We start from the raw sequence: 57671 nt of genomic DNA, 5'->3' as shown, positions 1-57671 counted from the left end.
GCCGGGAGGTGAACGGTGACCGCTACTCGATCAACCTCTCCGGCCCGTCCATCGGGGACTGCGGCTTTCTCGCGCACATCCGCGAGCAGTTGATGGTGACCGGTGTCGCGCCGAACCTCATCTGCTTCGAGATCACCGAGACCGTCGCGATCGCCGATCTCGCCGCCGCGGCCGACTTCATCAGCCAGCTCCGTGGCATGGGGTTCCACTTCGCGCTCGACGACTTCGGTGCCGGCCTGTCGTCGTTCGCCTACCTCAAGAGCCTGCCCGTCGACTACCTGAAGATCGACGGCAACTTCGTCCGGGGTATCACCCACGACCCGGTCGACCGGTACATGGTGGAGGCGGTCAACGGGATCGGCCACCAGTTGGGGCTGCGCACCATCGCCGAGTTCGTCGAGAACGACGAGATCCTGAGCTGCCTGCGCACGGTCGGTGTGGATTACGCGCAGGGCTACGGCATCGCCCGTCCGGGGCCGTTCGAAAGCTGGCTCGACGGTCGGGAGTGGCCCCTGCGGAGCTACTCCACGACCGTCGACGCCGCCGCCGCGACCGGCTGACCCGCGCCGCCGGTTTTTCCGCGGCGGTCAGGGCACCATCCAACCGAGCACGGGTGAGCCCTGCAGCGCCACGATCACGCACATGAACAGCAGCAGGAGCAGGCTCCACCCGAACACCTTGCGGAAGATCTCGCCCTCGCGGCCGGCCATGCCGACCGCGGCGGCGGCGATCGCCAGGTTCTGCGGGCTGATCATCTTGCCCATCACGCCGCCGGAGGAGTTCGCCGCCGCCAGCAGCAGCGGGTCGAGCCCCGCCCGCGCCGCCGTCTGCACCTGCAGCGCGCCGAAGAGGGCGTTCGCCGACGTGTCCGATCCGGTCACCGCGACGCCGATCCAACCGAGGATCGCGGAGAGGAAGACGAAACCGCCACCGGCCTGCGCCAGGAACGCGCCGAGGGTGTTGGTCTGCCCGGACTGGTTGAGCACGTAGGCCAGGGCCAGCACCGCCATCACCGTGACGATCGCGTACCGCAGTTCGACGTAGGTGGCGAGGTAGGCCCGCAGGGCGCGACGGGCGGAGATGCGCAGCACCAGCGCGGTGAGGATGCCGGCGAGGATCATCAGGCTGCCGGCCGCCGGCAGCCAGTTGAGGGTGAAGGTGATCGACGAGACCGGCGCACCGGCGCTGTTGACGACGTCCAGCCCCGGCCAGGCGAACTTCACCGTCCACGGCTCGCCCGCCAGCGCGTCCTTGACCGCGCCGAGGTTCGCGATCGAGAAGATGGCGATGATGATCAGGTACGGCGTGTAGGCCCGCGCCACCTCCGCTCCGCTGTCCCGCGTGCGTACGCCGGGCCGGTCGCCGCCGCCGGCGGCCGTGACCGGTGCGTCCCGGTCCACGGCGCTCTGCTCGCCCGGCGCGTCCCCGATGACGTCACCCGCGGTCGACCCGCCGCCGCCCGTGGTGACCGTGCTGCGCGCGGCGACGTCCCGGTCCCCGCTGCGGGCCGCCGGCACGGCGGCGCTGGTCGTCGTCCGCTCGCTGTGCAGGTTGGGCGACTCGGCCGGACGCCAGACCCGCACCAGCGCCACGACCGCGGCGGCGGAGACCAGCGACGCGACGATGTCGGTGAGCGGCACCGAGATGTAGTTGGCGGCGACGAACTGCGCGATGCCGAAGGAGATCCCGGCGACGAGCGCGGCCGGCCAGGTCTGCCGGACTCCGCGCCGGCCGTCGACGACGGCGACGAGCACGAGCGGCACGACGACCGCGAGGATCGGGGTCTGTCGGCCGACCATCGCGCCGAGGGTCTCGACGGTGAGCCGGGCATCGTCGCTGGCCCCGCTCGTGACGGTGGCGAGCGTGACGATCGGGGTGGCGAGCGCACCGAACGCCACCGGCGCGGTGTTGGCGATGAGCGCGACGGAGGCGGCGTGGATCGGGCGGAAGCCGAGCGCCATCAGCATGACCACGGTGATCGCCACGGGTGTGCCGAAGCCGGCCAGCGCCTCCAGCAGTGCGCCGAAGCAGAACGCGATGATGATGGCCTGGATCCGCATGTCGGGGCTGACCCGTTCGAAGGAGCGGCGCAGCACGTCGAAGTGTCCGCTCTCGACGGTGAGGTTGTAGACCCAGATCGCGTTGATGACGATCCACAGGATCGGGAAGAAGCCGAACGCCGCGCCCTCGGTCGCGGAGAGCAGCGCCTGCCCAGCCGGCATCGCGTAGACGAGAACGGCGACCAGCAGCGCGACCGCGAGGGAGATGAGCCCGGCGAGCCAGGCCTTCATGCGCAGCGCGCCGAGCAGGACGAAGAGGGTCAGCAGCGGCAAGGCGGCGAAGATCGCGGATAGGGCGACGGAATCACCGACCGGGTCGGTGATGATCGTGTACTGCTCCAGCATGGGTCACCTCGTCGCTGAGGGGGGACGGGAGGAGGCGGAACGGGTGGAGCGGGTGAGCAGGTGCGTGACGGGCAGGCCGCGGATCGACGCGTCGAGCACCTGGGCGGTGTGGGCGAGGGAGAGGGTGCCGCCGATCCGCTGGACCGACGCCGCGACCTGCATGAGGCAGCCGGGGTTCGCGGTGACGAGCAGCTCGGCGCCGGTCGCGAGCACGTCGCGGGCCTTGCGCTCGCCGAGCTGCGCGGCCGGCTCCGGGTTGAGCACGTTCCAGACGCCGGCCGAGCCGCAGCAGATGTCGGCGTCCGCGATCTCCCGCACGGTCAGGGCGGGGATGCCGGCGAGCAGCGCGCGGGGCTGGGCCCGTACCCCCTGGGCGTGCGCCAGGTGGCAGGCGTCGTGGTAGGCGACGGTCACCGGCAGCGGGTGCCGCGGCGCCACCGGACCGAGCTCGGCGAGGAGCTCCGACAGGTCGCGCACCGTCGCGCTGAACGCCGCCGCCCGCTCGGCGTACGCCGGGTCGTCGGCGAGCAGCGTGCCGTACTCCTTCAGCGTCGAGCCGCATCCGGCCGCGTTGACCACGAAGTAGTCGAGGCTCTCCGCGCCGAGCGCGTCGATCAGCCTCCGCGCGAAGCGTTGCGCCTCCGCCTCGCGACCATTGTGGACGCTCAGTGCGCCGCAGCAGCCCTGCCGGTCCGGCAGCACCACCACCTCGCAGCCCTCGGCGGCGAGGATCCGGGCGGTCGCGGCGTTGACGTCGGGGAAGAACGCGCTCTGCACGCAGCCGGTGAGCATGCCGACCACCGCGCGTCGCGGGCCGGTCGCGGGCACCCGCTGGGGCAGCCGTTCCGGGCGGGTCAACCGGGGCGCCAGCGACTCCAGCGCGGAGAGCGTCGGCGCCAGCCGGGGGAGCAACCCGGTCCGGGCGACCAGCCGGCGCAGGCCGGTCGCCTGGTACGCCCGCAGCGGGGCGCGCAGCAGCCGCAGCCGCTTCGGGTACGGGAAGAGCCGGAAGATCGCCCCGCGCAGGAGCCGTTCCCGGCGCGACCGGGCGTGCCGCCGCTCCACCTGCTGCCGGGTGTCCTCGATGAGCCGGTCGTACCGGACTCCCGACGGGCAGGCGGTGACGCACGCCATGCAGCCGAGACAGGCGTCGAAGTGCTGCACCATCGAGTCCGACAGCGGCTCGCCGTCGAGCCCCTGTTTCATCAGGTAGATGCGCCCGCGCGGCGAGTCCATCTCCTCGCCCCACAGCACGTACGTCGGGCAGGACGGCAGGCAGAAGCCGCAGTGGACGCAGTCGGAGACCAGCTCGGGCCGGGGCGGGTGGTGGTCGTCGAACGCGGGCGGGCCGGACGGCGCAGCGAGGGTGCCGAGGACATCGCGCGGCGCGCTCGCCGGCGCGCTGCCCTTCGTCGCGTCGACGCCGCCCTGGGTGGGAATGCCCGCGGTCATCTCAGATCCCTCCCACGAAGCGTCCGGGCGCGAACCGCGCGTCGGGGTCGAACTGCTGCTTGATCCGGCGCATCAGCTCCAGGCCCTCGACCGGTCCCCACAGGTCGACGTGCTCGCGGACCGCGGCCGGGGCGGTCAGCACCACCGCGTGCCCGCTGACGTCGCGCGCGGCGGCGCGCAGCGCGTCGACGACGCCGGCCACGGTCTGCGGCGCGGCCGTGCCGGGCAGCCCGACGTAGAGGACGCCGGTGCCGGCCGAGCCACGCAGCCGCAGCGGCACGCCGTGCCGCTCGCGCGCGGCGAGGGCCGCCCCGAGGAGCGCCGGCACCCCGGAGAGCGCCGCGGTGAGCTTCAGCCCCACGTCGCCCGACCCCCACGGGTACGCCGACCACCAGCCCGGCGCCGCGTCCGAGATCGCCGCGTCCCCGCCGAGCAGCCGGATCGTCCGCACCGCCCGTCCCGCGACCCCCTCCGCCGTCCCTTCCAGCAGCACGACCACCTCGAACCCGCCCTCGGGCGGGGCGTCGACCTCCAACGCGCTCGGCACCACCTGCGCGCCGAGCACGTCGGCGACGAGCCGGCCGGCGGCGGCCGGGTCGGCGACGCGGCGCGACACGTACGCGCTGGCGGCGGGGGAGGGGTGCAGCCGGAAGGCGCACTCGGTGACCAGGCCGAGCGTGCCGTACGAGCCGGTGATGAGCTTGCCGAGGTCGTAGCCGGCAACGTTCTTCACCACCTTGCCCCCGGCGTGGGCCACCACCCCGTCGGGCCGCACCACGGTGACGCCGATGAGCAGGTCGCGGACGGTGCCGTAGAGCATCCGGCGCGGACCGCTGGTACTCACCGCCACCGTGCCGCCGACGGTCGCGCCCGGCAGCGGGGCGTCGAGCGCGAGCTGCTGTCCGGCGGGCGCGAGCAGTTGCCGCAGCTCCGTCACCAGGGTGCCGGCCCGCACCACCGCGATCAGGTCGCCGGCGACGTGCTCGACCACGCCGATCAGCCGGCGGGTGCTGAGCACCAGGTCGCAGCGGCGCGGCGGGGCCGCCCAGTCCTGCTTCGTCATCCCGCCGCAGACCACGACGGCGAGGTCGTGCGCGGCGGCCGCCCGCAGCACCGCGGCCGCTTCCGCGGTGGAGCCGGGCGCCGCCACGTAGCGCGGCCGTATCCCCGGCAGGACCGGCTCGTCGTCGGCGAGCCACACGCCGTCGGTGTGGTTGGTGCGGCTGCTGGCCTCGTGCGAGGCGCCGCGGAGCGCGGCGAGGGCGGCGTCGGGCATCGTCAGAACACCTCCGCCACGCCGGCCTCCTGCAACGGATGTGCCCCTTTGTGCCGCCCCGGCACCTCGCCGCAGAGCCGCGGCGTCGGGAAGACCTTGCCGGGGTTGGCGAGCCCGCGCGGATCGAACGCGCAGCGGACCAGTTGCATCGTGTCCAGGTCGTCGTCGCTGTACATGCGCGGCATGTACTTCGCCTTGTCCATCCCGACCCCGTGCTCGCCGGTGATCGAGCCGCCGTACTCGACGCAGAGGTCGATGATCGCGCCGGAGACCTCCTCCGCCTGCTCGGCCTGGCCTTCGACGCTGTCGTCGAAGAGCACCAGCGGATGCAGGTTGCCGTCACCGGCATGGAAGACGTTGGCGACCCGTACCCCACGCTCGCGGGAGATCTCGGCGATCCGGCGCAGCACCTCGGGAAGGGCGGTGCGGGGGATGACCCCGTCCTGCACGATGTAGTCCGGGCTGATCCGCCCGACCGCCGCGAACGCCGACTTGCGGCCCTTCCAGAACAGCGCCCGCTCCGCCTCGTCGGCGGCGACCCGGATCTCGAACGCCCCGTTGCTCCGGCAGAAGCCCTCGACCTGCGTGAACTGCGCCGCCACCTCCGGCGCCGGTCCGTCCAGCTCGACCACCAGCACCGCGCCGGCGCCCTGCGGGTAACCGCAGTGCACCGCCGCCTCCGCGGCCTCGATCGCCAGCGCGTCCATCATCTCGATCGCGGCCGGCACCACGCCCGCGCCGATGATCGCCGAGGTCGCGGCGCCCGCCTCGTCGGTGCCGCGGAAAGCCGCGAGCAGCGTGCGCACCGACTCGGGGAGCCGCACCAGCCGTACGGTCACCTCGGTGGCGATGCCCAGCGTCCCCTCCGACCCGACGAACGCGCCGAGCAGGTCGTAGCCGGGCGCGTCCGGGGCCCGCCCGCCGAGCCGGACGAGGTCGCCGTCCGGCGTGACCACCTGCAGGCCGGTGACGTGGTTGGTGGTGAAGCCGTACTTGAGGCAGTGCGCGCCGCCGGAGTTCTCCGCGACGTTGCCGCCGATCGAGCAGATCTGCTGGCTCGACGGGTCCGGCGCGTAGTAGTAGCCGTACGGGGTGGCGGCGCGGGTCACCTGCAGGTTGATGACGCCCGGTTCGACCACCGCCCGTTCGTCCTGGGGCGCGATCTCCCGGATGGCGCGCAGCTGCGACGTCACGATGAGCACCCCGTCGGCGTGCGGGAGAGCGCCGCCGGAAAGGCCGGTGCCGGAGCCCCGAGCCACGAACGGCACCGCCGCCTCGACGCAGGCCCGCACGACCGCCGCGCATTCCTGCGCCGAGCGGGGGAGCGCGACGAGAGCGGGGATGACCTTGTACTGCGCGAGCCCGTCGCACTCGTACGTGCGAAGCTCCTGCCGGTCGCTGATCACCTGCCCGTCGCCGATCGCCGCCCGCAACATCGCGGCGAGAACGCTGATGTCCGTCGTGGTCATCGCCGGCCTCCCCTCAAGGCATGGTCGTATCAGCGCATCGGGTTACGGCATCCGCTCGTACGCCGGGAGCGTCAGGAAGTCCACGAAGTCGTCGGCGACCGCCACCTCCATGAACAGCGCGCGCGCCTCGTCGAACGCCGCGGCGCCGCCGTCGGTCAGCTTCGCGATCTCCTCGTCGGCGATCCGCTCCACCAGCGCGCGGGTCACCTTCTCGCCGGAGTCAGCCAGGGTCACGTCGTTGTGCAGCCACTGCCACACCTGCGACCGGGAGATCTCGGCGGTCGCCGCGTCCTCCATCATGTTGAAGATCGCGACGGCGCCGGAGCCGCGCAGCCAGCTCGCCAGGTACTGGATGCCGACGCTGACCGCGTTGCGCAGCCCCGCCTCGGTCATCTGGCCGGGCGTCTCCCGCACGGCCAGCAACTGCGCCGCGGTCACCGCGACGTCGTCGCGCGTGCGGTCGAGCTGGTTCGGCCGGTCGCCGAGCACGCCGTCGAAGACCTCACGGCAGACCGGCACCAGGTCGGGGTGGGCCACCCACGACCCGTCGAAGCCGTCGCCCGCCTCGCGCGTCTTGTCGTCGCGCACCTTCGCCAGCGCCGCCTCGTTGACCTGCGGGTCGCGCCGGCTCGGGATGAACGCCGCCATGCCGCCGATCGCGTGCGCGCCGCGCCGGTGACAGGTGCGCACGAGCAGTTCGGTGTACGCGCGCATGAACGGGGCGGTCATCGTCACCGCGTTGCGGTCGGGCAGGAGAAAATCGTGGCCCCGGGTACGGAACTTCTTGATGACGCTGAACATGAAGTCCCAGCGCCCCGCGTTGAGCCCTGCCGAGTGCTCCCGCAGTTCGTAGAGGATCTCCTCCATCTCGAACGCCGCGGGGAAGGTCTCGATGAGCACGGTGGCGCGGATGGTGCCGGCGGGAAGGCCCAGCCGCTCCTGCGCGAACAGGAACACGTCGTTCCAGAGCCGCGCCTCCAGGTGGCTCTCCATCTTCGGCAGGTAGAAGTAGGGGCCGGCGCCGGCGTCGATCTGCGCCTGCGCGCAGTGGAAGAAGTAGAGCCCGAAGTCGACGAGGCTGCCGGAGCTGCGCTCACCGTCGACCAGGATGTGCTTCTCGGTCAGGTGCCAGCCCCGGGGCCGGACCACGATCGTCGCGAGCTCGCCGTCGCCCAGGCGGTAGTGCTTCCCGTCCGGCGAGCTGAACTCCAGTTTCCGCCCGATCGCGTCGCGCAGGTTGAGCTGACCGGAGATGACGTTCTCCCAGAGCGGGGTGTTGGCGTCCTCGTGGTCGGCGAGCCACACCTTGGCCCCGGAGTTGAGAGCGTTGATCGTCATCTTCGCGTCGGTCGGCCCGGTGATCTCCACCCGGCGGTCCACCAGGCCCGGGGCGGGATCGGCGACCCGCCAGTCGCCCTCGCGGACGTTTCTCGTCTCGGGGAGGAAGTCCAGCGTCCCGCCGGCGGCGAGGGAGGCCTCCCGCTCGGCCCGCCCGGCCAGCAGTGCCCGCCGCCGACCGTCGAACGTCCGGTGTAGTTCGGCGAGGAGCCCGAGCGCGTCGGGCGTGAGGATCTCCTCGTACCGGTCGTGCAGCGGCCCGGTGATCTCGACTCCGGCGGGGTTGCTCATGACACGGCCGTCCTTTCCGCCGTCGCGACAGCATCGCGTGCGCGGCAACCGCGTCGGCGCGGTGCTGGCGGGGTGCGACCGGTGCTGACGGAGGGTGTAGATGCGTCGATGTGTGCTGGTCACGACTGTATCGACGGCATCGACGGATGGCGACGGGTATCAATCGCCGAACGCGACCGGCGGCCGGCCGGATGAGCCGAGCGGTCGACGGCCGTCGCTGGCCGGCGCTCGCCGTCCGGCGTCAGTCCAGCTTCGCGGCGACCACCGGGCCGTCGGCGCTGATCTCGTCCGGGGCGACGACCGCGACGGCGCTGCGCGCGAGCAGATCGTCGTCCACGAGCACCAGCCGGCGGCACTGCGGGTCACCGGTGCGCTCGGGGAGCTTGCCGGTCAGGGCGCGCACGGCCGTCGCCGCGGTGTCGTCCAGGACGAAGCCCTCCGCGCTCCACGTCCCGTCGGCGGTGAAGAACTCCTTGCTGCCGTTGGTGTTGTCGCCGTTGAGCACCACGCTCCGGTCGGAGCCGCTGAGCGTGCTGGAGGCCTCGTTGAGCCCCCACACCTGGTAGGACCCCGAACCGGAGTCGGGGGCCGAGCTGACGCCCACGCCGGTGCACCCGCTGAGCGCGAGTGCCGCCACGAGGCCGCCGAGCAGTGTGCTTCGTTGGAAGATCCGTCGGTTCGCCATCCGCCCACCTCTTCGATCGACGTATGACACTATTACCCCGCTGAGTCGATGGATACGCCGCCGACCGTCCCCGTTGTCCTCCGCCGGGTCGGCGCACCGCCGGCGCACCGTGCGGCCCGGATCTAACCGTCCCGCGAGACCAGTTCGGGGCGCTCGATCACGTACTGGTCGAGGTGGCCCTGCTTCAGGGCGGTGAACATCTCCAGGCTTTCCGCGCTCAGTCCCTCGACCTCGCTGCTGGCCGTGGCGACGGGGTTGAACGTGCCGCCGTTCGTCTTCACCAGCAGCACGTCGTTGGCGGCCATTCCCTTGAGCGTGAAGATGAAATCGGCCATCGGCACGCCGCCGGTGTCCAGGATGAACGCGTTGCCGGCCGCCGTGATGACCCGGTCGAGCTTCGCCGGGTTGCTGATGACGCCCGCACTCATCGCCTCCTTGCCGATCGCCTTGACCAGTTGCTGCTGGTGGCGCTGCCGGTCGTAGTCACCGTTGGGCAGTCCGTAACGCTGCCGCGAGTAGTCCAGCGCGGACCAGCCGGGCATGTGCCGGCAGCCCTTTTCGTGCCAGATCTCCTCGCCTCCGCCGTACTGGCGGGCGTCGGCCAACCACATCGGCTTTCCGTTGACCATGCGCATGTGTTGCGACTTCACCCGGTAGTCGACGCAGAGGTCGACCCCGCCGAGCGCGTCGACAACGTTCTTGAACCCGTTGAAGTCGATGATCGCCGCGCCGTTGAACTCGATTCCGGTGATCTGCTTGATGGTCAACGCCACCAGTTGGGCGCCGCCGGCCCGGCCGCCGCCGCCCTGCGCACCGGCGTGGAACACGTCGGTCAACTTGGCGGCGCCGCCGGTGAAGCCGCTGCGCGGGAATGGCGGCGCGTCGACCCAGGTGTCACGGGGCACCGAGACCAGGTACGCCTGGTCGTGCGAGGCCGGGACGTGCAAGATCATGATCGTGTCCGACCGCACGTCACCGGGGTTGCGCGCCCGCTCGTCCACGCCGAGCAGCAGCATGTTGACCGGTCCGGTGAGCGGCTTGCCGGGCGTGGCGGCCTTCGCCGCCCCCGCCAGCAGGTTGTCCTGCGCGACCCCGCCGGTGTAACGGTCGATGAGGACTTTGCTGCCGACGATCGCCGTACCGCTGATCATTATCAACGCCGCACCGAGAGCGACCAGCACGCGGGGCCAGCGGGGGCCGCGGCGTCGCTGAGCGGTAGGGGTGGGCGGGCGCCGGCGACTCGGGGACGGCATGCGGAGAACTCCTGGCGAACGAGGGGAGAGGCCATATGGGGAACTTTCGGGACACCCGGGACGTCGATGAGGCGTCACCTCGACCCTGGCGCCGGATCACCGGCGACGCGGGGCGGTGAGGGACCATACCGCTGGAAGCTGACAGATCCCTGGGGAGCGGGAGCCGGATCACCGGCCGAGTGGGAAGCCGATCACGGGCGGACGGGCGCCGGCTCCAGCATCCGCTCCACGGTCGTGGCCAGCACCGCCTCGCCGACCTCATGCGCGCGGCGGGGGGAGGCGATGAACCAGAACTCGTGATCCGCCGCGCTGTTCGTCGGATCGGTGCGCGACCACACCTGCAGACCGCGTTCCTGGAAAGCGCCCATCAGCCGCAGCCGCGACTCCGGTGAACGGCGGTAGACATTGGCCAGAATGAAGCCGTTCGCGCCGATCAACCGCACCATGCACTCGATGTGCTGGGTCGGCATCCGGAAATGGAAGACGAACACGCTCACGATGGCGTCGAACGCCATGCCCGCCAGCATTTTCGGTACGGCGTGGGCGGGCAGGCAGGCGACGCCGTGCCGGAGGTTGTCCGCCACCACGTCGGGGTCGAGATCCACGCCGACGAAGTGCTCGCGCCGGTCGAGTAACCCGCGCATCGGGTGGTAGCCGCAGCCCCAGTCGAGTACGGAACGGGCGCCGGTGCCGTTGACGGCCGCGGCCATCGCGCTCTTCACCCGGTGATTCGTCGCGTACTGCGCCGACTGGTCGCCGACCATCAGTTGCCGGCGCAGCTTGTTGACCTCGCGGATCTGGCGGGCGTTGAGATCCTCGGTGGTCAACGGCAGGGAGATGACGTCCATGAACCGGACCGGCTCGCGGTTGCCGAGCCGGAGGCGAGGGGCGGATCCGGTGGATTCGCACAGGCGTACCCCGTGCAGGCCGAGAGTGGAGGCCGCAAGGCGCCGAAGGAGACCGCCGAAACCCAGACCCACCAACCCTGTCCTAGTGTCACGTGCCCCCTGGGACCGCCTATCCCGGGGGGTGGTCGCTCAGCCAGTGCTGCTCGATCCGAGCGACGTAACGCTCGCGGTACTCCTCGCGACCGAGGGAGCGTAGCAAGAAGTCCATGTGATCACAGATCTCCCGCGCGCGTCTGGTGGACGGGCAAGTCTCGTACAGGATCTCGGCGAAGGTGTCCGCTTCGGCGTATGAACCGCGCATCAGCAGATCGGCCCAGCGGATGAGGGCGGCCCACATCGGCTTGATGCTCGCCCGGCCCTGGCCCGAGTCCAGCCGGCGGATCGCCTCGGCGGAACGGTCCCGGGCATGCGGCAGCGCCTGCGCCTGCGCGGCGAGCAGCGCCAGGTAGAACGGGGTGACGACCTGCTCGCCGTCGAGCTGGTTGGCCTGCTGGTGCGCGTCCCGCGCGCCCACGAAGTCGCCGTTGTCGCGCAGGATCAGGCCCAGGCAGTTCCAGTTCCCCGCGCTGCCCGGCCCGTACTGGATGGCGTGGCGGGCGTGGGTCAGTGCCCGGTCGGGATCGGAGTAGCGGTGCAGCAGCGCGAGCGCCCGTTCGCCCGCGTCCGTCGGCAGCTTGTACGTCAGCGCCGTCTCCAACTCCTCCCCGGCGGCGTTCTCCTCGCCGAGGTTGGTGAGGGAGCGGCCGAGCCGGTAACGCACCCGCGGATTCCTCGGATCGAGCTCGATCGCCCGGCGCAGGAACTCGACGGAGGTTTCGTAGTGGCCTTCCCGGTAGGCGGCTTCACCCTGGTTGAACAGGTACGAGACCTCGACCTGCGTGGTCAGCCGCTGGTCGAAGTCGCTCAGCCGCGACTGCATGTCCTCGATGAGCAGGTGCACCTGCTCCGACTGCTGGTCGGCGCGGGCGACCGCGGTCTGCACCCGGCCGACCAGGGTGTTGGCCTGCTCCGAGAGGGTTTCGGCGCCGTGCACCGCGCGGTCGGCCTGGGCCACGATCTCCTGCGCCACGGCCTTCTGCTGGTCGAGTTCGCGCCGCGCTCGCTGCCCGACCTGCCGGATGGAGCGCAGCTCGCGGATGCCGACGAAGCCGGCGACCACGAAAAGGACCGTCATGATCGCGACGAGCAGCGCGAATGCCGCGAGGATCACGCCGGACCAGGTGATCACGAGATTGGCGATCTGGCCGGGGTCGGCGGTGGGGGCGGCGGTGGGGGTAGGAGTGGAGGGGGGCATAGGTTCAGTATCGCCTACTCTCCGTGCTAGTAGTGCTACTGATAGTGTTGCCCATCTATTCCATAAATGTGCCCGGAACGGTAGGCGTTCGGATCATTCCGGCGGCCCTGGCGTGAACTGGGCGGGCATCCGGAGCGGCGCGCTAGCGTCGACGGGTGACAGCAACCGCAGACCCGGCCCTCCCCACCCCACCCGCCGACCTACCGCGTACGGTCGGCGAGCTGCGGGCGGCAGGCCATCGTTATCGCACCGTGAAGCAGGAGCTGCGCGAGAACCTGCTCGCCCGGATGCGGGAGGGCTCGATCCGCTTTCCCGGCATCGTCGGCTATGACGACACCGTACTGCCAGAGGTGGAGCGTGCGCTGCTCGCCGGCCACGACATGGTGCTGCTCGGCGAGCGCGGCCAGGGCAAAACGCGGCTGATCCGGTCCCTGGTGTCGCTGCTCGACGAGTGGACGCCGGTCATCGCCGGCTCCGAGCTCAACGAGCACCCCCTGCACCCGATCTCGCCGGCCGCGCGTCGGCGTGCCGCCGAGGCCGGCGACGACCTGCCGGTCGGCTGGCTGCACCGCTCGATGCGGTACGGCGAGAAGCTCGCCACCCCGGACACCAGCGTCGGCGACCTGATCGGCGACGTCGACCCGATCCGGGTCGCCGAAGGCCGCACCCTCGGCGATCCCGAGACCATCCACTTCGGACTCGTGCCCCGGACCAACCGGGGCATCTTCGCCGTCAACGAGCTGCCCGACCTCGCCGAGCGGATCCAGGTCGCGCTCCTCAACGTGCTGGAGGAACGCGACATCCAGGTGCGCGGATACCAGCTGCGCCTCCCGCTGGACCTGCTGCTCGTGGCGAGTGCCAACCCGGAGGACTACACCAACCGGGGGCGCATCATCACGCCGCTGAAGGACCGGTTCGGGGCGGAGATCCGCACCCACTATCCCGTGGACCTCGAGCTGGAGCTGGCGCTGGTCCGCCAGGAGGCGGCGCTCGTCGCCCCGGTCCCCGACCACGTGCTCGAGGTCGTCGTCCGGTTCGCGCGGGCGGTGCGCGAGTCCCCGTCGGTCGACGCCCGCTCCGGAGTCTCCGCGCGGTTCGCGATCGCGGCGGCGGAGACCGTCGCCGCCTCCGCGCTGCGCCGCGCCGGGCTCGTCGGCGAGGCCGAGCCGGTCGCCCGGGTCGGCGACGCCGTGTCGGTGGCGAGCACCCTGCGTGGCAAGGTCGAGTTCGAAAGCGGCGAGGAGGGACGGGAGATCGAGATCCTCGCGCATCTGCTGCGGACCGCCACCGCCGAGACCTTCCGCGACCGCCTCACCGGGCTCGACCTCTCCGGCTTCACCAGCCTCGTCGGCGACGGCGCGGTGATCGAGACCGGCGAGCTGGTCGGCGCGGAGGAACTGCTCCGCCAGGTGGGCACCGTGCCGGGCCTGGCGAAGGTCCTCGACCGGCTCGACCTCGGCGACGCCCCCACCCCGGGCGAGGCCGCCGCCGGGATCGAGTTCGTCCTCGAAGGGCTGCACCTGACCCGCCGGCTCGCCAAGGACCTCACCGACGACGGGCGCACCCGCTACGGCGGGCGGAACTGACATGCCCGTCAACCGCTACCGGTACGGCTCATGGCGCGGCGGCCCCGACCCGCTCGCCCCGCCGTACGACGTGCGCGGCGCCGTCGACGCGGTGGGCGCCGAGGTGCTCGCCGGCGGCAACCTCCGCGAGGCGCTGCGTGACCTGCTGCGGCGTGGCCCGCAGGGTGGCCGCGGCCTGGACGAGCTGGCTGCCCGCGCGCGCCGGCTGCGGCGCGAGGCGATGCGCCGTGGCGAGCTCGACGGCGCCGTCACCCGCGCCGCGGCCCTGCTCGACCAGGCGCTCGCCGCCGAGCGCGACGAGTTGGCCCAGCGGACGGAGGACGACGCCGCGCGCTTCGCCGAGGCGATGCTGGACAACCTGCCCCGTTCCACCGCGCGGGCCGTGGAGGAGCTCGCCGGATACGACTGGGTGAGCGAGGACGCGCGCCGGTCGTACCAGCAGATTCTCGACGGGCTCCGACGCGATGTGCTGGAACAGCGGTTCGCGGGGCTGCGCGACGCCCTGCGCAACCCCGACCCGGCGGCGCAGCGGCGCGTCGGTGAGATGGTGCGCGACCTGAACGACCTGCTCGCCCGGCATGCGCGCGGCGGGGAGACCACCGACGCGTTCGCCGAGTTCATGCGCCGGCACGGCGAGTTCTTTCCGGAGAAGCCGGGCTCGGTCGACGAGCTCGTCGACACCCTCGCCCGGCGCGCCGCCGCCGGCGAGCGGCTGATGCGCTCCCTGTCGCCGCAGCAGCGCGACGAACTCTCCCGGCTGATGGCCGAGTCCCTCGGTGAGCTCGGCCCGCAGATGGCCGAGCTCACCGACAACCTGCGGGCGCTCCGCCCCGACCTGGTCTGGGGCCGCGGGGAGCAGGTCCGCGGCCGCGACGAGCTGGGGTACGGCGACGCGGCCGTCGCGCTGGAGGAGATCGGCGACCTCGACGATCTGCTCGACCAGCTCGGCCAGGAGCATCCCGGCGCGACGCTCGACGACGTCGACGTGGAGGCGGTCTCGCGCCAGCTGGGCCGGGACGCCGCGGACGACGTACGCCGGCTCCGGGAGCTGGAGCGGGAGCTGCGCCGCCAGGGCTGGGTCACCCGCGACGCCGACGGCCTCACGCTCAGCCCGAAGGCGCTTCGGCGGCTGGGCGGCACCGCCCTGCGCACCGTCTTCGCCGACCTCAACGGGGGCCGACGCGGACAGCACGACCTCCGCTCCGCGGGTGCGGCCGGCGAGACCACCGGGGCGTCCCGGCCGTGGCGGTACGGCGACGAGCAGCCCCTCGACGTGGTCCGCACGATCGGCAACGCGGTACGCCGCTCGGGCGCGACGACCCCGGTCGCGCTCGCGGTCGAGGACTTCGAGGTGGTGGAGACCGAGCGACGCGCCTCCGCGGCGGTGGCGCTCTGCGTCGACCTGTCGTACTCGATGATCTCGGAAGGGCGCTGGGGGCCGATGAAGCAGACGGCGCTCGCGCTGTCGCATCTCGTCGCCACCCGCTTCCCGCAGGACGCGTTGCAGATCATCGGCTTCGGACGGCACGCCCTTCCGCTGTCCCAGACCGCGCTCGCCGCCGTCGAACCGGAGCTGGTGCAGGGCACCAACCTGCAGCACGCGCTGCGCCTCGCCGGCCGGCACCTGCGCCGTCACGCCGGGTCGGAGCCGGTCGTCCTGGTCGTCACCGACGGGGAGCCCACCGCGCACATCGACGCCGGCGGGGAGGCGGTGTTCTGCTGGCCGCCGCTGCGCGAGACCGTGCAGGCGACGGTGGTCGAGGTCGATGAGCTCACCCGGGCCGGCGCGGCGCTCAACCTGTTCATGCTCGGCGAGGACCCCGGGCTGCGCCGGTTCGTCGACGCGGTGGCGCGGCGCAGCGGCGGCCGGGTCTTCACCCCGGACACCGACGAGCTGGGTCGCTACGTGGTCGCCGACTACATCCGCGCCCGCCGGGGCCGCCGCGGTCGCTGATCCGTCCCGGCGGTCACGGGGACGTGCTTAGACTCGCGGCATGGATGCGGCCGGGCTGCGCCGGGCGTACGACGTCCTGCTCGCCGAGATCGAGGCCGGCGACTTCGCGCCCCCGCCGTCGGGGGAGTGGAGCGCCGAGCAGGTGGCGGCGCACGTGGCGGCCAACGACGAGTTGCTCATCCGCACGACCGACGCCGTGCTGGCCGGCTCGCCGTGGGTGTACTACAACCACAACGAGGTGCACAATCCGCAGCTCAACGCGCTGATCGCCGAGCACGGCGGGCTCGCCGGGCTGGCGGAGCTGCTGCGCGGGAGCAGCCAGCAGGTCTGTGGGCTGATCGGACGCCTCGGCATCCACGGCGAGACGCTGGTGCACACGTTGATCCGGGACGGGTTCGAGCTGCGCGTCGACGAGCCGCTCCCGTGGGGGCGGGTACTCGACCTGCACGGCCGGCTCCACCTGCCCGCCCATACGAACCAACTCCGCGCCCTCCGCCGCCACTACGCCTAACCCCCCTCGGTCCGTCGGCCCGTCGGCCCGTCGATCAAGGGCATATGCGCGTGCTTTGATCTCCAATCGTGTGAATACGCCCTTGATCGACGCGTAACTCCTTGATCGACGGAAGCGGCGTGGTCGGTCGGACGGGTGGGAGCGTTCCCACGATCTGGGCGGCGGTTGGCGCGGTCCGGTGGAGCCGCTAACTTCCTCCCAACGATGGGAGTCGATATGAGTCGATCTATCGGCCGGCTGTACGCCACCGGAGCCGTCGCGCTCCTCGCCCCGCTCGTCCTCTCCGGCGCGCCGGCCACGGCACGAACGCCGCTGGCTGCCGCGCCTCCGGCCGTCGCCGCGGTTCCCGCCCCCGCCGCGCCCCGCGCGGCCGGAGCTGCCGCCGTGCCCGCGGCCGCGGTGCCGCTCGATCAGCTCACCGTCACCACCACGCAGGTCGCCTCCGGGCTGCAGCGGCCGACCGCGATGATCGCTCCCGACGATGGCAGCGGACGGTTGCTGATCACCGAGAAGGCCGGCACGGTGCGCGCCTATCATCCCGAGACCGGGCTCGCGGCGAACCCGCTGCTGGACATCACCGACCGCGTCGACACCTCCGGCAACGAGCGCGGCCTGCTCGGCATCGTCACCTCGCCGAACTTCGCGCAGACCCGCACGCTCTACGTGGCGTACACGGCGCTGCCCGGCGGCACCCTGACGCTGTCCCGTTTCGCGCTCGACCGCCCGGACCAGCAACCGGTGCCGCCCGCCCGCGAGCAGATTGTGCTGACCCAGCCGCACGCCGAATACTCCAACCACAATGGCGGCCAGCTCGCCTTCGGCCCGGACGGCTACCTCTACTGGAGCCTGGGCGACGGCGGTGGCGCCGACGACGTGTTGAACACCGGGCAGAACCTCGGCACGCTGCTCGGCAAGATCCTGCGGATCGACGTCAACTGCGCGGGCCGCCCGTACTGCGTCCCCGCCGGCAACCCCTTCGCCTCGACGTCCGGGGTCCGCCCGGAAATCTGGGCGTACGGGCTTCGCAACCCGTGGAAGTTCTCGTTCGACGCGCAGGACGGCTCGCTGTGGATCGCGGACGTCGGGCAGGGGACGTACGAGGAAGTGGACCACCTGGCCCGCGGTATCGCCGGCGCGAATCTCGGCTGGTCCTGCCGGGAAGGTCCCCAGGTCTTCAACCCGGCGCGCTGCCAGCCCGGCGCCGCGTACGTCGAGCCGGTCTTCGCCTACCGCACCTCGCTCGACGGCTGCGCGATCATCGGCGGGCACGTCTACCGCGGTCGCCAGTTCGCCGACGTCGCCGCCGGCACCTACCTCGCCAGCGACTACTGCTCCGGTACGGCGTTCGCGATTCGCCCCACGGGCGACGGCGGCTACGCGAGTCAGCGGCTCGGTGAGCTGACCATCCAGCCGACGACGCTGGGGGTTGACGCGAACGGCGAGTTCTACCTGGCCAACGACCTGCCGGGGCAGCTCCACCGGATTTCGTTCGGCACGAGGGCGGCCTGCTCCGTCACGTACAAGGTGGACAGTCAATGGGGTACGGGCTTCACCGCGACGGTGACCCTGACCAACAGGGGCAGCCGGCCGGTCAACGGCTGGGTGGTGGGGTGGACGTTCCCCGGGCCGCAGCGGGCGGGCAACTGGTGGAACGCGGTCGGCAGCCAGCAGGGCGCCACCGTGACGGCCAGGAACGCGAGCTGGAACGGCACGGTCGCGCCGGGCGCGTCGGTCAGTTTCGGCTTCCTCGGTACGCCCGGCGGCCCCCACCCCGCGCCGATCGCATTCACCCTCAACGGCGCCCCCTGCGGGTAACTCACGTCGATCTTGCAGTTGTGGCTGCGGCATCTGCCGCAATAGCGGACGAATCGGGGGCCACAACTGCAAGATCGCGGGGGAGCGGGGGGCGGAAGGTGCGGCGGTACGTCGTCGGGGCGACGCCGATCGCGCTGTGCAGTTGCTGACGCAGCGACGCAGCGGTGCCGAAGCCGGCCTGCCGGGCGATCTGGTCGACCCCGAGATCGGTCGTCTCCAGCAGCAGCCGGGCGTGGTCGGTGCGCTGCCGCAGCAGCCAGCGGGCGGGGCTGAGCCCGGTCTCCTCCCGGAAGCGGCGGGTGAAGCTCCGTACGCTCATGGTGGCGTGGTCGGCCATCGCGCGCAGGGTCAGCGGCTCGCCGAGGCGGCGCAGCATCCACTCGCGGGTCGGCGCGGTGGACGCGCCGACGGGGCCGGGCAGCGGGCGCTCGATGTACTGGGCCTGGCCGCCGTCCCGCCACGGCGGCACCACGCAGCGCCGGGCCGCCCGGTTGGCCACCTCGCTGCCGTGGTCGCGGCGCACCACGTGCAGGCAGAGATCGATCCCGGCGGCCACCCCGGCCGAGGTGAGCAGGTCGCCGTCGTCGACGAAGAGCACGTCGGGATCGAGGTGGACCTCGGGGTAGAGGCGGCGGAACAGGTCGGCGTACCACCAGTGGGTGGTCGCCGGCCGGCCGTCGAGCAGGCCGGCGGCGGCGAGCACCGATGCGCCGGTGCAGATGGACATCACCCGCGCCCCGCGACGGTGCGCGGCGCGCAGCGCCGCCGCGACGGCCGGGTGCACGGTCCCGTCGGTGAGTGACGGACCTCCGTGTACGCCGGGGACGATCACCGTGTCGGCGGTGGTCGTGGCCTCCAGACCGTGATCGGGCAGCACCTGGAATCCGGCGGTGGTGCGCACCGGGGCGCCGTCGACGGCGCAGGTGGTGACGGCGTAGAGGGCCCGGCCGGCCGCGTCGCGGGCGGCGCCGAAGACCTGGGCGGGGGTGCCGAGATCGAGTGCGACCACGCCGTCGAGGGCGAGTACGGCGATGGTGTGGCGGGTGGACGAGGACATGGCCTGATTCTTGCGCATCATGGCCGGCGGGCCACTCGCTCTCCGGCGACCATCTGATCAACACTGGTGCGGTGAGCCGTACGCACCGTCTGCACCCCGCCTGGATCGTCGCCGCCGTCGCCTTCGTGGCGCTGGTCGGCGCGGCCGGCTTCCGGGCCACCCCGGCCGTCCTGCTCCATCCGCTGCACGCGGAGTTCCGCTGGCCGCTCGGCGTCATCTCCGCCGCGGTCTCGGTCAACCTCGTGCTGTTCGGGCTCACCGCGCCGTTCGCCGCCGCGCTCATGGAACGCTTCGGGCTGCGCCGCGTCGTCGCCAGCGCGCTGCTGCTGGTCGCGGCCGGCAGCGGGCTGACCGTCTTCATGACCGCCAGTTGGCAGCTCATCCTCTGCTGGGGGGTGCTGGTCGGGCTCGGCACCGGCTCGATGGCCCTCTCCTTCGTGGCCACCGTGACCGGCCGATGGTTCGTCGGTCGGCGGGGACTCGTGACCGGGGTGCTCACGGCGGGGAGCGCCGCCGGCCAACTCGTGTTCCTCCCGGTGCTCGCCGTCGTGGTGCGCGACCACGGTTGGCGGAGCGCGGCGCTCATCGTCGCCGGGGCGGCGCTGGCGGTCGTACCCCTGGTCTGGTTCCTGCTGCGCGACCACCCGGCCGACCTCGGGGTGCTCGCCTACGGCGCCACCGAGCCGATGCCCCCGGCGGCCCAGGACGGGCGCGGCGCCGCGGCGCGGGCGCTCGGCGCGCTCGGCGCGGCCGCCCGGACCCGGCCGTTCTGGCTGCTGGCCGGCGGGTTCGCGATCTGCGGCGCGACCACCAACGGCCTGGTCGGCACCCATTTCATCCCCGCCGCGCACGACCACGGGATGCCCCAGACCACGGCGGCCGGGCTGCTCGCCCTGGTCGGGCTCTTCGACATCGCCGGCACGATCGCGTCGGGTTGGCTCACCGACCGGGTCGACAGCCGGCTGCTGCTCGGCGCCTACTACGCGCTGCGCGGCGCGTCCCTGCTCGTGCTGCCGAGCCTCTTCGCGGCGAGCGCGCATCCGAGCATGCTGGTCTTCATCATCTTCTACGGGCTGGACTGGGTCGCGACCGTCCCGCCGACGGTCGCGCTCTGCCGGGAGTACTTCGGCGCGAACGGCGCGATCGTCTTCGGCTGGGTCTACGCGTCGCACCAGATCGGTGCCGCCGTCGCGGCGACCGGCGCGGGCGTCATCCGCGACCAGCTCGGCGCGTACGCCGTCGCCTGGTATGTGGCCGGCGGTCTCTCGGTGGGCGCGGCGCTGCTGTCGTTGCTGCTGCGGCGCGATCGGGGCGGGGTGCCCCTGCCGGTCCGTGAACCGGTGGTCGCCGCGGGATGGCGGCTGCGGGAGCCCTGACGGGTCAGGGCGTGACCTCTCGGGCGAGCCTTCGAAACCGCCCTGAGGTGCGGGGTGGTCGATGAGGAGACGGTAACGCCGATCGTCAGCCCGTCGGCCAATGCGTGAGATCGCGCTGCAGCAGCAGCGTGTCGACCCAGCGGCCGTGCTTGAACCCCACGGCGGTGAGCCGGCCGGCGTCGACGAAACCGAGTCGCCGGTGCAGGGCGAGCGAGCCGGGCTCGCCGCTGTCCGTGATGACCGCGATCACCTGTCGCGCGCCGGCCTGCGCGCAGCGCTCCAGCAGGGTTTCCAGCAGCGCCCGCCCGAGCCCCTCGCCGGTGTGTCCGGGAGCCAGGTAGATGCTGTCCTCGACGGTGTGCCGGTAGGCCGGCTTCGGCCGCCACGGCCCGGCGTACGCGTAGCCGACGACCTGGCCGTCGCTTTCGGCGACGAGCAGCGGCAGGCTCCGCTCGGCGAGGTCGGCGGCCTTGCGCTCCCAGTCCCCGGCCGTCGGCGCGGTCTCGTCGAACGTCGCCACGCTGGTGGTCACGTAGTGCGCGTAGATGGCGGCGATCGCCGCCAGGTCCGCCGGACCCGCGGGCCGTACGCGGGGGTCGTTGATCGCCATCGTGCTACTCCGTTGGCGTGGTGGTGGGTGTCGGGGGCTGCCAACCGGCTGCCGTGCACGTATCGATCATGCCGAAGAGCAGCTTCTCCCACCCCGGCGGGGCGATGGCGGTCTCGGTCGGCGCGGCGGCGTGCAGCCGCTCGGCGTATTCCCGGATCGCGTCCGTCTTGGCGTGCCGCCCGGCGGACCAGACCGACTTCGCGACGGGCGCGGGCGGCCAACCGGTCGAGGCGCCGAGGCGGTCGCAGGCCTTCATCCCGTACGCGTCACTCGCCTCGGCCGGCAGCGTCTGCCAGACCGCGAGCCCGAGCGCGAGCGCGATGGCGGCTGCCACATAGGACAGCATCCCGGTGTACGGCCACCGCCGCCGTGCCTCGCCGGCGGCGCTGCGGTCGCGGCGGGTCACGGGCGGGACTCCGGGCGGTCCGCGCTCCGAACGGTCATGTCGTGGGCACGGTGAGTGACCACGTTGGGTGGCGGGATATTGATCGGGATCATGCGAGGGGGGTCTCTTTCTTTGGTTATCCTGTGAGTCGCTGTCCGCGGGGGAGTTCGCAGAACCACGTTCACCAAGCTTGCGCACAGTATGGTGAGCGGGGTTCACCGTCAAGGAGGTGCAATTGTCGCCTAACCGACTCCGCGCCGTGACGGCACCATTACACGGTGCTCCCGCGGTGCGACAGCCCGGCACCCGGCAGCCCCGATCGGCGCCACCCCGCATCGCCGGGCTCACCATGGCGCGCATCGTCGACGCGGCCCTTCAGCTCGTTGACGCCGATGGCGCAGACGGGCTGCAGATGCGGGCCCTCGCCACCCGCCTCGGGGTCGCCCAGAGCGCCCTCTACAAACACGTGCCCGGTAAGGACGCGCTTCTCGAAGCCCTGCTCGAACGGGTACTCGGCGACTTCGACACCGACATCGACCCGGACCTGTCGTGGCGCGACCAGCTCACCGAGCTCGCCCACCGGTTCCGCGCCGCGCTGCACGCGCACTCCGGCCTGGCGGGCCTGCTCAAGACGCACGACCCGCTGGGCGAGAACTCGACCCGGACCCTGGACGCGTGGGCGCGGGCGCTGCTGCGCGCCGGACTCTCCGAAGAGGAGGCCGGGCACGCGTGGTTCACGCTCGTCCACTACGTGATCGGCTTCGAGGCGACCTGGGCGTTCGACGGGCGTAACGTCACCCGCGCGTTCGACCCGGAGGCCCTGGCCGAGGTGCACGCCCGCTTCGACGCCCTCGACCCGGCGCGTTACCCGGGAGCCGCCGCGCTGGGCCGGCACATCTGGAACCCGGCGGTCGAGGAACGGTTCGCCTTCGGGCTCGCGCTGCTCGTCGACGGGCTCGCCGCGCGCGCCGCCAACCGCGTCAACCCGTAACAGGGCTCACTCCCGTTCGGATGAGCCGCCCGTCACGCCGGTTGCCATCCGGAACGATCGACGGTATGTGGACGGAGACGTCCGCATCGCGCGCTGGAGATGGTGCCGGTAGGTGACCGCCGTGATGATCGGCGGGTACGAATACCGGGTGCGCGAGCGTTTCCCGGTGCAGACTGGCCCTGGGCTCACCACCCGACGGGTCGACGACCTCACCGCGCCGGTCGCCGAGCCGTCCCGCCGGTGTTGAGCAGTGCCCTCGCGAGCGCCCAAAAAAATCTCTGCCCGCCGTGTCGATCCGGCCGGTTCCCGTTCGACGCGTAGATAGAGGCCGGGTTGAGCCGGCCGACACAGTCCGACGATCCGGCTGCGAAGCCGACACAGAAGGAGACACCACGATGCGGTTCATGGTTCTGATCAAGGCCAACCAGGACTCCGAGGCCGGGGTCATGCCCAGCGAGGAGCTGCTCACCGCGATGGGGAAGTACAACGAGGAGCTGGTCAAGGCCGGCGTGCTGCTCGCGGGGGAGGGGCTGCACCCGAGCGCCAAGGGCGCGCGCGTCCGGTTCGAGGGCGCAAAGACCACCGTGATCGACGGGCCGTTCACCGAGACGAAGGAACTGCTCGCCGGCTTCTGGCTGATCCAGGTGAAGTCGAAGGAAGAAGCGATCGAGTGGGTCAAGCGGATCCCCAGGGACCCGAACGAGGCGGAGGAGATCGAGATCCGCCAGGTTTTCGAGGCCGACGACTTCGGTGACGAGTTCACGCCCGAGCTGCGGGAGCAGGAGGAGCGGCTGCGCGCGCAGACGGCGGCACAGCACGGATAGTCGGGCGGGCGCGCGTCGGTCTTGCGGTGTCGCGGGGGAAGCTGCTGTGATCGGTTGTCGTGGCGGCTTCCGAGACCCATCGCGTGATCGACGCAATCTGGCGGATCGAGTCGGCCAGGCTGATCGCCGGACTCGCCCGGCAGGTACGCGATGTGGGGCTTGCCGAGGATCTGGCGCAGGACGCTCTCGTCGCCGCGCTGGAGCAGTGGCCGGAGTCGGGCGTCCCGGATAATCCGGGCGCCTGGCTCATGGCCGTCGCCAAGCGCCGGGCGATCGATCAGCTGCGCCGTAAGCAGCGGTTCGACCGCAAGCTGGTGGAGCTCGGTCATGAGCTGGAGATCGATCAGCAGGCGCCGGCGCCGGAGCTCAGCGCGGCGCTTGAGGGCGACATCGAAGACGACCTGCTGCGTCTCGTGTTCACCGCCTGCCATCCGGTCCTCTCCACCGAGGCGCGCGTCGCACTCACGCTGCGCTTGCTGGGCGGGCTGAAGACCGAGGAGATCGCCCGGGCGTTCCTGGTCGCGGAGTCGACCATCGCCCAGCGGATCGTCCGGGCCAAGCGGACCCTCGCCGAGGCGCGTGTCCCGTTCGAGGTCCCGCAGCGGCCCGAGTTGGCCGAGCGCCTGTCGTCCGTGCTCGGGGTCATCTACCTCGTGTTCAACGAGGGCTACTCGGCGACCGCCGGCGACGACTGGATGCGGCCGGCGCTCTGCGAAGAGGCGCTGCGGCTCGGCCGCGTACTCGCCGGGCTCATGCCGCACGAGCCCGAGGTGCACGGCCTGGTCGGACTGATGGAGATCCAGGCGTCGCGGTCGGGGGCGCGCGTCGGCCCGTCGGGAGAGCCGGTCCTGCTGCTCGACCAGGACCGCGCACGCTGGGACCAGCTCCTCATCCGCCGCGGGCTCGCAGCGCTCGAACGCGCCGAGGCACTCACCGTGGCGCGCGGCGAGGGCCTCGGCCCGTACGCGACGCAGGCGGCGATCGCCGCGTGTCACGCGCGGGCGCGCACTCCGGAGGAGACGGACTGGTCGCGGATCGCCGCGCTCTATGCGGCGCTCTCGGAACGCGCGCCGTCACCCGTCGTGGAGCTCAACCGCGCGGTGGCGCTCGCGATGGCGTTCGGTCCAGCCGCGGGCCTCGAACTCGTCGACGTGCTCACCGCGGAGCCGTCGCTCAAGACCTACCATCTCCTGCCGAGCGTGCGCGGCGATCTGCTGGCGAAGCTCGGCCGCTATGACGAGGCGCGCGAGGAGTTCGAGCGTGCGGCGTCGCTCACCCGGAACGGACGCGAGCGCACGCTGCTCCTCGATCGCGCCGCCGCCTGTCCGGGCGGATCGGCGCCGTCGCCGCACCGGTGACGGGGAGTGCCGGTGCTGCGCTCGGCGGACGTGCGCACGGCGGCATCAGGATCGACGGAAAGCGAAACGGTCGCCGCGATCACCAGTGTTCGTGATCTTGACGACCGTGCCTGTGTCCTCGGTGCCCCCGGCAGGATTCGAACCTGCGCCACCGCCTCCGGAGGGCGGTGCTCTATCCCCTGAGCTACGGGGGCTCAGCGACCGATGAAGAGTATCAGGCGTCCAGGCGCGGGGCCGAATCGGTATCGGTGGTGTTGCCGCACCTCCGGCCCATCGACCCCGCGCCCCGATCAGCCCGCGGGCGCCGGGGCGTCCGCCGGCTCACCCACCGCGTGCGCAACTCGGCAGCGGGTGAAGCACGATCTGCCGGGGGATCCGGCGTGGCAGGTCCCGCCGGGCCCAGGAGCCGTCCACCACGACGTGCGCGGTGCGGCCGTCCGAGCCGGAGAGGCGGAGCAGGAAGTCGCGGGGGAGCGGCGGGTCCACCGACGGCGTCATGATCATGAATCGCATTCGACGGCGGGTGGAGATGGCGGAGAGCACGTCGGCGGCGGGACTCACCCCGTGCAGTCGCGTCCGGCCGACCCAGAACAGCTCGGCGCGGTGCTCCTGCGCGCTCCGCGCGATCGCCGGGTAGTCGGTCTCCATCCACCGGGACACCGCGCTCGCGCAGAGCGCGCAGGCGCGCTCCGTCGGCTCCCGCGCCCAGAGCCCCCAGGCGCGGAGGTAACGACCGACCTCGCTCGGGCTCACCGTGAGGCCGTAGAGCCGGTGGACGAGCGCGGCCACACCGTGTCGGCTCCACAGCTCATCGCCGAGTCCGAACTCCTCCGGCCACCGGCCGCGCAGGACGTCGATCAGATCCAGTTCCTGCTCGCGGCTGAGCGGCTCCGGCTCGCCGGTCCCTGTTTCGCGATGGCGGGCGGCCAGCCCACCATCACCGCCGATCGTGTGCCGCCGGCACCAACTCGTCACCGACCGCTGTCGCGTAGCACTCAGAACAGCCCCCACGCCGACACAACGACCGAGATCGGGCGCGGTGGCGCTATGCGGCCGCCGGGCTACTGACAGTGCACAACCACGCAAATTAGGACTTCAGGCGGTCGCGGAGCTGATTCATGTTGGTGAGCTCGTTCTGCTGGGTGTTCTTCATCCGGGTTGCGGTCTCCACGACCTGCGGCTCGGTGCTGCGATCCATGATCTCGTCAACCATGTGAATGCCGCCGAGATGATGCTTGATCATCAGGTCGAGAAAGAGGACGTCGAGGTCCCGCCCCTGGGCCGCACGGAGCCGGGCCAGTTGCTCCGGCGTCGCCATCCCCGGCATCAGTCCGTTCTTCACCGACGCGGCGCCATCCGGCATCCACGCCATGGGGGGTTCGGAGCCGTTCGGGCTCAGGTCCCATGAGCGCAGCCAGCCCTGCATCGTGCCGATCTCACCCTGCTGGCCCGTGGCGATGTCCACGGCGACCTGGCGCACGCTCGGGTCGCTCGATGAGCGGAAGGCGATGAGCCCCATCTCCACCGCCTGCGCGTGGTGTGACGTCATGTCGCGAGCGAAGCCGGCCTCGACCGAGGTGTCGCCGGGGCGGGTGAGGCGGGGCGTGAGCAGGCCGCCGGCGTATCCCAGGAGCAGGCCGACGACGATCGCGAGCGCCAGGGCGAGCGTGCCGTAGCGACGCCCCACGCGCGGGGCGCGTGGGGCGTCGTCGTGGGACACGTCGGTCTGCACCGAGATGGCCATGAAGTCCTTACTGTTGCTGCTGCGGCTGGAGGTCGCGGGGCGCCGTGCCGGTGGCGGTGATGCCCTGGGCGCAGGTGGCCGTCGGGCCCTCGACGGAGGCGTTGACGCGCAGCGCCTTGACGAACTCGTCGATCCGGCTGTCGTCGGCGTTGTCCACCTTGAGCTGGTAGCCCCAGGCCTGCAGCGAGATCGCCTTGTCGAGCCCCTCGTACGGGCTCAGCATCATCTTTTCCTTGCCACTGACCTTGTCGGCCAGCTTCTCCACCTGGTCCTTCGGCAGGTCCGGGCGGTAGGTGATCCACACCGCGCCGTGCTCCAGGCTGTGCACCGCGTGCTCACTGGCCACGGGCGCGTCGTAGACGTCGCCCATGCAGTTCTGCCAGCTGTCGTTGTGCGGGCCGGCGACCGGGGGAGCGACGGTGTACTTGACCGGGCCCTTCTGGTGGTTTCCGCCCTGGACCAGCTGCGGATCCTTCTTGCGGAAGTTCTCGATCCCGGAGATGGCCGCGGCGCGCTCCTCCCACGACTTGGAGCCCTGGAACGCCGCCCACGCGCCGTAACCGATGATGCTGGCGGCGAGGACGCCGACCGCGACGAAGAGCGCGATCGGTCCCCAGTTGCGCCCCTGGCTGACCTTGACCGGGGTGATCGGCTTGCGCGGGCCCTTGCCGCCACCGGGCCGGCCGCTTCCGGGCTTGGCGCCCGACGTGGGCTTGGCAGCCGCGGGCTTCGCGCCAGCCGCCGGCTTCTTGCCGGTGCTGACCACGGACGGACGGCGCTGGTCGCCGCCCGGGGTGCTGATGCTCATGGTGCCTCGTCAGGTCGGTCGGTCACGGGGGTGGCGGGTCACGTCAACGCGCAGGGTCTCCGCCGAGTGACCGAGTCTACCCCCGGTAACATGTTTCGGTGACTCCCGCCAAGCTCGCCGAGGCCGTACTCGCCGCCGCTCATGCCGTGTTCCAGGAGCGTGGGCTCGATCAATCAGCGCTGCCGGAGACGACCGCGGTGGAGCGACCCCGCAACCCGGAGCACGGCGACTACGCGTCGACGGTCGCCCTGCAACTGGCCAAGAAGGTGGGGCTGCCGCCGCGCGAGCTCGCCACCGGCCTGGCCGACCAGCTGACCCGGATACCCGGCATCAAGTCCGTCGAGATCGCCGGCCCCGGCTTCCTCAACATCCGGCTCGACCCGGCCGCCGCGGGCCAGCTCGCCCGCGCCGTGGTCGAGGCCGGCAAGGCGTACGGCCACAGCGAGGTGTTCGCCGGCCAGAAGATCAATCTTGAGTTCGTCTCGGCGAACCCGACCGGCCCGGTGCACATCGGTGGCGTGCGGTGGGCGGCGGTCGGCGACGCGCTCTCCCGGCTGCTGCGGGCGACCGGCGCCGAGGTCGGCACGGAGTACTACTTCAACGACGCCGGCTCGCAGATCGACCGGTTCGCCCGCTCGCTGCTCGCGGCGGCGAAGGGGGAGCCGGCGCCGGAGGACGGCTACGGCGGGGCGTACATCGCCGACATCGCCGGCGCGGTCGTGGCCAAGCGTCCCGACGTGCTGCAGCTCGACGAGGCCGCCGCCCAGGAGGTCTTCCGGGTCGAGGGCGTCGCGCTGATGTTCGACGAGATCAAGAACTCGCTCGCCGACTTCGGGGTGCGCTTCGACACCTACTTCAACGAGAAGGACCTGCACGACCGGGGCGAGCTCGACCTGGCGCTCGACCGGCTGCGCGAGCAGGGCCGCATCTTCGAGTCCGAGGGCGCGATCTGGCTGCGCAGCACCGACTTCGGTGACGACAAGGACCGGGTGCTGCGCAAGTCCAACGGCGAGTGGACCTACTTCGCCGCCGACTGCGCCTACTACCTCGACAAGCGCGAGCGGGGCTTCGACCGGGTCGTGATCATGCTCGGCGCCGATCACCACGGCTACATCGGCCGGCTCCGGGCGATGGCCGCGTGCTTCGGTGACGACCCGGACAAGACCCTGGAGATCCTGATCGGGCAGATGGTCAACCTGGTCCGCGAGGGGCAGCCCATGCGGATGAGCAAGCGGGCCGGCACCGTCGTGACGCTGGAGGACCTGGTCGACGCGATCGGCGTCGACGCCGCCCGCTACGCGCTCGCCCGCTACTCCAGCGACTCGCCGATCGACATCGACGTGGAGCTGTGGACCCGGGCGAGCCGGGACAACCCGGTCTATTACGTGCAGTACGTCGCGGCCCGCACGGCGAGCGTGGGCCGCAACGCGGCGGAGGTGGGGCTCGCCCGCGGTGACGCGGCGGCGTTCCGCCCGGAGCTGCTGGCGCACGAGAAGGAGAACGACCTTCTCAAGGCGCTCGGCGACTATCCGGCGGTGCTCGCCTCGGCGGCCGAGCTGCGCGAGCCGCACCGGGTGGCCCGGTATCTGGAAGACCTGGCCGGGTCCTACCACCGCTTTTACGACAACTGCCGCATACTTCCGCATGGGGACGAAGAGATCACCGATCTCCACCGGGCGCGGCTCTGGCTCAACGACGCCACCCGCACGGTGATCGCCAACGGGTTGGAGCTGCTCGGCGTCTCGGCCCCGGAGAGGATGTAGCACATGCGAGCGCATGAAGCCGGCGCGCTGCACGGCGACATCGGCACGCGACCGGCCTGGCTGCGACCGCCGCAGGACGTCAACGCGCTCGTGCCGCACCTGTGGCCGCGCACCGTCACACGGTCCGCCGACGGCGCCGTCGCCGTGGGCGGCCTCGGCGTCCGCGAGCTGGCCGAAGAGTTCGGTACGCCGGCGTACGTGCTCGACGAGGACGACCTGCGCACCCGCTGCCGCGAGTTCCGGGCGGCCTTCCCCGACCACGACGTCTACTACGCCGGCAAGGCGTTCCTCTGCCGCGCCGTCGTACGGGTCATCGCGGAGGAGGGGCTGCATCTCGACATCTGCACCGGTGGCGAGCTGGCGGTGGCGCTCAGCGCCGGGATGCCGCCCGAGCGGATCGGCTTCCACGGCAACAACAAGTCGACCGGCGAGCTGGCGCGTGCGCTCGACGCGGGGCTCGGCCGGATCATCGTCGACTCCTTCGCCGAGATCGAGCGGTTGAGCGCGCTGGCGCGCGAGCGCGGCGTACGGCCGAAGGTGCTGGTCCGGGTCACCGTCGGCGTCGAGGCGCACACCCACGAGTTCATCGCCACCGCCCACGAGGACCAGAAGTTCGGTTTCTCGCTCGCCGGCGGCGCCGCGTTCGAGGCCGCCATGCGGATCATCGACGAGGACGTGCTGGACCTGCGTGGCCTGCACTCGCACATCGGCTCGCAGATCTTCGACACGAGCGGCTTCGAGGTCTCGGCGCGGCGGGTGCTCGACCTGCAGGCGCAGATCCGCGACGCCCGCGGTGTGGAGTTGCCCGAGCTGGACCTGGGCGGCGGCTTCGGGATCGCCTACACCACCCAGGACGACCCGGCCTCCCCGTACGACCTCGCGAAGCGGCTGAACAAGATCGTCGACAGTGAGTGTGAGCTGCACGATCTCGCCGTGCCGCGGCTGTCGATCGAGCCGGGGCGGGCGATCGTCGGCCCGGCCGTGTTCACCCTCTACGAGGTCGGCACGGTCAAGGACGTCGACGGCATCCGCACCTACGTCAGCGTCGACGGTGGGATGAGCGACAACATCCGCACGGCGCTCTACGACGCGTCCTATTCGGCGACGCTCGCCTCCCGCGCCTCGGTCGCCGGGCCCATCCTCGCCCGCGTGGTGGGAAAGCATTGTGAGTCCGGGGATGTGGTGGTGAAGGATGAATTTCTCCCCGCCGACGTGCAGCCCGGAGATCTTCTCGCAGTGCCGGGCACGGGTGCGTACTGCCGGAGCATGGCGAGCAACTACAACCACGTGCCGCGTCCGCCGGTCGTCGCGGTCCGCGACGGCCAGGCACGGGTGATCGTCCGGCGGGAGACCGAAGACGATCTACTGGCACTCGATGTGGGGTGAGCATGGTTAACCCGGTCCGCCTGGCGTTGCTGGGCTGCGGAACGGTCGGTGCCGAGGTCGTCCGGCTGCTGCACGAGCAGGCCGACGATCTGGCCGCCCGGATCGGGGCACCGATCGAACTCGCCGGCATCGCCGTACGCCGACTCGGCCGCGACCGCGGGCCGCTGCCGGTGGATCCGGCGCTGTTCACCACCGACCCGCTCGGCCTGGTCAAGCGCGACGACGTCGACATCGTGGTCGAGGTGGTCGGCGGCATCGAGCCGGCGCGCACCTGGCTGGTCGAGGCGCTGCGTGCCGGCAAGAGCGCGGTGACCGCGAACAAGGCGCTGCTCGCGGAGGACGGGGCGGCGCTGCACGACGCGGCCGCCGAGGGTGGCGCCGACCTCTACTACGAGGCGTCCGTGGCGGGCGCGATCCCGCTGCTGCGTCCGCTGCGCGAATCGCTGCACGGCGACACGATCACCCGGGTCACCGGCATCGTCAACGGCACCACCAACTTCATCCTCTCCGCGATGGACGCCACCGGGGCCGGGTTCACCGAGGCGCTCGACGAGGCGACCGAGCTCGGGTACGCCGAAGCCGACCCGACCGCCGACATCGAGGGCTTCGACGCGGCGGCCAAGGCGGCTATCCTGGCGTCGCTCGCCTTCCACACCCGGGTCGGCGCCGCCGACGTCTACCGGGAGGGCATCACCGAGGTGACCGCCGCGGATGTGGCGAGCGCCAAGGCGATGGGCTGCACGATCAAGCTGCTCTGTATCGCCGAGCGCGGCCCGGACCGGGCCGGCGTGGAGTCGGTGAGCGTCCGCGTGCACCCGGCGATGATCCCGCGCACCCACCCGCTCGCCAGCGTCGGCGACGCGTTCAACGCGGTCTTCGTCGAGGCGGCCGCCGCCGGGCAGCTCATGTTCTACGGCCGGGGCGCCGGTGGCGCGCCGACCGCCAGCGCGGTGATGGGCGACATCGTGGCGGTGGCCCGCAACCGCCTCGCCGGGGTGCGTGCGGCGAGCGAGTCGGCCTACGCCCACCTGCCGATCCGGTCGATGGGGGAGGCTCCCACCCGCTACCACATCAGCCTCGACGTGGCCGACCGCGCCGGCGTCCTGGCGACTGTGGCCGGGGTCTTCGCCAAGCACGACGTGTCGATCGCGACGGTCCGTCAGTCGGGTCGCGCGGACGACGCCATCCTGGTCGTCGTCACGCACGGCGCGCCGGAGGCGGCACTCGCCGCAACGGTCGAGGAGCTGCGCGGCCTGGACATCGTCCGCTCCATCGCCAGCGTGCTCCGCGTCGAGGGCGGCCAGTAGGGTCCGGCGCCGTTCCGGCTGGTTGAGGCGCGGATCACGTCCCGCCAGATGGTTATTCGGGGGTACGCATGGCCGCGCCGATGGATGCTGGTCAGGCGGGACGGGTGGATCGGTCCGCGGTCGCGGACGGTGAAGCGACAGGTGAGGAGAGCGGCATGTGGCGAGGTCTGATCGAGGCGTACCGGGACCGGCTGCCCGTCACTGACGCGACGCCGGTGGTGACCCTGCACGAGGGGAACACACCGCTCCTGCCCGCGCCGGTGCTCTCCTCGCGACTGGGCTGCGACGTCTACCTCAAGGTCGAGGGCGCCAACCCCACCGGGTCGTTCAAGGACCGTGGCATGACCCTGGCGGTCTCGAAGGCCGTCGAGGCCGGCAACAAGGCGATCATCTGCGCCTCGACCGGCAATACCAGTGCCTCGGCGGCGGCCTACGCGGCCCGCGCCGGCCTCACCTGCGCGGTGCTCGTGCCGCAGGGCAAGATCGCGCTGGGCAAGCTTGCCCAGGCGCTCGTCCACGGCGCGAAACTGCTGCAGGTCAACGGCAACTTCGACGACTGCCTCGCGCTCGCCTCCAAGCTTTCCCAGGACTACCCCGTCGCGCTGGTCAACTCCGTCAACATCGACCGGCTGCACGGTCAGAAGACGGGCGCGTTCGAGATCGTGGAGGCGCTCGGCGACGCGCCGGACATCCACTGCCTGCCGGTCGGCAACGCCGGCAACATCACCGCCTACTGGATGGGCTACCAGGAGGACGTCGCCGCCGGCAACGCCACCAGAACGCCCAGGATGTACGGCTTCCAAGCGGCCGGCGCCGCCCCGATCGTGAACGGCGCCGCCGTACGCGAGCCGTCGACGATCGCCACCGCGATCCGGATCGGCAACCCGGCGAGCTGGACCAAGGCGCTAGACGCGCGCGACGCGTCCGGTGGATTGATCGCCGCGGTGACCGATCGGGAGATCCTCGCGGCCTACCGCCTGCTCGCCCGTGAGGTCGGGGTCTTCGTCGAGTTGGCGAGCGCGGCGAGCGTGGCCGGGCTGCTGCAGCAGGCCGACGCGGGCATGGTGCCGCACGGATCGACCGTGGTCTGCACCGTGACGGGTCACGGTCTGAAGGATCCCGAGTGGGCGATCTCCACCGCCCCGGCACCGACCACCATCAGGAACGATGTGCTGGCGGCCGCCCGCGCGCTGGATCTCGCCTGACGTCGCAGTGCCCGTCGATCAAGGACTTTCATGTCGATCAAGGGCGTATTCACACGGATAGAGATCAAGTCGTGCGAATACGTCCTTGATCGACCGTGCAGGGGCGGCGGGCGGGGGCGGCGGGGCGGGGCGGGGGGTTATGGGGTGGTGGGGTCTGTCGATGCGGCGTCGATCATGATGGTCAGTGCGCGCTCGACCGTACGGAGGTCCGCCTCGTTGAGGCGATCGAGCAGTCGGCGTTGCCGCTCCGTTCCCGCCGTGATGATGCCTTCCATCAACCGCTGACCCTCGCCGGTCAGCTCGACGAGCCGCACCCGCCGGTCGCGGGGATCCTCGCGGCGGCTCACCAGCTGCTGGGCGACGAGGCGGTCGACGATCCCCGTGACGGTGGCCAGGCTGACCCCGAGCAGCCGGCCGAGATCCTGCCCGGAAGCGCTTCCGCGCAGAAAGAGCAGGAGCAGCGTCTTCAGTTGCGGCACGGTCAGGTTGGCGGCGAAGAGCGGGTCGGAGCGGTCGTAGGCGAAGAGAACCTGCATCCGCCGCTGCGCCGACATGATCTGCTCGATCAGTCGCTCGCGGTCGGTCATCACGTCTCCCCGTCTCACCGTCGCCGCAACCGACGTTCTGATCGCCGGACGCTATCAGCGGCCCCCGCGTCAGCCTAATTGTTCGCTTCGGGCAAACTGTTTGCGCCGCGCTAACCTACTAGCCAGGAGTGACCCCGCTCATGTCCTTGCTCGCCAGACTCAGCCTCGCCAACCGGGGTCTCGTCGCTCTCGTGGCGGTGGTGATCACCGCGTTCGGGGCGTTCGCCGTCCCGTCGCTGAAACAACAGCTGCTGCCGTCGCTGGAGTTTCCGGCCGCGTTCATCTCCGCCGGCTATCCCGGCGCCGCGTCGGAGATCGTCGAGGCGCAGGTCGCCGAGCCGATCGAGAACAGCATCCAGGGGCTTCCGGGCCTCAGTAAGGTGACGTCGACCTCCAGCGAGGGCTTCGCCACCGTCCAGGTGGAGTTCGAGTTCGGCACCGACCTCGACGACGCGGTCAACAAGCTGCAGACGGCGCTCAACCGCATCGACGCGCAGCTCCCGGCGAGCGTGGACCCCGTCGTCTTCGCCGGCAGCACCGACGACCTGCCGGCCATCGTCCTCGCGGCGTCCGGCGGTGGCGGCGACGAGCGCGAGCTGGCGGACAAGCTGGCGAAGACGGTCATCCCCGAGATCGAGAGCATCGACGGCGTCCGCGCCGCCGAGGTGACCGGGGCACGTGACCGGATCGTGATGATCATTCCGGACCTGGTCAAGCTCGCTGCCGCCCGGATCGCGCCCACCGCGATCGGGGCGGCCCTGCAGGCCAACGGCGTAGCGATCCCCGCGGGGGCCCTCACCCAAGGGGATGAGACGCTGACCGTGCAGGTCGGCACCCGGATCGGGTCCGTGGAGGAGCTGCGCGCGATCTACCTCAGCCCCACCGGGCCGGGGGCGCCGGTGGAGCTCGGCGACATCGCGACGGTCGAGCAGCGGCTCGCCGACCCGACGTCGTTCACCCGCACGAACGGCGCCAACAGCCTCGGCATCTCGGTCACCGCGACCCCGGACGGCAACGCCGTCGCCATCTCGCACGAGATCCGCGACCGGCTGGGCGCCCTCGGCGCCGCCTCGGGCGCCGAGCTCACCGTGATCTTCGATCAGGCGCCGTTCGTCGAGAAGTCGATCGACAGCCTCACGACCGAAGGGCTGCTCGGCCTGCTGATGGCCGTCGTGGTGATCCTGGTGTTCCTGCTGTCGGTGCGCTCCACACTGGTCACCGCGGTCTCCATCCCGCTCTCGGTCCTGGTCGCGCTGATCGCGCTCTGGGTCGGCGACTACTCGCTCAACCTGCTCACCCTCGGCGCGCTGACCATCGCCGTCGGTCGGGTGGTCGATGACTCCATCGTCGTGCTGGAAAACATCAAACGGCATCTGGCGTACGGAGAGGCCAAGCGCAAGGCGATCCTCGACGGCGTACGCGAGGTCTCCGGCGCGGTGACCGCCTCGACCCTGACGACGGTCGCCGTGTTCGCCCCGATCGCGCTCGTCGGTGGTTTCGTGGGGCAGCTCTTCGCGCCGTTCGCGATCACCGTGACGGTGGCGCTGCTCGCCTCGCTGCTGGTGTCGCTGACCATCATTCCGGTCCTCGCGTACTGGTTCCTCAAGCCGGTGAGCGGTGAGGACGACGAAGCGGTGCGGCGCGCGGCGGAGGAGAAGGAGCTGCGCAGTCCGCTGCAGCGGGCGTATCTGCCTGTGATCAACTTCGCCACCACCCGCCGCTGGGCGACGGTCGCGATCGGCCTCGTCGTGCTGCTCGGCACGTTCGCGCTCTCGACCCGGCTGGAGACCAACTTCATCGACGACTCGGGCCAGGACACGCTCAGCGTCCGTCAGAAGCTGCCGGCGGGCACGAGCCTGCCGGCGACCGACGCCGCGGCGAAGAAGGTCGAGGCAGTGCTGAAGCGCACCGAGGGCGTGAAGTCCTACCAGGTGACGATCGGTGGGGGAGGCATCTTCGGATTCGGTGGTGGCTCCGCCACGTCCGCCGAGTTCTCGGTCGCCCTCGACGCCGACGTGGACAGCGCGAAGTTCCAGGACCGGCTGCGCGAGGAGTTCAAGGGACTCGGCGCCGGCGAGCTCACCGTCGGTGGCGGTGGCGGCGGCCCCGGCGGGGCGTCGGCCAACGAGCTCCAGGTGATCGTCCAGGCAGCCGACGCCGAAGTGCTGGCCCGTGCTGAGGAGCAGGTACGTCGGGCGATGGAGGGCACGCCCGACGTCACCGAGGTGAAGAGCAGCCTGGCGGAGAGCGCGCCGCGGATCCAGGTGACGGTCAAGCGCGACGCGGCGGCCCGGGTCGGACTCTCCGAAGCGGCGATCGGGCAGCTCGTGGCGCAGTCCTTCCGTGGCGCCCCGCTCGGGCAGGTGACGCTCGACGGGGAGCAGCAGAAGGTGATGCTCGGCGGCGGCAGCGCACCGGCCACGGTGGACGAGCTGGTCGCCCTCCCGATCGGGCCGGTGAAGCTCGGCGACGTCGCGGAGGTCACCGAGGTGAAGGGTCCCGTCCAGGTGACCCGGATCGACGGCCAGCGCAGCGTCACGGTCAGTGGCACGGCGACCGGCTCCAACCTGGGCAGCACCACGGCGGCCCTCACCGAACGGCTCGACAAGCTGACGTTGCCGGCCGGTGCCACGTACACCGTCGGTGGCGTCAGCGCCGACCAGGCCGAAGCGTTCGCGGACCTCGGGCTGGCGGTGCTCGCCGCGATCGCGATCGTCTTCGTGATCATGGTGGCCACCTTCCGCAGCCTGCTTCAGCCGCTGCTCCTGCTCGTCTCCATCCCGTTCGCCGCGACCGGCGCCATCGGGCTGCTGCTCGCCACCGGTACGCCGTTGGGCGTGCCGGCGCTGATCGGCGTCCTGATGCTCGTCGGCATCGTGGTGACCAACGCGATCGTGCTGATGGACCTCGTGAACCAGTACCGGGCCGGGGGCATGGGCGTACGCGAGGCGGTCATCGAGGGTGGCCGACGGCGGTTGCGTCCGATCCTGATGACCGCGATCGCGACGATCTTCGCGCTCCTGCCGATGGCGTTGGGCCTCACCGGTGAGGGTGGCTTCATCTCGCAGCCGCTCGCCATCGTGGTGATCGGCGGTCTCATCAGCTCCACGCTGCTGACCCTGGTGCTGGTCCCGACGCTCTACACGATGGTGGAGCACACCAAGGAGCGTCTGCGGCGGCGCCGGGGCGACGCGCCCCGGCCCGACGTGACCGGGGCGGCCGCCGCGGATGGCGCGCCGGAGCCCGACGTGGCGCCGGTGGAGGTTGCCGAGCGGCCGGTGGTGCCCGCCCCGGCGCTGGCGGAGGGGACGGACCAGTTCGAGGTGCTGCGGCTGCCGCGGAGCACGAAATCTCCCATCCCGCCGACCCACGGCTGATACCTGAATAAATCGGATCAATACGATCCTGGTCCGTCATTGAGCCGCCCTTCATGCTGTTCATCAGCATGAAGGGCGTCTCTTGGGAAACAGATGTCTGGGATGCCCCGAAGAGAACGGGAGCAGACCATGGGGGATGAGGGAGTCAGAGCGACGCGGCGCGCGGTGCTGCGCCGGGCGGGCCTCGTGGCGGCCGGCGCGGGCCTCGGTGCCGCGGCCTTCGCCGAGGCGGCCGAGGTGACCGACCGTAAACTGCCGGTCCGGGGTGGCGCGGCGGGAGCCGCGATGGTGGAGGCGCACCGCCCCGGCACCGGGGAACTGCTGGTGACCTGGGCGGTGGAGACCGATCGGAAGCTCATCGCGCTCACCTTCGACGACGGGCCGCGGCCGGAGTGGACCACGATGGTCCTCGACACGCTGGCACGCTTCGGGGCGCCGGCGACGTTCTTCATGGTCGGTCGGCGGGCGCGCCGGTACGCCTCGGTGGTGCGCGGCCGGATGGGTCGGCACGAGGTGGCCAACCACAGTTGGGATCACCGGGATCTCGCGCGCACGGACGCGGACCGGGCGCGCGCCGACCTGACCCGCGCGCACGACGCGATCGAGCAGGCCACCGGCCAGCATCCGAGGCTGTTGCGTCCGCCGTACGGGCATGTGGGCGGCGGGGCGGTGCTCGCCGCGGCCGAACTGGGCTACCGGGTGGTGCTCTGGTCGCTGCAGATGCGCGAGTCGCACTTTCCCGGCGATCCGGCGGGGCAGGCCCGCGACATCGTCGACAAGACGCGTCCGGGGACGATCCTGCTCGCTCACGACGTCGGCCCGACCGACCGACTCGTCGGGCTCCGCGGGCTGCCCGACATGATCGAAGGGCTACGCGGGCGGGGCTACGAGTTCGTCACGGTGTCCGACCTCATCGCCGCGAAGGGGAGCCGCGCCTGAGTCGGGTTGTAAGGTCCCGGTACGTGGCGTCTGCACTGTCGGTCCTTACCCGTAACCCCGATTTCCGCAACCTCTTCCTCGCCGAACTGGTGGTCTTCGGCGCGGACTGGTTCCTGATGGTGCCGTTGCTGGTGCTTCTTCCCGAGCTGACCGGCGGCAGCGGGGTCTGGGGCGCGCTCGTGCTCGCCGCCGACACCGGCATCGTCGCGCTGCTGCTGCCGTACACCGGCACGATCGCGGACCGGCTGGACCGTAAGAAGATCATGATGGTGGCGAACGTCGCCGCGCTGGTCGCCGCCCTGCTGCTGCTCGGGGTCCGCACCGGCGCGACCGCGTGGCTCGCGATCGTCGCGATCGGTGGGGTCGCCGTGGCCAAGGCGTTCTACTCCCCGGCCGCGCAGGCGGCGCTTCCCAACGTCGTCGAGCCGGCGGACCTCCCAGCGGCGAACGCGATCGCGGGATCGGCCTGGGGCACGATGACGGTGGTCGGCGCCTCGGTCGGTGGCGTGCTCAGCGCGGGCTTCGGCCCGTACGCCTGCTTCTGGATCGCGGCGGTCAGCCTGGCCGCCGCGGTGGCGCTGGCGTGGCGCATCCGCCGTCCGCTGCAGGCGCCCCGGGACACCGCCGAGCCTGCCCAGCGGACGTGGGCGGCGATCCGCGAGGCGCTCGGTTACATCGGACACCGGCCGCGGGTCCTCGCGCTGGTCACCGTGAAGTCGGCGGTGGGGCTCGGCAACGGCGTGCTGACCGTCTTTCCGCTGCTGGCCGCGGTCTACGGCGTGGGGCCGATCGGCGCCGGACTGCTCTTCGCGGTCCGCGGCGCGGGCGCACTGGTCGGGCCGATCCTGATGCGCCCCGTGTTGAGCCGCCGGTCCTGGCTCCTGCCCGGGTTGGCGATCTCGATGTCCACCTACGGGCTCGCCTACGTCGGGGTGTCGCTGGCGCCCTGGTTCCCGCTGGTGCTGGCGCTGGTTTTCGTCGCGCACCTGGCCGGCGGCGGCAACTGGGTGATGTCCAACTACGCGCTGCAGGGGGAGGTGCCTGACCGGTTGCGGGGGAGGGTGTTCGCCACCGACATGATGATCGCGACGCTGGCCGTGTCGGTCAGCCAGCTCATCGTGGCGTCGATGGTCGACATCGTCGACGAGCGGGTGGTCCTGGCCGGTGGCGGCCTGATCACGCTGGTCTATGCCGTCGGTTGGCGGATCGCCACGCGGCGGCTCTCGCTGGCCGACCGGGTGCCCGAGCCCGTGCGCTGACAACGTCCAGTTCTTCGGCCGCTACCTCGGCACGATCCGGGACGCCGGCCCGCACTGGACCTGGCCGCTGACCGCCCGTCTCCACCGCGCTGGACCGGTTGCGCGACGAGCACGTCGTCGAACTCGACGAGGAGCGCAAGGCGCAGACGGTGGCCAACCTGCTGGTCGACGCCGCGCCGGAGCCGGACGAGGACTGACCGGTCAGGCTCGATGTCCTGGCCGGTCAGGGCCGGCCGCCGTCCCATCGGGCGGACCTGTCCACGTGAGACAGCCCGTCGTGATCGGCAGGGCCTAGCATGTGCGAATGGGTCTCTCCTTCGTCGCCGGGCCGGTGCGGGTGCGCACGCCGGCGACCAGCGCCAACCTCGGCCCCGGCTTCGACGCGCTGGGGCTGGCGCTGGCGCTCTACGACGACGTCACGGCGCGGGTCACCGCCGGTGGCTGCCACGTCGACGTGACGGGTGAGGGCGCCGGAGAGCTGCCGACCGACGAGCGGCACCTCGTCGTACGCGCGATGCACGCGACCTTCGACGCCCTCGGCGGGCGCCCCGCGGGGCTCGCCGTCTCCTGCGTCAACCGGATTCCGCAGGCGCGCGGCCTCGGTTCCTCGTCGGCCGCGATCGTCGCCGGTGTGCAGCTCGCGCGGGCACTGGTGGTCGACGGCGGGGAGCGGATGGATGACGCCGGCGTGCTGCAAATCGCCGCGCGGCTCGAAGGACACCCGGACAATGTGGCGCCGTGTCTGCTGGGCGGCTTCACCATCGCGTGGACCGGGCCCGGAGACGAGGGCGCGCGGGCGGTGACGCTCGCGCCGGCCGGCGACGTGCGGCCGACCGTCTTCGTGCCGGAGGAGCGGGGTTTGACCGCTGTCGCGCGGGCGGCGCTGCCGGCCACCGTGCCGCACGCGGACGCCGCGCTGACCGCGGGGCGCGCCGCCCTGCTCGTGCATGCGCTCACGGTCGAGCCGGCGCTGCTGCTTCCGGCGACGGAGGACCGGCTGCACCAGGGCTACCGGGCCGCCGGGATGCCCGGGACCGCCGCGCTCGTCGTCGCGCTGCGTGATGCCGGCGTGGCTGCGGTGATCAGTGGGGCGGGCCCCACCGTGCTGGCGCTGACCCCGGTGCCCCCGGATTTCGCGCCGGGAATCGGCTGGGCTGCGCAAACGTTGCCAGTAGATGTCACCGGGGCCAGGATTGAAGGGGCTATACTGGGACACGCCGAGCGGGACCCTGTTGCCGCAGGTCGGAAGAGTTGATTACGCTCTAGACCTAGCACAGCCGCGAAGCACGCGATCTCCTGCGGGGCGGCGCACCCCCGAAGCTCTCGGCGGTCAGCCCGTCACCCCTGCCTAGGCCTACGCCAAACCGCAGTCTCCACAGATCGCCGCAGACGCCGAGACCTCCCGCCGATCTGGCGGGCCGGGACACCGGCGGGCTGCTGTGCGAAAGACTCCCGCGACGCGTCACGCGAGGCGGGTGCACCGAGGCCGCCCGGCCACCAAGATCTTCGATCCGGGCAGCCCCGGCCTATCGAGGGAAGGAATCCATTGAGCGACACCACCGACGTGACGTCGGATGTCTCCAACGTCGCTGACGACGCCACCACGGCTCCCGCCCGCCGTCGGCGGACCGGGACCGGCCTGTCGGCGATGCTGCTGCCAGAGCTGCAGAGCCTGGCCGCGTCGCTCGGCATCTCCGGTACGGCCCGGATGCGCAAGGGCGAGCTGATCGCGGCGATCACCGAGCGCCAGGGCGGCGCGAGCGCCGCCGGTGCACCGCGTCCGCGGGCCGAGGTCGCTGCCGCGGCCGCGCCGGCCCGCGAGGAAGTACGCGCCGAGGTGCGCGCCGGGGGCGACCGGGCCGAGGGTGACCGCCGTGCCAACGGCGAGCCCGCCGCGGTTGCCGCCGCACCCGAAACCGAGGAGCGCCAGCGGGCGCCGCGACGCACCCGGGCTGCCGCTGCTGCTGCCGCGGAGCGGACCGACGAGGCCGAGCGCACCGAACGGCCCGCTGAGCGGGTCGAGCGCGGTGACCGTGGCGAGTCGCGGCGTGAGCGCGGCGACCGTCCCGAGCGTGCCGAGCGGGGCGACCGTCCCGAGCGGGGCGACCGCAACGACCGTCCCGAGCGCGGTGAGCGTGCCGAGCGGGGCGACCGTCCCGAGCGGGGCGACCGCAACGACCGTCCCGAGCGCGGCGACCGCAACGACCGGGGCCCGCGCGCCGAGCGGGACACCGACGGCGATGACGACGGTGAGGGCGGCGGCCGGCGTGGCCGGCGCAGTCGCTTCCGTGACCGTCGCCGTGGTCGCGGCGACCGGCCCGAGGGCGCCGAGGGCGGCCGCGAGGGCGGTCGTGAGGGCGGCCGCGAGCCGCAGGTGTCCGAGGACGACGTGCTCGTCCCGGTGGCCGGCATCCTCGACGTGCTCGACAACTACGCGTTCGTCCGGACGACCGGCTACCTCGCCGGCTCCAACGACGTCTACGTCTCCATGTCCCAGGTCAAGAAGTACGGCCTGCGCCGTGGCGACGCCGTCACCGGCGCCGTGCGTGCCAACCGGGACGGCGAGCGACGCGACAAGTACAACCCGCTCGTCCGGCTCGACACCATCAACGGGATGGACCCGGAGGACGCGAAGCGCCGCCCGGAGTTCTACAAGCTGACCCCGCTCTACCCGCAGGAGCGCCTGCGGTTGGAGACCGAGCCGCACATCCTGACCACCCGGGTCATCGACCTGGTCATGCCGATCGGCAAGGGCCAGCGGGCGCTCATCGTCTCGCCGCCGAAGGCCGGTAAGACCATGGTGTTGCAGGCGATCGCCAACGCGATCACCCACAACAACCCCGAGGTGCACCTGATGGTCGTCCTCGTGGATGAGCGGCCCGAAGAGGTCACCGACATGACACGGTCGGTCAAGGGCGAGGTCATCGCGGCCACGTTCGACCGTCCGCCGCAGGACCACACCACGGTCGCCGAGTTGGCGATCGAGCGGGCCAAGCGCCTGGTCGAGCTGGGCCACGACGTGGTCGTGCTGCTCGACTCGGTGACCCGGCTCGGTCGGTCGTACAACCTGGCGGCGCCGGCCAGCGGCCGGATCATGTCGGGCGGTATCGACTCGACCGCGCTCTACCCGCCCAAGCGCTTCCTGGGCGCGGCCCGCAACATCGAGAACGGCGGGTCGCTGACCATCCTCGCCACCGCGCTGGTGGAGACCGGTTCCATGATGGACACGGTCATCTTCGAGGAGTTCAAGGGCACGGGCAACGCGGAGCTGAAGCTCGACCGGAAGATCGCCGACAAGCGGGTCTTCCCGGCGGTCGATGTCAGTGCGTCCGGCACGCGCAAGGAGGAGATCCTGCTCGCGCCGGAGGAGATCGCGATCACGCACAAGCTCCGCAAGGTCATGGGTTCGCTGGATTCGCAGGCGGCGCTGGACCTGCTGCTCGACCGCTTGAAGCAGAGCCGTACCAACATCGAGTTCCTGATGCAGATTGCGAAATCAGCCCCGGGCGAGTAAAAACCAGGGGCCTGTCAAGGGGCGCGAGCCGGATCGCACACGCTGTCCGTCTCGCGCCCCTTTTCGGCGGGCTCGCATTTTGTTTGCACGCTTTTGCGGCTTATGCACGCTTGGGTTGCCCGGTGACGGCGTGCAGCATTTGCGGTAATGCCGCCGGCGTCAGCTCTGGCACGTCGTGGCGCGGAACGTCAGCTGAGGAGGAGCGCAGATGGCGGTACCCGGGTATCGGGACGTGCCGATCGAGGAGTGGGACCCGGCGGCGCCGGTCGATCCGGCCGAGGCCGAGGACTTCCTGCGGCTGTGTCATGCCGAAAATCCACGGCTCGGTCCCGTCGAGCCGCGTCTCGCCGCCGTTCAGTCGGAGCTCGACGAGACGGGCACCTACCAGCACACCGCCGACGAACTCGCGTACGGCGCGAAAGTGGCCTGGCGCAACGCCAGTCGCTGCATCGGCCGGCTCTACTGGCGCAGTCTGGTCGTCCTCGACCGGCGCGACGTGACCACCGCCGACGGGATCTCCGAGGCGCTCGTCCACCATCTGCAGCTGGCCGCCGGCACCGACGCGCCGAGCCGCGAGCCCGGCACGATCCGACCGGTCATCTCCCTCTTCGCGCCTGCGGTGCCGGGACGGCCCTTTCCGCGGGTCTGGAACGACCAGCTCATCCGCTACGCCGGCTACCGCAACGCCGACGACTCCGTCACCGGGGATCCCCGCTCCATCGAGTTCACGCAGGCGATGTGCCGACTGGGGTGGGAGAGCAAGCGCGAGGCGTTCGATGTGCTGCCGCTGGCCATCGAGACCCCCGACGAGGGGCTGCGCCTTTTCGAGCTGCCCGACCGGGCGGTGCTCGAGGTGCCGCTGGCTCATCCCGAGTTCGCGTGGTTCGCCGACCTCGGCCTGCGCTGGCACGCGGTGCCGGCCATCTCCAACATGCGGCTCACCATCGGTGGGGTGCACTATCCACTGGCCCCGTTCAACGGCTGGTACATGGGGACCGAGATCGGCGCCCGCAACCTCGCCGATCCCGACCGCTACGACATGCTGCCCGAGGTCGCCCGCCTCATGGGCCTCGACACCTCCCGTGCGAGCACGCTCTGGAAGGACCGCGCCCTGGTGGAGCTCAACCGGGCGGTGCTCTGGTCCTTCGAGCGGGCCGGCGTGAAAATCAGCGACCACCACACGGAATCCGAGCGGTTCCTGACGCACGTCCGTAACGAGGAGCGCGCCGGACGGCAGGTGCCGGCGGACTGGAGCTGGATCGTCCCGCCCATCTCCGGTGGCGCGACCGGTGTCTTCCACCGCTACTACCACGAGGCGGACCTGCGGCCGAACTTCTACCTCGACGCCGAGGCGCGGACGCTGAGCAGTACGGGACACGCCGGGCCCGTCGGACGCCACGCCGCGCCGCCGGTGGAGCCGTCCGTGGCGAGACCCGAGCCGGTGCTGGCGTCCGCGGCCTGGGCCGCGGCCGGGCCACCGGCGGTGCTGCGCCCCGAATACGTTGCGCTGCCCTGGTTCGCGCCCGCTCCCCGGTCCGAGGCCCTACCGTTAGCCGGGGTCGAACCGGAGCCGCAGTCGGCGCTGGAATCGGAGGCCGAGGCGCGGCCGGAGGCGGTATCGGTGCCGTGGGTCGATCCGGACGTGGGGTCCGCCGGGCCGGCGCCTCGCGTGGCGGAGTCGGAAGGTGCACCGGACGATGCGGCCGAGCCGCGGCCGGCGCCCGCGTTGCGGCCGGCCTGTCCGGTCATCCACTGAATCGACGCGATGACGCGGTTTCCCGTCGGACGCCGCCTGCCGGGTGCGGTGGGCGGGATGGCTCACGTGCGGAGGATGGCGACGGAAACGGGCGGCTGATGCGTGAAGTTATCCTTCACATCATCACCCGGCTATTGAAACTTGTATGCGCGCTCGGGTTGACTACCGGGCATGCGTACGCGTCGCACCCGCCCTGCCCGGTTCGCCGTCGCCCTCCTCCTGACGCCACTGGCGCTGACCGCCCCCACGCCGGCGCACGCCGTGCCCGCTTACGCCACGCCCACGCAGGCCGTGGCCGCCGGCCCGCACGCCGCCGCGGCCGGTGCCCCGGTCCGCGTACCGGCCGCACGGAGCGCCGCCGCCCCGGTTGAGCCCGCCGCCGGCATCGAGACCGAGAAGCGGACCCGACCCGTCGCGCCGGGGCTCACCCTGACGTCGTTCGACCGCTTCGATCCGAACGGATGGCTGCGCGCCGACGCGCTCACCGCCGACCTCTCCGGTGCGCTGCAAGTGGACTACGTCAACTCGGGCGAGGTGGCCAAGGCGGAACCGTTGCGCAAGGCGGTGGACCGCGGCGGCGCCGTCGCCGCCGTCAACGGCGACTTCTTTGACATCAACAACTCCGGCGCCGCGCAGGGCGTGGGAATCCGACGTGGGGAGCTGGTGCAGTCGGCGGTCGCCGGGCATCGCAACGCCGCCGGGATCAGCGCGGACGGCCTGGGCCGGATCATCGAGGTGAACTTCGACGGCCACGCCGCCATCCCCACCGGACCGCTCGCGTTGACCCAGTTCAACAACATGGTGCAGGCCGGTGGTGTCGGGGTTTTCACCGCTCTCTGGGGCTCGTACCCACGCAGCCGTGCCGTCGACGGCGCGAGCCGGGTGTCGGAGGTCGCGGTCGTCGACGGTCGCGTCGCCACGGTCACCGGCAGCGCCGGGAGCGGACCGATTCCCGCCGGCACCACCATCCTGCTCGGCCGCGAGGCCGGCGCCGACCGCCTCGCCGCGCTCAATCCCGGCGACCCGGTCACCGTCGCGTACGCGCCGAAGTCGTCTGCCGGCGATCCCCTGCGCGCCGCGATCGGCGGCGCGAACGTCCTGATACGCGACGGCGTTCCGCAGAACGTCACCGATCCCACCCTGGCGCCCCGTACCTCCGTCGGCTTCTCCGCCGACGGGCGCCGGATGTTCCTGCTCACCGTGGACGGCCGGCAGACCGACAGCCGTGGCGTGACGCAGGCCGAGATGGGCCGGATGATGGCCGAACTCGGCGCGGCGAACGCGCTCAACCTCGACGGCGGTGGCTCGTCCACGCTGCTCGCGCGCGAACCCGGAGCGGCGGCCGTCCAGGTGGAGAACAGCCCGTCGGACGGCGCTGAGCGCCCCGTCCCCAACGGGCTGGCCATCTACGCGCCGAAGGGGAGCGGACGGCTCGCCGCGTACTGGGTCGAGACCGCCACCGACCCGTCCGCCGCGCCGGGGACCGCGCCGGTGCGCGGCGGACGCCCGGACCGGGTCTTTCCGGGTCTGACGCGGCGGCTGACCGCGGCCGGCTATGACGAGACGTACGGCCCGGCGACGGGGACGCCGACCTGGCGGGCGACGCCGACCCGACACGGCGTGGTCGGTCGCGACGGGGTCTTCCGGGCGCTCGCGCCCGGTGAGACGACGGTGACCGCGGCGCGCGGCGGCGCGCGCGGAGACCTGCGGCTGACCGTGCTGGGGCCACTGGCCCGGATCCAGTCCACCGTGGAGAAGGTCGGGCTGACCGGGGCCGGGGCGAGCGCGCTTGTCGGCGTGGTCGGGGCCGACGCGGACGGCAACAGCGCCCCGATCGAGACGGCGGACCTGCGGCTCGACTACGACCAGGAGTTGCTGGAGGTCGCCCCCGCGGGCAACGGCTTCCTGTCGGTGAAGGCGCGCACGGGGGAGGGCGGTGGCCTGATCACCGTGCGGGTGGCCGGGCGCACCACGGTCGTACCGGTCACCGTCGGACTGCGGGACGTGCCGGTCGCCACCTTCGACGACGCGGCGAACTGGAGGTTCAGCCAGGCCCGCGCCTCCGGCTCGGTCGCGCCCGCGCCGGGCCACACCGGCGCCGGTCTGAAGCTGGCGTACGACTTCAGCCAGTCGACCGGCACCCGCGCCGCGTACGCCGATCCGCCGGCGTGGATCGAGGTGCCCGGCCAGCCGCAGGCGTTCGGCATGTGGATCCACAGCAGCGGCAAGGGGGAGTGGCCGAGCTTGCACCTGCACGACGCGCTCGACCAGCAGCACGTGTTGCGTGGCCCCTATCTGACGTGGACGGGCTGGAAGCACGTGGAGTTCGCGGTGCCGTCTGGGGTGCAGTACCCGGTGCGCGTGCGGCGGTTCTACGTGGCGGAGACCAACGGCGCGGCGGCATACGGCAATGAGATCGTGATCGACGATCTGGTGGCGAAGGTGCCACCGAGCGTGCCGCAACCGGCGGAGGAGCACCGGACGGACCGGGTGGTGGTGCGCGACGGGACCGTCGACGACGCCGGCTGGCGGTTCGCGGTGATGTCGGACGCGCAGTTCGTCGCGGCCGCCCCGGAGAGCGAACTGGTCGCGCGGGCCCGCCGCACGCTCCGCGAGATCCGGGCCGCCCGTCCCGACTTCCTGGTCATCAACGGCGATCTCGTGGACACCGCCTACCCGGCGGACTTCGCGCTGGCCAGACGGATCCTCGACGAGGAGCTCGGCGGGACGTTGCCCTACTACTACGTCCCCGGCAACCACGAGATCATGGGCGCGCCGATCGCCAACTTCGCGGCCGTCTTCGGGCCCACCTCGCGGGTCTTCGACCACCAGGGCACCCGCTTCGTCACGCTCGACTCCTCGACCGGCACGCTGCGCGGCGCCGGCTTCGAGCAGATCCGGACGCTGCGCGCCGCACTCGATTCGGCGGCGCGGGACGCGGCGATCGGCTCGGTGGTCGTGCTGCACCACCATCCGCACCGCGATCCCACGCCGGCGAAGGCGAGCCAGCTCGGTGACCGGAAGGAAGCGGCGCTGCTGGAGCAGTGGCTGACGGAGTTCCAGCACGACACCGGGAAGGGCGCCATCTTCGTCGGTGGGCACGTCGGCGCCTTCCACGCCGCGCGGGTCGACGGGGTGCCCTATGTCGTGAACGGCAACTCCGGCAAGAGCCCGTCGACGGCGCCGCAGCTCGGCGGCTTCACCGGGTGGACCCTGTTCGGTGTCGATCCCGTCAAGCGCGCGATCGCGGCGCGGAGCGCTCCGGAGTGGATCCACGCGCAGACGCGGGCCCATGTGGACGTGCTGACCGTGGCGGCACCCCCCTGTGCCCCGCGCGGATCGCGCGTGCCGGTGACCGCCACGTTGACCCAGCCCGGCGGCGGTCAGGTCCCCGTCGCCGCACCGGTCACCGCCGACTGGAGCGCCTCGCCCAGCGTCCACATCGGTCCCGCGGCCGGGCTGAGGCCGTGGCACGTCGGGTGGTTCGACCCGGAGACCGGTGGGTTCACCGCGCTGCGGTCCACCGGTTCGGTCGTGTTGGCGGTGACGGTCAACGGCGTCCGGGCCGAGGCAACCGTCGCGCTCGCACCGCCGGCTGCCGCACCGCCGGCCGCCGCGCCACCCCGCCCGGCGCGCCGAGCGGGGTGATGTGGTGCCCCCTTTGCTCTGCTTCCGTGGAGGAAGCAGAGCAAAGGTGGGCGCCAGGTAAACGCCGGCGCCCCGCGCCGCCCGCCGGCACGCGCCTGGCACGGGGCAGCGGGGTCAGAAGTCGCCCTCGGCGACCTGGAACACGGTCAGCCCCAACTCCCGCCACATCCGCACCACCTGCATCCGGTCGTCAAACACACCGATCACGTGGTACCGGTCGCGCACCTCGCGCTCGAAGATCTCCTTCTTCACGATCGAGTCCTTGCGGGAGTCGCCGGCGGCCCGCATGTGCAGTTCCAGGTACGGCACGCCGACGTGCTCGTCGAGCCACCTCTGCGTGGTCGCCCGGGCCGTGTCGTCGCGGCCGCTGCAGAACACCACGCCGTAGCCCGCGCCGTGCATCGCCCGGACGGCCGCGATCACCGCGCGGTTGGGCGCGTCCTCGCCGACCCGCGTCATGTCGTAGGGGCTGCGGTTACGCATCAGCGCGACCGTGCCGTCGATGTCGACGAGGACGACCTCCGGCGCCTCCGCCGGGGGCGCGTAGACGGTCGCCGGACCGCCCGTCTCCACCGTCGGCACCGGCAGCGGCAGCTTCTTGCCGGCGAGGTAACGCTGGTGCATCCGGCGGATCGCGTCCTCGCCCACCCGGTCCTGCTCGGCGCGCTCGGCGTCGCGCCGGATGCACTCGTCGAGGGGGATGTCGGTGAAGTCGTGCACCTCGACGGTGGCGCCGAAGCGGGCGGCGAGCTCCGCCCACTCCTTCACCGTGCGGGACCGCAGGTTGGTGTCGTCGACGCACACGTCGGCCTTCGCCCGCAGCAGCGCTTCGACCTGGGCCCGCTGCGCCGCCGTCACCTGCCCCTCCGCCCACTGCGTGAACAGTCGGGTGCCGTGCAGCATCCGGCGTAGGTCGTCGCGGTTGACCCGGACGACGGAGGGCTGCAGCTTGCGGGCGAACGTGGTCTTGCCGGAGGCGGGCAGCCCCCGGGTGAGGATCAGACGGGTCATCGGTTACTCCACGAGGTGCGGCGTGCGGTCCGCCGCGGGGCGGACCTGCTGCCAGAGCAGGGGGCGGTAGTCCTTGCCGTCGAGCCGCAGGAAGAGGCACCCCCGGTCGGGATGGGCGACGGCGTGTTGGGCGAAGTCGCGCCGGGTCCAACCGTCGGGCAGGGCCGCCACGATCTCACGGTACGCGGACTCGATCGTCGCGGTGCGGGCCTCTACCGTCTCGGTCAGCTCGGCCACGACGCCGTGAACCCAGGGGTGAAACTCGTCCGGGAGTGGCTCGATGAAGGCGGCAAGACCACCGGGGTCGCCGACACCGGGGTCGCCGTGCGCGCCGGCCACCATCAGCTCCCACACGACGCGGGCGTTGAGGCCGGTGACGAGGCGGTGCAGCCGCACGTACTCGGCGTATTTGATTTTCACCCGCTCGTCGGTGTCCGGAAAGTGCACGACCAGCCCTTCGCGGTTGCCGCGGGCGGGCGCGGCGAGCGCGTCGGCCAGGGTGGCGTAGCGGAACCGTTCGACCGCCGGGCCGGGCCAGTCGGGTACGGCGTCCGGGCCGTGCGTGCGGCCGGTGGCGATGTCGACCGCGCCGAGCAGGACGAGGTCGTCGAGGTCGCCGTAGTCCAGGACGATCCGGTTGGCGGGGAAGATCACCTCGACCAGGACGGTCAGCCCGGGCGGTGGGGCGAATCCGGCGTACCGGGTGCGCAGCAGCTGGGTGGCGTGCCGGGCCTGGGTCGAGGCGAACGAGCCCCGGGTGGCGACCGCGAAGCCGTCGCCGTCGGGGTAGACGATCCCGAGTGAGCCGTCCGCTTTGTCGGTCACCGTGACCTTCGCGTCGAGTCGGAGGGCTGGTGCGCCAATCTGATCATGGTTGAAGAACTTGGGAAAGGGACGGGCGAGCACGGCTCCGGTGGCGTCGTCGACGATCAGGCCCCGGCAGGTCAGCGTCACGGGGGTCCAGGCGCCCGCGTAGACGCACGCCTCCGTGTAGTTGTAGATCGAGAGCGCACGGTCGGGGTGACGCTGCACCCGTACGTGCCCGGCGGCGACGGCGGCCGCGAGCGCGACGGGGTCCACGACGTCGGAGACGGGCGTCACCGGAGTGAGGGCGGCGGTGGTCACGGTGGCGGCCTCCACGAGCGGGAATGATCAAGGGGGCCGTCACGTTATCCATCACGGACCGGTCAGCGCAGCCCGATTTCGGGGCCACGCCACCTGCATGGCACACTGGTCCATCGGCCACGGTTCCGGTTCACGCTCGAGTTCATCCCGATTTGTGACGAACCAAGACGGCGACCCGGCGACCACCAACGAAAGGACCGAGGCGACATGAAGCCGAACATCCACCCCGAATACGTGACCACCGAGGTCACCTGCTCCTGTGGGGCGAAGTTCACCACGCGCAGCACCGCCAAGAGCGGCGAGATCCACGTCGAGACCTGCAGCGACTGCCACCCGTTCTACACCGGTAAGCAGCGCGTCCTCGACACCGCCGGCCGTGTCGCCAAGTTCCAGCAGAAGTACGCCAAGGTTCAGGCGGCCAAGAAGGCCAAGTAGCGACTCCGGCGGCGCCCGCCCGTTCCGGCATTTTCGCCGGGAGGGCGGGCGCCGTCCGCATGTTGCGGGCCCGCGCGACATCCGACCCCGCGTCCACGAACGGAGTACGAGCATGAGCAACGAACGCCTCGCCGCGCTCCTCGACGAGTACGCGGAGTTGGAGAAGCGCCTCGCCGACCCGGGCATCCACGCCGACCAGGCCACCGCCCGGCGCGTGGGTCGCCGCTACGCCGCGTTGGTCCCCTTGCACAAGGCCGCCGATGAGCTGGAGCAGGCGCGCGCCGACCTGACCGCGGCGCGCGAGCTGGCCGCCGAGGACCCCGCCTTCGCCGACGAGGCCGAGACGCTGGCCGCCGCGCTGCCGGCGTTGGAGGGGCGCCTCGCCGAGCTGCTCATCCCGCGTGACCCGCACGACGCCAAGGACGTGATCGTCGAGATCAAGGCCGGCGAGGGCGGCGAGGAATCGGCGCTCTTCGCGGGCGACCTGCTGCGGATGTACATGCGGTACGCCGAGCGGCAGGGCTGGGTCACCGAGATCATCGACGCGCAGGACTCGGACCTCGGCGGCGTGAAGGACGTGTCGCTGGCGGTCAAGACCAAGGGCGTGCCCGAGGGCGGAAACGGGGTGTGGTCGCGGTTGAAGTGGGAGGGCGGCGTGCACCGGGTGCAGCGCGTGCCGGTCACCGAGTCGCAGGGCCGCATCCACACCAGCGCGGCCGGCGTCCTGGTCCTCCCCGAAGCCGAGGACGTCGACGTCACGATCGACCCCAACGAGCTGCGGATCGACGTGTTCCGTTCGTCGGGTCCGGGCGGCCAGTCCGTCAACACCACCGACTCGGCGGTGCGGATCACCCACCTGCCGACCGGCATCGTCGTCTCCTGCCAGAACGAGAAGAGCCAGCTGCAGAACCGCGAGCAGGCGATGCGGATCCTGCGGGCGCGGATGCTCGCCGCGGCCCAGGAGCAGGCGGACGCGGCCGCCTCGGACGCCCGCAAGGCGCAGGTGCGCACGGTCGACCGCTCGGAGCGGATCCGCACGTACAACTTCCCGCAGAACCGGATCACCGACCACCGGATCGGCTTCACCGCGTACAACCTGGATCTGGTCCTCGGCGGCGAGCTCGACGGTGTGCTGGACGCGTTGGCCGAGGCGGACCGTGCCGCCCGGCTGGCCGGCGGGACCGAACTCTCCCGCCACTGACCGGCGACAGCGGTCAGGGGGACAACCGGGGGCGGGACTTGGCGCGCAGCATCTCCCGGTCGGCGATCTCGAACGCCGCGCCGAGCGCGTCCCGCAGGTTGCTCCCCGCTCCACTGAGCTCGGCGAAGCCCACGCTCACCCCGACCGGCGTGCCGGGCACCAGCGACTCCCAGTCCTCCGCGGCGACCGCGGCGCCGATCCGACGCGCCACCTCGTCGGCCTCCCGCATCCCGGCGCCCCGGAGCACCACCACGAACTCGTCGCCGCCGTACCGCGCCACGAAGTCGCCCCGGCGCATCACCCGGTTGACCACCCCGGCGATCCGCTGCAGCACCAGGTCGCCCGAGAGGTGCCCGTGCATGGTGTTGACCGCCTTGAACCCGTCCAGGTCGCAGACCCCGACCACGGCGCCCTCGCCCCGCGACAGCATGGCGGTCACGTACCGTTCCAACTGCCGCCGGTTCGCCAGCCCGGTCAGTGGATCGGTGAGCGCCTCGCCGGCGTAGCGGGAGACCGCCCGGCGCAGGTCCTCGTGGTCCAGCCGCGCCGCGATGCCCTCGACGTAGACGTCGCGGAGCCGGTCGTTGCGCTGGGTGGCGAGCCGGAACGCCTTCCGGTCGGCGCGGTGCGCGGCCGCGTGGTCGCCCGCCGCGGCCAGCGCCAGGCTGCGCAGCCGCGCCGCCTCGGCGGCGCCGAGCGTCTCGAACGACACGGTCACCGTGTCGAGCCGGGTGAGGGCCTCGATCGGCCGCCCCGCGCCGATGGCGAGGCAGATCTCGCCGAGCGTCCGCAGGTCGCGGGCGCGCGCCCCGTCACCCCCGTTGGTCAACAGCCCGGCGCTGTCCAGGCCGTCGTCGGGGACGTCACCGAGCGCCGCGCGCCGGGCCGCCGCATACCCGTACGCGCTGCGGCTGCTCGGCCGCAGCCGGTCGATGGCGTCCTCGCGGAGCAGTCGGGCCAGGTCCGCGGTGATGTCGCGGAGCACCCGCAGACAGCCGTCGGCGTCGCCGTTGTGGTCGAGCGTGACCGCGTTGCGCAGCCGGATGCCCGGTGCGGCCAGCGCTTCGGCGCTCAGCCCGGCGCCGTCGCCGACCTGCCGGGCCCGCTCGATCGCGCTCAGCGCGTAGCCGTGGAAGCCGAGGTAGGAGTAGGCCATGGCGAGGTCGTGCCAGGCCACCGCGGCATCCCAGTCGGCGTCCTCCAGCGCACCGAGCGCGCGTGCGCTGTGCACGAGGTGGGTGACGCAACGCTCCAGCGCGCCCTGGTGGTGCGCGGCGAGCGCGGCGAGGGCGTGGAGGTGACCGTGCAGATAGGGTTCGGGCAGCTCGCGGATGGCGTCGAACGCCTCGTCGACGGCGATCGTGTATTCGGCGGTGCGGCCGAGGTTGATCAACGCGGAGACCCGCTGGACGAGCGCGTCGGCGCGGGCGTGGGGGTCACCGGTGGTGGCGAGCACCTGGTCGAGCAGGGTGAACGCCTCAGCAGACCTGCTGCTCTCCTGAAGTCTGCGCGAACGGCCCAGCGCCTCGGCCTGGTCGTTGACCCGGTCGAGCCAACCCACGCAGAACCTCCCGCAGAAGTGGTCGTTGCCGCCCACCCGGGGTCGGGTGGTTCCGTCCGACGTTCAATGATTATCGCGTGACCGGCTGCCCCGAACAGTCCGCCGAACCGGCTGATCGGACCAGGATGGGACAACCGACCAGGATTGACAACCGACCAGGATGGGACAACCGGCCAGCATGGGAGAACGGACCAGGACCTCGTCGGCGGTGGCGGCCGCGACGGTGACCCTGTCGCGGGCCGGCGTGGTCTCGGCGCGGGCCGACGCCGAGTTTCTCGCCGCGGCGGTGCTGGCGGTGCCGCGCGGCCGACTCGCGCTGACCGACGGCTTCACTGGGGCGGCACTGGCCCGGTTCGAGGAGCTGGTCGCGCGCCGGGCCACCCGGGAGCCGCTGCAGCATCTGATCGGCTCGGCGGCCTTTCGCTACCTGGAGCTGGCGGTGGGGCCGGGCGTGTTCGTGCCGCGTCCCGAGACCGAGCTGCTCGCGGGCTGGGGGATCGACGAGGCGCGGCGGGTGGCGGGGCCGGCGACGGTGGTGGACCTGTGCACCGGCAGCGGGGCGATCGCGCTCGCGGTGGCGAACGAGGTGCCGAGCGCACGCGTCGTCGCGGTGGAGTCGTCACCGGCGGCGCTGGCCTGGCTGCGGCGCAACGCCACGGAGCGGGCGGCCGCCGGCGACCGTGCGATCGAGGTGGTCGAGGCCGACGTGACCGATCCGGAGCTGCTGGACGGGTTGACGGGACGGGTCGACGTGCTGCTCTGCAACCCGCCGTACGTGCCGGACGGCACCCCCGTACCGCCGGAGGTGGCCGATCACGACCCGGCGCAGGCGGTCTTCGGTGGCCCCGACGGGCTGGTCGTGATCCGACCGGTGATCATGCGGGCGGCCGAGCTGTTGCGTCCCGGGGGAGTCGTCGGGATCGAGCACGACGACACGCACGCCGGGGCGGTGCCGGCGCTGCTGGCCGCCAGCGGGCATTTCGGAGATATCGCCAGCCAGCGCGACCTCACCGACCGGCCCCGCTTCGCCACCGCCCGGCGGAACCCTTGATCGCGTGAACCACCGGGTGGAGGCGCGTGGCAGACTGGCACACCGTGATGCTCTATGACTGCCGGTCTCTCGCGGACCGCGACCGAGGCATCGCCGCAGCGATCGAGGCGGTCAAAAACGGCGAGCTGGTCGTCATCCCGACCGATACCGTCTACGGCCTGGGGGCCGACGCCTTCACCCCGTACGCGGTGACTGCCCTGCTCGACGCCAAGGGACGCGGTCGGCATATGCCGCCGCCGGTCCTGGTCGGCTCCCGGCACACCCTCGACGGTCTGGTCATCACGCTGCCGCAGGTCGCCCGCGACCTGGTCGAGGCGTTCTGGCCCGGCGCGCTGACCATCATCGTCGAGCACTCGCCGAGCCTGCAGTGGGACCTCGGCGACGCCGGCGGGACCGTCGCCGTGCGGATGCCGCTGCACCCGGTCGCCCTGGAGGTGCTGCAGGAGACCGGACCGATGGCGGTCTCCTCCGCCAACAAGACCGGACAGCCGGCGGCGGTCACCGCGGAGGAGGCGCGCGACCAGCTCGGCTACTCGGTGCGGGCCTACCTGGAGGCGGGGGTCTGCCCCGACCCGGTGCCGAGCACCATCGTCGACCTCACCACCCACACCCCGCGAATCGTGCGGCAGGGCGCGATCCCGCTGGAGAAGCTGCGCGAAGTCGCTCCCGACATCGTGGGCGCGGTGTCCTGAGTGCCCCCGTTCACCGTTCTCCACGTCTGCATGGGCAACATCTGCCGCTCGCCCATGGCGGAGCGGCTGCTCACCCTCGCGGTGCAGCAGCGGGTCGCGCGGCTGCCGGCCGGTCCGCCGCCGTCGCCCACGCTCCCCGACGAGCTGCTGCACAGCCACAGCGCCGGGACCGGCGGCTGGCACGCCGGCGAGGAGATGAACCCGCCGGCCGCGCGGCAGGTGCGGTCGCGGGGCGGCGACGCCGACGGCTTCGCCGCACGCAAACTGCGATCGGACCACATCGACGCCGCCGACCTGGTCCTCACCGCCACCGCCGACCAGCAGGAGTACGTGGTCGCGCTGCGCCCCGACGCCGCCGCGCGAACCTTCGTGCTCGGTGAATTCGGGCGGCTGCTGACCGGGGTGGACGTCGCGACGCTGCCGCCGGCGGACCCCACGCCGCACGCGGTCTACGCCCGCGGGGTCGCGCTCGTCGGACGGGTCGACGCCGCCCGCGCCGCGACCGGGGCGCTGCCCGGGGACGATCTGGACGACCCGTGGGGCCGTGGTGACCAGTGCTTCAGTCGCGTGGCCGACGAGATCGAGGAGACGGTCCGCCCGCTCGCCGCGATCCTGCTGCCCTGAGCCGCCGTTGACGGCGCCCCGAAACGGCAACTGAACAGGGCGAACGAGCGCGGAACGGCCCGCCCGGGCGGAGCACCTAGACTCGGGTGCGGTGACCCACCCGAGGCAGGAGAGCACGATGACCACTTTCTGGGGGCCGGATTTCGCCGAACTGCAGGCGACCGACCCGGAGATCGCGTCGGTGGTCCTCGGCGAGCTCGACCGGCTCCGCGGCGGTCTGCAACTGATCGCGAGCGAAAACTTCACCTCGCCCGCGGTGCTGGCCGCGCTCGGTTCGACGCTGACCAACAAGTACGCCGAGGGCTATCCGGGGCGGCGCTACTACGGCGGGTGCGCCGAGGTCGACCGGGCTGAGGAGATCGGCATAGCCCGGGCGACGGAGCTGTTCGGGGCGGAGCACGCCAACCTCCAGCCGCACTCCGGCGCCTCGGCCAACCTCGCCGCGTACGCCGCCCTGTTGCAGCCCGGCGACACCGTGCTCGCGATGGACCTGCCGCACGGCGGGCATCTCACCCACGGCAGCAAGGTCAATTTCTCGGGGAAGTGGTTCCGCACGGTCGGCTACACCGTGCGCAAGGACACCGAGCTGATCGACTACGATGAGGTGCGGGACCTGGCGCTCGATCATCGACCCAAGATGATCATCTGTGGTGCCACCGCCTACCCGAGGCTGATCGACTTCGCCCGGTTCCGCGAGATCGCCGACGAGGTCGGCGCGTACCTGATGGTGGACGCCGCGCACTTCATCGGGCTGGTCGCCGGCAAGGCGATCCCGTCGCCCGTGCCCTACGCCGACGTCGTCTGCTTCACCACGCACAAGGTGCTCCGCGGGCCGCGCGGCGGCATGATCCTCTGTCGGGAGGCGCTGGCCCAGCGGATCGACAAGGCCGTCTTCCCGTTCACCCAGGGCGGTCCGCTGATGCACGCCGTCGCCGCGAAGGCGGTCGCGCTCCGCGAGGCCGCGCTGCCGGAGTTCCAGACCTACGCCAGCCAGGTCGTCCGCAACGCCCAGGCGCTCGCCGCCGGGCTGGCCGACGAGGGGATGCGGCCGGTCTCCGGTGGCACGGACACGCACCTGGCCCTGATCGATCTGCGCGAGATCGGGGTGACCGGCCGCGACGCGGAGGAGCGCTGCGACCTGGCGCAGATCACGCTCAACAAGAACGCCATCCCGTACGACCCGGAGAAGCCGATGATCGCGTCTGGTGTCCGGGTCGGCACGCCGAGCGTGACGACCCAGGGCATGCGGGAGGCGGAGATGCGGCGGATCGCCGGACTGATCGCCCGCGCGGTGCGCACCGACCCGACGGGGGCCGGGGGCGCCGAGGCGCTCGCCGGAATCGCCCGCGAGGTCGCCGAGCTGGTCGCCGAGTTCCCGGCGTACCCGCGATGATGCGCAAACGGCTGCGGCACCTCCCGGTGCCGCTGATGGTCTCGGCCGTGCTGCTGGTGCCGGCGGTCGTTGTCGGGTGGGCGGTCGACGGCCCGGCCGGAGCCGCCGGGGGAGCGGTCGGGGTGCTCCTGGTCGCGGCGAGCTACGTGCTCTCCAGCGTCGTGCTGGCCTGGGCCGACTCGGTGCATCCCAAGCTGGTGCTGACCGTCGGTCTGGTGACCTACGCGTTCAAGTTCGCCTTGCTCGGTGTCGCGCTGTTCGCGGTCTCCGGCTCGGGCTGGCCGGGGCTGCGGATGATGGCGGTCGGCATCATGGCCGGCACCGTGGCCTGGGTCACCGCGCAGGTGTGGTGGACGGCGAAGGCGAAGATCCCGTACGTGGAGATCGAGTCGAAGTGATCGCTCGGCCGGCTGACGCGGACATTCTGCCCGGACGGACACCACGGGT

At 71.9% G+C, this 57671-nt stretch carries 47 protein-coding genes and 1 tRNA gene (1 of these 48 only partly in view); 28 read left to right on the top strand and 20 right to left on the bottom strand.

The window, feature by feature from the left end; genetic code table 11:
• Positions 1-560, top strand: partial view of an EAL domain-containing protein gene (locus AB0J06_RS07220; protein WP_357425599.1) — the 3' portion only. 1291 nt of this gene lie to the left of the window's left edge; the window shows 560 of its 1851 coding nt (coding positions 1292-1851); its start codon lies beyond the left edge, outside the window; its stop codon occupies positions 558-560.
• Between the two features lie 27 nt (positions 561-587).
• On the opposite strand, the gene AB0J06_RS07215 is transcribed toward AB0J06_RS07220, so the two are convergent.
• The 9 genes from AB0J06_RS07215 to AB0J06_RS07175 all read right to left on the bottom strand — a co-directional run bounded on the left by AB0J06_RS07215 (position 588) and on the right by AB0J06_RS07175 (position 12371).
• Positions 588-2405, bottom strand: a complete 1818-nt coding sequence (locus AB0J06_RS07215) for an L-lactate permease (RefSeq protein ID WP_357425597.1) — start codon at positions 2403-2405, stop codon at positions 588-590.
• Positions 2406-2408: 3 nt separating this feature from the next.
• On the bottom strand, positions 2409-3857 hold the full coding sequence (locus tag AB0J06_RS07210) for a heterodisulfide reductase-related iron-sulfur binding cluster (RefSeq protein ID WP_357425594.1): 1449 nt from the start codon (positions 3855-3857) through the stop codon (positions 2409-2411).
• A gap of 1 nt (position 3858) precedes the next feature.
• On the bottom strand, positions 3859-5133 hold the full coding sequence (locus AB0J06_RS07205; protein WP_357425592.1) for an FAD-binding oxidoreductase: 1275 nt from the start codon (positions 5131-5133) through the stop codon (positions 3859-3861).
• 2 nt (positions 5134-5135) lie between these two features.
• Entirely contained in the window at positions 5136-6602 is a 1467-nt protein-coding gene (locus AB0J06_RS07200) for an FAD-linked oxidase C-terminal domain-containing protein (RefSeq protein ID WP_357425590.1), read from the bottom strand.
• 42 nt (positions 6603-6644) lie between these two features.
• Positions 6645-8231 carry a malate synthase A gene (gene aceB, locus AB0J06_RS07195; RefSeq protein WP_357425588.1) on the bottom strand — a complete coding sequence of 529 codons (1587 nt, stop codon included), beginning with the start codon at positions 8229-8231 and terminating at the stop codon, positions 6645-6647.
• Between the two features lie 241 nt (positions 8232-8472).
• Positions 8473-8916: a hypothetical protein gene (locus AB0J06_RS07190; RefSeq protein ID WP_357425586.1), complete on the bottom strand. Its 444-nt coding sequence runs from the start codon at positions 8914-8916 to the stop codon at positions 8473-8475.
• A gap of 122 nt (positions 8917-9038) precedes the next feature.
• Entirely contained in the window at positions 9039-10169 is a 1131-nt protein-coding gene (locus AB0J06_RS07185; RefSeq protein ID WP_357425584.1) for an LCP family protein, read from the bottom strand.
• A 191-nt stretch (positions 10170-10360) separates the two neighbouring features.
• The gene (locus AB0J06_RS07180) at positions 10361-11149 is read right to left on the bottom strand and encodes a class I SAM-dependent methyltransferase (protein WP_357425582.1); all 789 of its coding nucleotides are present in this window, start codon (positions 11147-11149) and stop codon (positions 10361-10363) included.
• A 37-nt stretch (positions 11150-11186) separates the two neighbouring features.
• Entirely contained in the window at positions 11187-12371 is a 1185-nt protein-coding gene (locus AB0J06_RS07175; protein ID WP_357425580.1) for a tetratricopeptide repeat protein, read from the bottom strand.
• 155 nt (positions 12372-12526) lie between these two features.
• Here AB0J06_RS07175 and AB0J06_RS07170 point away from each other — a divergent pair, with 155 nt between their 5' ends.
• From AB0J06_RS07170 to AB0J06_RS07155, 4 genes are all read left to right on the top strand, one after another.
• On the top strand, positions 12527-13957 hold the full coding sequence (locus AB0J06_RS07170) for a sigma 54-interacting transcriptional regulator (protein ID WP_357425578.1): 1431 nt from the start codon (positions 12527-12529) through the stop codon (positions 13955-13957).
• Between the two features lies 1 nt (position 13958).
• Positions 13959-15911, top strand: a complete 1953-nt coding sequence (locus AB0J06_RS07165; RefSeq protein WP_357425576.1) for a hypothetical protein — start codon at positions 13959-13961, stop codon at positions 15909-15911.
• A gap of 40 nt (positions 15912-15951) precedes the next feature.
• Positions 15952-16422 (top strand): hypothetical protein, encoded by a 471-nt coding sequence (locus tag AB0J06_RS07160; RefSeq protein WP_357425574.1) that lies wholly within the window; start codon positions 15952-15954, stop codon positions 16420-16422.
• A 216-nt stretch (positions 16423-16638) separates the two neighbouring features.
• Positions 16639-18237: a PQQ-dependent sugar dehydrogenase gene (locus AB0J06_RS07155; protein WP_357425572.1), complete on the top strand. Its 1599-nt coding sequence runs from the start codon at positions 16639-16641 to the stop codon at positions 18235-18237.
• Position 18238: 1 nt separating this feature from the next.
• On the opposite strand, the gene AB0J06_RS07150 is transcribed toward AB0J06_RS07155, so the two are convergent.
• On the bottom strand, positions 18239-19312 hold the full coding sequence (locus AB0J06_RS07150; RefSeq protein WP_357425711.1) for a DJ-1/PfpI family protein: 1074 nt from the start codon (positions 19310-19312) through the stop codon (positions 18239-18241).
• Between the two features lie 53 nt (positions 19313-19365).
• Between AB0J06_RS07150 and AB0J06_RS07145 the strand changes: the two genes are divergently transcribed.
• Positions 19366-20670 (top strand): MFS transporter, encoded by a 1305-nt coding sequence (locus AB0J06_RS07145; RefSeq protein WP_357425570.1) that lies wholly within the window; start codon positions 19366-19368, stop codon positions 20668-20670.
• A gap of 85 nt (positions 20671-20755) precedes the next feature.
• Here the strand turns inward: AB0J06_RS07145 and AB0J06_RS07140 are convergent, their stop codons facing one another.
• Together AB0J06_RS07140 and AB0J06_RS07135 are read right to left on the bottom strand one after the other, a co-directional pair.
• Positions 20756-21280 (bottom strand): N-acetyltransferase family protein, encoded by a 525-nt coding sequence (locus AB0J06_RS07140; RefSeq protein ID WP_357425568.1) that lies wholly within the window; start codon positions 21278-21280, stop codon positions 20756-20758.
• Between the two features lie 4 nt (positions 21281-21284).
• Positions 21285-21686 carry a hypothetical protein gene (locus AB0J06_RS07135; protein WP_357425566.1) on the bottom strand — a complete coding sequence of 134 codons (402 nt, stop codon included), beginning with the start codon at positions 21684-21686 and terminating at the stop codon, positions 21285-21287.
• Positions 21687-21954: 268 nt separating this feature from the next.
• Here AB0J06_RS07135 and AB0J06_RS07130 point away from each other — a divergent pair, with 268 nt between their 5' ends.
• The 4 genes from AB0J06_RS07130 (at position 21955) to AB0J06_RS07115 (ending at position 24838) form a co-directional block, all read left to right on the top strand.
• Complete coding sequence (locus AB0J06_RS07130; protein ID WP_357425564.1) at positions 21955-22656, top strand: TetR/AcrR family transcriptional regulator C-terminal domain-containing protein; 702 nt, start codon at positions 21955-21957, stop codon at positions 22654-22656.
• 112 nt (positions 22657-22768) lie between these two features.
• A complete protein-coding gene (locus tag AB0J06_RS07125; RefSeq protein WP_357425561.1) occupies positions 22769-22903 on the top strand; it encodes a hypothetical protein in 135 nt (44 codons plus the stop codon).
• 148 nt (positions 22904-23051) lie between these two features.
• A complete protein-coding gene (locus AB0J06_RS07120; protein WP_357425559.1) occupies positions 23052-23480 on the top strand; it encodes a YciI family protein in 429 nt (142 codons plus the stop codon).
• Positions 23481-23539: 59 nt separating this feature from the next.
• Positions 23540-24838 carry an RNA polymerase sigma factor gene (locus AB0J06_RS07115; RefSeq protein ID WP_357425557.1) on the top strand — a complete coding sequence of 433 codons (1299 nt, stop codon included), beginning with the start codon at positions 23540-23542 and terminating at the stop codon, positions 24836-24838.
• A 122-nt stretch (positions 24839-24960) separates the two neighbouring features.
• On the opposite strand, the gene AB0J06_RS07110 is transcribed toward AB0J06_RS07115, so the two are convergent.
• The 4 genes from AB0J06_RS07110 to AB0J06_RS07095 all read right to left on the bottom strand — a co-directional run bounded on the left by AB0J06_RS07110 (position 24961) and on the right by AB0J06_RS07095 (position 27390).
• Positions 24961-25032: transfer RNA gene (locus AB0J06_RS07110), tRNA-Arg, on the bottom strand.
• 127 nt (positions 25033-25159) lie between these two features.
• Positions 25160-25786 carry a winged helix-turn-helix domain-containing protein gene (locus AB0J06_RS07105; protein WP_357425709.1) on the bottom strand — a complete coding sequence of 209 codons (627 nt, stop codon included), beginning with the start codon at positions 25784-25786 and terminating at the stop codon, positions 25160-25162.
• A 139-nt stretch (positions 25787-25925) separates the two neighbouring features.
• Positions 25926-26582 carry a DUF305 domain-containing protein gene (locus AB0J06_RS07100; RefSeq protein WP_357425555.1) on the bottom strand — a complete coding sequence of 219 codons (657 nt, stop codon included), beginning with the start codon at positions 26580-26582 and terminating at the stop codon, positions 25926-25928.
• A 7-nt stretch (positions 26583-26589) separates the two neighbouring features.
• Positions 26590-27390 carry a DUF3105 domain-containing protein gene (locus AB0J06_RS07095; RefSeq protein ID WP_357425553.1) on the bottom strand — a complete coding sequence of 267 codons (801 nt, stop codon included), beginning with the start codon at positions 27388-27390 and terminating at the stop codon, positions 26590-26592.
• A 98-nt stretch (positions 27391-27488) separates the two neighbouring features.
• On the opposite strand from AB0J06_RS07095, the gene argS reads away from it, so the two are divergent.
• The 4 genes from argS to thrC all read left to right on the top strand — a co-directional run bounded on the left by argS (position 27489) and on the right by thrC (position 33051).
• Positions 27489-29153 (top strand): arginine--tRNA ligase, encoded by a 1665-nt coding sequence (argS, locus tag AB0J06_RS07090; RefSeq protein ID WP_357425551.1) that lies wholly within the window; start codon positions 27489-27491, stop codon positions 29151-29153.
• Between the two features lie 3 nt (positions 29154-29156).
• Positions 29157-30539, top strand: coding sequence for a diaminopimelate decarboxylase (gene lysA, locus AB0J06_RS07085; protein WP_357425549.1), 1383 nt, complete (start codon positions 29157-29159; stop codon positions 30537-30539).
• Between the two features lie 2 nt (positions 30540-30541).
• Positions 30542-31846: a homoserine dehydrogenase gene (locus tag AB0J06_RS07080; protein WP_357425547.1), complete on the top strand. Its 1305-nt coding sequence runs from the start codon at positions 30542-30544 to the stop codon at positions 31844-31846.
• A gap of 155 nt (positions 31847-32001) precedes the next feature.
• Positions 32002-33051, top strand: coding sequence for a threonine synthase (thrC, locus tag AB0J06_RS07075; RefSeq protein ID WP_357425545.1), 1050 nt, complete (start codon positions 32002-32004; stop codon positions 33049-33051).
• A gap of 137 nt (positions 33052-33188) precedes the next feature.
• Here the strand turns inward: thrC and AB0J06_RS07070 are convergent, their stop codons facing one another.
• Complete coding sequence (locus AB0J06_RS07070) at positions 33189-33638, bottom strand: MarR family transcriptional regulator (protein WP_357425543.1); 450 nt, start codon at positions 33636-33638, stop codon at positions 33189-33191.
• Positions 33639-33778: 140 nt separating this feature from the next.
• On the opposite strand from AB0J06_RS07070, the gene AB0J06_RS07065 reads away from it, so the two are divergent.
• The 7 genes from AB0J06_RS07065 to AB0J06_RS07035 all read left to right on the top strand — a co-directional run bounded on the left by AB0J06_RS07065 (position 33779) and on the right by AB0J06_RS07035 (position 48131).
• Positions 33779-37015 carry an efflux RND transporter permease subunit gene (locus tag AB0J06_RS07065; RefSeq protein ID WP_357425541.1) on the top strand — a complete coding sequence of 1079 codons (3237 nt, stop codon included), beginning with the start codon at positions 33779-33781 and terminating at the stop codon, positions 37013-37015.
• A gap of 129 nt (positions 37016-37144) precedes the next feature.
• On the top strand, positions 37145-37954 hold the full coding sequence (locus AB0J06_RS07060) for a polysaccharide deacetylase family protein (protein WP_357425539.1): 810 nt from the start codon (positions 37145-37147) through the stop codon (positions 37952-37954).
• A gap of 23 nt (positions 37955-37977) precedes the next feature.
• Positions 37978-39213, top strand: a complete 1236-nt coding sequence (locus AB0J06_RS07055) for an MFS transporter (RefSeq protein WP_357425537.1) — start codon at positions 37978-37980, stop codon at positions 39211-39213.
• 304 nt (positions 39214-39517) lie between these two features.
• Positions 39518-40468 carry a homoserine kinase gene (gene thrB / locus AB0J06_RS07050; RefSeq protein ID WP_357425535.1) on the top strand — a complete coding sequence of 317 codons (951 nt, stop codon included), beginning with the start codon at positions 39518-39520 and terminating at the stop codon, positions 40466-40468.
• A 291-nt stretch (positions 40469-40759) separates the two neighbouring features.
• A complete protein-coding gene (rho, locus tag AB0J06_RS07045) occupies positions 40760-42727 on the top strand; it encodes a transcription termination factor Rho (RefSeq protein ID WP_357425533.1) in 1968 nt (655 codons plus the stop codon).
• A 208-nt stretch (positions 42728-42935) separates the two neighbouring features.
• The gene (locus AB0J06_RS07040) at positions 42936-44483 is read left to right on the top strand and encodes a nitric oxide synthase oxygenase (protein ID WP_357425531.1); all 1548 of its coding nucleotides are present in this window, start codon (positions 42936-42938) and stop codon (positions 44481-44483) included.
• 171 nt (positions 44484-44654) lie between these two features.
• Positions 44655-48131, top strand: a complete 3477-nt coding sequence (locus AB0J06_RS07035) for a phosphodiester glycosidase family protein (RefSeq protein ID WP_357425529.1) — start codon at positions 44655-44657, stop codon at positions 48129-48131.
• 114 nt (positions 48132-48245) lie between these two features.
• Here AB0J06_RS07035 and AB0J06_RS07030 read toward each other — a convergent pair whose 3' ends face one another.
• Both AB0J06_RS07030 and AB0J06_RS07025 read right to left on the bottom strand, forming a co-directional pair.
• The gene (locus tag AB0J06_RS07030) at positions 48246-49142 is read right to left on the bottom strand and encodes an AAA family ATPase (protein WP_357425527.1); all 897 of its coding nucleotides are present in this window, start codon (positions 49140-49142) and stop codon (positions 48246-48248) included.
• Between the two features lie 3 nt (positions 49143-49145).
• Complete coding sequence (locus tag AB0J06_RS07025; protein ID WP_357425525.1) at positions 49146-50282, bottom strand: RNA ligase; 1137 nt, start codon at positions 50280-50282, stop codon at positions 49146-49148.
• A gap of 192 nt (positions 50283-50474) precedes the next feature.
• Here AB0J06_RS07025 and rpmE point away from each other — a divergent pair, with 192 nt between their 5' ends.
• Both rpmE and prfA read left to right on the top strand, forming a co-directional pair.
• Complete coding sequence (gene rpmE, locus AB0J06_RS07020) at positions 50475-50702, top strand: 50S ribosomal protein L31 (protein WP_357425523.1); 228 nt, start codon at positions 50475-50477, stop codon at positions 50700-50702.
• A gap of 112 nt (positions 50703-50814) precedes the next feature.
• Positions 50815-51903 carry a peptide chain release factor 1 gene (prfA, locus tag AB0J06_RS07015; RefSeq protein WP_357425521.1) on the top strand — a complete coding sequence of 363 codons (1089 nt, stop codon included), beginning with the start codon at positions 50815-50817 and terminating at the stop codon, positions 51901-51903.
• Between the two features lie 13 nt (positions 51904-51916).
• Here prfA and AB0J06_RS07010 read toward each other — a convergent pair whose 3' ends face one another.
• Entirely contained in the window at positions 51917-53464 is a 1548-nt protein-coding gene (locus AB0J06_RS07010) for a GGDEF domain-containing protein (RefSeq protein WP_357425519.1), read from the bottom strand.
• Positions 53465-53642: 178 nt separating this feature from the next.
• Between AB0J06_RS07010 and prmC the strand changes: the two genes are divergently transcribed.
• From prmC to AB0J06_RS06985, 5 genes are all read left to right on the top strand, one after another.
• A complete protein-coding gene (prmC, locus tag AB0J06_RS07005) occupies positions 53643-54515 on the top strand; it encodes a peptide chain release factor N(5)-glutamine methyltransferase (RefSeq protein ID WP_357425517.1) in 873 nt (290 codons plus the stop codon).
• 47 nt (positions 54516-54562) lie between these two features.
• Positions 54563-55207, top strand: coding sequence for an L-threonylcarbamoyladenylate synthase (locus AB0J06_RS07000; protein WP_357425707.1), 645 nt, complete (start codon positions 54563-54565; stop codon positions 55205-55207).
• The gene (locus AB0J06_RS06995; RefSeq protein WP_357425515.1) at positions 55208-55831 is read left to right on the top strand and encodes a phosphotyrosine protein phosphatase; all 624 of its coding nucleotides are present in this window, start codon (positions 55208-55210) and stop codon (positions 55829-55831) included.
• Positions 55832-55949: 118 nt separating this feature from the next.
• A complete protein-coding gene (gene glyA, locus AB0J06_RS06990; RefSeq protein WP_357425513.1) occupies positions 55950-57224 on the top strand; it encodes a serine hydroxymethyltransferase in 1275 nt (424 codons plus the stop codon).
• Positions 57221-57622, top strand: coding sequence for a hypothetical protein (locus tag AB0J06_RS06985; protein WP_357425511.1), 402 nt, complete (start codon positions 57221-57223; stop codon positions 57620-57622). The genes glyA and AB0J06_RS06985 overlap by 4 nt, the downstream gene beginning before the upstream one ends.
• Positions 57623-57671 lie beyond the last annotated feature (49 nt).

Origin of the sequence: Micromonospora sp. NPDC049679 (assembly GCF_040659735.1) — a bacterium.
Classification (GTDB): domain Bacteria; phylum Actinomycetota; class Actinomycetes; order Mycobacteriales; family Micromonosporaceae; genus Micromonospora_I.
The sequence above is the reverse complement of the archived record's forward strand: the minus strand, read 5'-3'. Positions and strand labels throughout refer to the sequence as shown.

Excerpts from the sequence above, each read along its gene's own strand:
- AB0J06_RS07070 (WP_357425543.1), bottom strand. The coding sequence starts at position 33,638 with ATGACCGACCGCGAGCGACTGATCGAGCAGATCATGTCGGCGCAGCGG.
- AB0J06_RS07120 (WP_357425559.1), top strand. The coding sequence starts at position 23,052 with ATGCGGTTCATGGTTCTGATCAAGGCCAACCAGGACTCCGAGGCCGGG.
- AB0J06_RS07030 (WP_357425527.1), bottom strand. The coding sequence starts at position 49,142 with ATGACCCGTCTGATCCTCACCCGGGGGCTGCCCGCCTCCGGCAAGACC.
- thrC (WP_357425545.1), top strand. The coding sequence starts at position 32,002 with ATGTGGCGAGGTCTGATCGAGGCGTACCGGGACCGGCTGCCCGTCACT.
- AB0J06_RS07060 (WP_357425539.1), top strand. The coding sequence starts at position 37,145 with ATGGGGGATGAGGGAGTCAGAGCGACGCGGCGCGCGGTGCTGCGCCGG.
- AB0J06_RS07035 (WP_357425529.1), top strand. The coding sequence starts at position 44,655 with ATGCGTACGCGTCGCACCCGCCCTGCCCGGTTCGCCGTCGCCCTCCTC.
- lysA (WP_357425549.1), top strand. The coding sequence starts at position 29,157 with ATGCGAGCGCATGAAGCCGGCGCGCTGCACGGCGACATCGGCACGCGA.
- prfA (WP_357425521.1), top strand. The coding sequence starts at position 50,815 with ATGAGCAACGAACGCCTCGCCGCGCTCCTCGACGAGTACGCGGAGTTG.
- AB0J06_RS07175 (WP_357425580.1), bottom strand. The coding sequence starts at position 12,371 with ATGCCCCCCTCCACTCCTACCCCCACCGCCGCCCCCACCGCCGACCCC.
- AB0J06_RS06985 (WP_357425511.1), top strand. The coding sequence starts at position 57,221 with ATGATGCGCAAACGGCTGCGGCACCTCCCGGTGCCGCTGATGGTCTCG.
- AB0J06_RS07190 (WP_357425586.1), bottom strand. The coding sequence starts at position 8,916 with ATGGCGAACCGACGGATCTTCCAACGAAGCACACTGCTCGGCGGCCTC.
- AB0J06_RS07100 (WP_357425555.1), bottom strand. The coding sequence starts at position 26,582 with ATGGCCATCTCGGTGCAGACCGACGTGTCCCACGACGACGCCCCACGC.
- AB0J06_RS07140 (WP_357425568.1), bottom strand. The coding sequence starts at position 21,280 with ATGGCGATCAACGACCCCCGCGTACGGCCCGCGGGTCCGGCGGACCTG.
- AB0J06_RS07215 (WP_357425597.1), bottom strand. The coding sequence starts at position 2,405 with ATGCTGGAGCAGTACACGATCATCACCGACCCGGTCGGTGATTCCGTC.
- AB0J06_RS07000 (WP_357425707.1), top strand. The coding sequence starts at position 54,563 with ATGCTCTATGACTGCCGGTCTCTCGCGGACCGCGACCGAGGCATCGCC.
- AB0J06_RS07165 (WP_357425576.1), top strand. The coding sequence starts at position 13,959 with ATGCCCGTCAACCGCTACCGGTACGGCTCATGGCGCGGCGGCCCCGAC.
- AB0J06_RS07040 (WP_357425531.1), top strand. The coding sequence starts at position 42,936 with ATGGCGGTACCCGGGTATCGGGACGTGCCGATCGAGGAGTGGGACCCG.
- AB0J06_RS07210 (WP_357425594.1), bottom strand. The coding sequence starts at position 3,857 with ATGACCGCGGGCATTCCCACCCAGGGCGGCGTCGACGCGACGAAGGGC.
- prmC (WP_357425517.1), top strand. The coding sequence starts at position 53,643 with ATGGGAGAACGGACCAGGACCTCGTCGGCGGTGGCGGCCGCGACGGTG.
- AB0J06_RS07065 (WP_357425541.1), top strand. The coding sequence starts at position 33,779 with ATGTCCTTGCTCGCCAGACTCAGCCTCGCCAACCGGGGTCTCGTCGCT.
- AB0J06_RS07200 (WP_357425590.1), bottom strand. The coding sequence starts at position 6,602 with ATGACCACGACGGACATCAGCGTTCTCGCCGCGATGTTGCGGGCGGCG.
- AB0J06_RS07160 (WP_357425574.1), top strand. The coding sequence starts at position 15,952 with ATGGATGCGGCCGGGCTGCGCCGGGCGTACGACGTCCTGCTCGCCGAG.
- AB0J06_RS07205 (WP_357425592.1), bottom strand. The coding sequence starts at position 5,133 with ATGCCCGACGCCGCCCTCGCCGCGCTCCGCGGCGCCTCGCACGAGGCC.
- AB0J06_RS07095 (WP_357425553.1), bottom strand. The coding sequence starts at position 27,390 with ATGAGCATCAGCACCCCGGGCGGCGACCAGCGCCGTCCGTCCGTGGTC.
- thrB (WP_357425535.1), top strand. The coding sequence starts at position 39,518 with ATGGGTCTCTCCTTCGTCGCCGGGCCGGTGCGGGTGCGCACGCCGGCG.
- AB0J06_RS07150 (WP_357425711.1), bottom strand. The coding sequence starts at position 19,312 with ATGCGCAAGAATCAGGCCATGTCCTCGTCCACCCGCCACACCATCGCC.
- AB0J06_RS07080 (WP_357425547.1), top strand. The coding sequence starts at position 30,542 with ATGGTTAACCCGGTCCGCCTGGCGTTGCTGGGCTGCGGAACGGTCGGT.
- rpmE (WP_357425523.1), top strand. The coding sequence starts at position 50,475 with ATGAAGCCGAACATCCACCCCGAATACGTGACCACCGAGGTCACCTGC.
- glyA (WP_357425513.1), top strand. The coding sequence starts at position 55,950 with ATGACCACTTTCTGGGGGCCGGATTTCGCCGAACTGCAGGCGACCGAC.
- AB0J06_RS07185 (WP_357425584.1), bottom strand. The coding sequence starts at position 10,169 with ATGCCGTCCCCGAGTCGCCGGCGCCCGCCCACCCCTACCGCTCAGCGA.
- AB0J06_RS07155 (WP_357425572.1), top strand. The coding sequence starts at position 16,639 with ATGAGTCGATCTATCGGCCGGCTGTACGCCACCGGAGCCGTCGCGCTC.
- aceB (WP_357425588.1), bottom strand. The coding sequence starts at position 8,231 with ATGAGCAACCCCGCCGGAGTCGAGATCACCGGGCCGCTGCACGACCGG.